General features: G+C 66.8%; 54 protein-coding genes, 2 tRNA genes and 1 pseudogene (1 of these 57 cut by a window edge). 39 read left to right on the top strand and 18 right to left on the bottom strand.

The genetic code is table 11. The features are described from left to right. The 10 genes from madM to ACTJLD_RS08545 all read left to right on the top strand — a co-directional run. Positions 1-650 carry the 3' portion of a malonate transporter subunit MadM gene (madM, locus tag ACTJLD_RS08590; protein ID WP_021162695.1) on the top strand. The gene continues 118 nt to the left of window position 1, outside the view, so only the last 650 of its 768 coding nucleotides appear in the window; the start codon falls outside the window, past its left edge; the stop codon is at positions 648-650. A gap of 134 nt (positions 651-784) precedes the next feature. Beyond that, entirely contained in the window at positions 785-2,431 is a 1,647-nt protein-coding gene (gene mdcA, locus ACTJLD_RS08585) for a malonate decarboxylase subunit alpha (protein ID WP_027787897.1), read from the top strand. A gap of 10 nt (positions 2,432-2,441) precedes the next feature. Then, positions 2,442-2,756, top strand: coding sequence for a malonate decarboxylase acyl carrier protein (mdcC, locus tag ACTJLD_RS08580; protein ID WP_021162697.1), 315 nt, complete (start codon positions 2,442-2,444; stop codon positions 2,754-2,756). Further along, positions 2,753-3,688, top strand: coding sequence for a biotin-independent malonate decarboxylase subunit beta (locus ACTJLD_RS08575; RefSeq protein ID WP_440658549.1), 936 nt, complete (start codon positions 2,753-2,755; stop codon positions 3,686-3,688). The genes mdcC and ACTJLD_RS08575 overlap by 4 nt, the downstream gene beginning before the upstream one ends. Next, the gene (mdcE, locus tag ACTJLD_RS08570) at positions 3,675-4,382 is read left to right on the top strand and encodes a biotin-independent malonate decarboxylase subunit gamma (RefSeq protein ID WP_440658547.1); all 708 of its coding nucleotides are present in this window, start codon (positions 3,675-3,677) and stop codon (positions 4,380-4,382) included. Before ACTJLD_RS08575 ends, mdcE begins: the two co-directional genes overlap by 14 nt. Further along, on the top strand, positions 4,369-5,037 hold the full coding sequence (mdcG, locus tag ACTJLD_RS08565) for a malonate decarboxylase holo-[acyl-carrier-protein] synthase (RefSeq protein ID WP_440658546.1): 669 nt from the start codon (positions 4,369-4,371) through the stop codon (positions 5,035-5,037). The genes mdcE and mdcG overlap by 14 nt, the downstream gene beginning before the upstream one ends. After that, on the top strand, positions 5,034-5,900 hold the full coding sequence (mdcB, locus tag ACTJLD_RS08560; protein ID WP_175810478.1) for a triphosphoribosyl-dephospho-CoA synthase MdcB: 867 nt from the start codon (positions 5,034-5,036) through the stop codon (positions 5,898-5,900). Before mdcG ends, mdcB begins: the two co-directional genes overlap by 4 nt. Further along, positions 5,897-6,829, top strand: coding sequence for an acyltransferase domain-containing protein (locus ACTJLD_RS08555; RefSeq protein ID WP_440658544.1), 933 nt, complete (start codon positions 5,897-5,899; stop codon positions 6,827-6,829). The genes mdcB and ACTJLD_RS08555 overlap by 4 nt, the downstream gene beginning before the upstream one ends. A gap of 105 nt (positions 6,830-6,934) precedes the next feature. Next, entirely contained in the window at positions 6,935-7,456 is a 522-nt protein-coding gene (locus tag ACTJLD_RS08550) for a phospholipase D-like domain-containing protein (protein WP_027787890.1), read from the top strand. A 124-nt stretch (positions 7,457-7,580) separates the two neighbouring features. Continuing rightward, on the top strand, positions 7,581-8,225 hold the full coding sequence (locus ACTJLD_RS08545; RefSeq protein WP_060196205.1) for a phosphoribosyltransferase: 645 nt from the start codon (positions 7,581-7,583) through the stop codon (positions 8,223-8,225). A 7-nt stretch (positions 8,226-8,232) separates the two neighbouring features. Here the strand turns inward: ACTJLD_RS08545 and ACTJLD_RS08540 are convergent, their stop codons facing one another. Further along, positions 8,233-9,450 (bottom strand): polyhydroxyalkanoate depolymerase, encoded by a 1,218-nt coding sequence (locus tag ACTJLD_RS08540; RefSeq protein WP_440658542.1) that lies wholly within the window; start codon positions 9,448-9,450, stop codon positions 8,233-8,235. A gap of 171 nt (positions 9,451-9,621) precedes the next feature. Here ACTJLD_RS08540 and ACTJLD_RS08535 point away from each other — a divergent pair, with 171 nt between their 5' ends. Together ACTJLD_RS08535 and ACTJLD_RS08530 are read left to right on the top strand one after the other, a co-directional pair. Then, the gene (locus tag ACTJLD_RS08535; RefSeq protein WP_059695575.1) at positions 9,622-10,251 is read left to right on the top strand and encodes a glutathione S-transferase family protein; all 630 of its coding nucleotides are present in this window, start codon (positions 9,622-9,624) and stop codon (positions 10,249-10,251) included. 163 nt (positions 10,252-10,414) lie between these two features. Continuing rightward, a complete protein-coding gene (locus tag ACTJLD_RS08530; protein ID WP_080982016.1) occupies positions 10,415-10,621 on the top strand; it encodes a hypothetical protein in 207 nt (68 codons plus the stop codon). Between the two features lie 108 nt (positions 10,622-10,729). Here ACTJLD_RS08530 and proP read toward each other — a convergent pair whose 3' ends face one another. After that, entirely contained in the window at positions 10,730-12,217 is a 1,488-nt protein-coding gene (gene proP / locus ACTJLD_RS08525) for a glycine betaine/L-proline transporter ProP (protein WP_059695577.1), read from the bottom strand. A 537-nt stretch (positions 12,218-12,754) separates the two neighbouring features. Here proP and ACTJLD_RS08520 point away from each other — a divergent pair. After that, positions 12,755-13,087 (top strand): YnfA family protein, encoded by a 333-nt coding sequence (locus ACTJLD_RS08520; RefSeq protein WP_059527239.1) that lies wholly within the window; start codon positions 12,755-12,757, stop codon positions 13,085-13,087. A gap of 34 nt (positions 13,088-13,121) precedes the next feature. Here ACTJLD_RS08520 and dnaQ read toward each other — a convergent pair whose 3' ends face one another. From dnaQ to ACTJLD_RS08505, 3 genes are read right to left on the bottom strand one after another with little or no spacing between them, the layout of a single operon-like run. Then, positions 13,122-13,856, bottom strand: a complete 735-nt coding sequence (gene dnaQ, locus ACTJLD_RS08515; RefSeq protein ID WP_027787883.1) for a DNA polymerase III subunit epsilon — start codon at positions 13,854-13,856, stop codon at positions 13,122-13,124. Positions 13,857-13,895: 39 nt separating this feature from the next. Beyond that, positions 13,896-14,339 carry a ribonuclease HI gene (rnhA, locus tag ACTJLD_RS08510; protein WP_021163370.1) on the bottom strand — a complete coding sequence of 148 codons (444 nt, stop codon included), beginning with the start codon at positions 14,337-14,339 and terminating at the stop codon, positions 13,896-13,898. Beyond that, positions 14,336-15,148 (bottom strand): class I SAM-dependent methyltransferase, encoded by an 813-nt coding sequence (locus ACTJLD_RS08505; protein WP_027787882.1) that lies wholly within the window; start codon positions 15,146-15,148, stop codon positions 14,336-14,338. The genes rnhA and ACTJLD_RS08505 overlap by 4 nt, the downstream gene beginning before the upstream one ends. A gap of 18 nt (positions 15,149-15,166) precedes the next feature. On the opposite strand from ACTJLD_RS08505, the gene gloB reads away from it, so the two are divergent. The 8 genes from gloB to ACTJLD_RS08465 all read left to right on the top strand — a co-directional run bounded on the left by gloB (position 15,167) and on the right by ACTJLD_RS08465 (position 25,657). Beyond that, complete coding sequence (gene gloB, locus ACTJLD_RS08500) at positions 15,167-15,973, top strand: hydroxyacylglutathione hydrolase (protein ID WP_440658539.1); 807 nt, start codon at positions 15,167-15,169, stop codon at positions 15,971-15,973. A gap of 151 nt (positions 15,974-16,124) precedes the next feature. Next, on the top strand, positions 16,125-17,702 hold the full coding sequence (locus tag ACTJLD_RS08495; protein WP_059695581.1) for a transglycosylase SLT domain-containing protein: 1,578 nt from the start codon (positions 16,125-16,127) through the stop codon (positions 17,700-17,702). A gap of 157 nt (positions 17,703-17,859) precedes the next feature. Continuing rightward, on the top strand, positions 17,860-19,077 hold the full coding sequence (locus tag ACTJLD_RS08490; RefSeq protein WP_301825548.1) for an MFS transporter: 1,218 nt from the start codon (positions 17,860-17,862) through the stop codon (positions 19,075-19,077). 365 nt (positions 19,078-19,442) lie between these two features. Next, positions 19,443-20,588, top strand: a complete 1,146-nt coding sequence (gene carA / locus ACTJLD_RS08485; protein ID WP_027787879.1) for a glutamine-hydrolyzing carbamoyl-phosphate synthase small subunit — start codon at positions 19,443-19,445, stop codon at positions 20,586-20,588. A 37-nt stretch (positions 20,589-20,625) separates the two neighbouring features. Continuing rightward, complete coding sequence (gene leuE / locus ACTJLD_RS08480; RefSeq protein WP_124840043.1) at positions 20,626-21,285, top strand: leucine efflux protein LeuE; 660 nt, start codon at positions 20,626-20,628, stop codon at positions 21,283-21,285. 49 nt (positions 21,286-21,334) lie between these two features. Next, positions 21,335-24,589 (top strand): carbamoyl-phosphate synthase large subunit, encoded by a 3,255-nt coding sequence (gene carB / locus ACTJLD_RS08475; RefSeq protein WP_027787877.1) that lies wholly within the window; start codon positions 21,335-21,337, stop codon positions 24,587-24,589. Positions 24,590-24,707: 118 nt separating this feature from the next. After that, positions 24,708-25,184 carry a transcription elongation factor GreA gene (gene greA, locus ACTJLD_RS08470; RefSeq protein WP_021163362.1) on the top strand — a complete coding sequence of 159 codons (477 nt, stop codon included), beginning with the start codon at positions 24,708-24,710 and terminating at the stop codon, positions 25,182-25,184. Between the two features lie 14 nt (positions 25,185-25,198). Continuing rightward, a complete protein-coding gene (locus ACTJLD_RS08465) occupies positions 25,199-25,657 on the top strand; it encodes a DUF4149 domain-containing protein (protein ID WP_021163361.1) in 459 nt (152 codons plus the stop codon). A 79-nt stretch (positions 25,658-25,736) separates the two neighbouring features. Here the strand turns inward: ACTJLD_RS08465 and ACTJLD_RS08460 are convergent, their stop codons facing one another. Then, complete coding sequence (locus ACTJLD_RS08460) at positions 25,737-26,264, bottom strand: YhbY family RNA-binding protein (RefSeq protein ID WP_027787876.1); 528 nt, start codon at positions 26,262-26,264, stop codon at positions 25,737-25,739. Between the two features lie 193 nt (positions 26,265-26,457). Here ACTJLD_RS08460 and ACTJLD_RS08455 point away from each other — a divergent pair, with 193 nt between their 5' ends. The 11 genes from ACTJLD_RS08455 (at position 26,458) to phoR (ending at position 38,698) form a co-directional block, all read left to right on the top strand. Continuing rightward, complete coding sequence (locus ACTJLD_RS08455; protein WP_021163359.1) at positions 26,458-27,120, top strand: RlmE family RNA methyltransferase; 663 nt, start codon at positions 26,458-26,460, stop codon at positions 27,118-27,120. A gap of 166 nt (positions 27,121-27,286) precedes the next feature. Beyond that, the gene (ftsH, locus tag ACTJLD_RS08450; RefSeq protein ID WP_021163358.1) at positions 27,287-29,185 is read left to right on the top strand and encodes an ATP-dependent zinc metalloprotease FtsH; all 1,899 of its coding nucleotides are present in this window, start codon (positions 27,287-27,289) and stop codon (positions 29,183-29,185) included. Positions 29,186-29,263: 78 nt separating this feature from the next. Continuing rightward, positions 29,264-30,157, top strand: coding sequence for a dihydropteroate synthase (folP, locus tag ACTJLD_RS08445; protein WP_437266530.1), 894 nt, complete (start codon positions 29,264-29,266; stop codon positions 30,155-30,157). 28 nt (positions 30,158-30,185) lie between these two features. Continuing rightward, entirely contained in the window at positions 30,186-31,541 is a 1,356-nt protein-coding gene (gene glmM / locus ACTJLD_RS08440; protein ID WP_021163356.1) for a phosphoglucosamine mutase, read from the top strand. 453 nt (positions 31,542-31,994) lie between these two features. After that, a complete protein-coding gene (gene pstS / locus ACTJLD_RS08435; RefSeq protein WP_027787874.1) occupies positions 31,995-33,029 on the top strand; it encodes a phosphate ABC transporter substrate-binding protein PstS in 1,035 nt (344 codons plus the stop codon). A 94-nt stretch (positions 33,030-33,123) separates the two neighbouring features. After that, entirely contained in the window at positions 33,124-34,110 is a 987-nt protein-coding gene (pstC, locus tag ACTJLD_RS08430; RefSeq protein WP_027787873.1) for a phosphate ABC transporter permease PstC, read from the top strand. After that, positions 34,107-35,000, top strand: a complete 894-nt coding sequence (gene pstA / locus ACTJLD_RS08425; RefSeq protein ID WP_027787872.1) for a phosphate ABC transporter permease PstA — start codon at positions 34,107-34,109, stop codon at positions 34,998-35,000. Before pstC ends, pstA begins: the two co-directional genes overlap by 4 nt. 15 nt (positions 35,001-35,015) lie before the next feature. Further along, on the top strand, positions 35,016-35,864 hold the full coding sequence (gene pstB, locus ACTJLD_RS08420) for a phosphate ABC transporter ATP-binding protein PstB (RefSeq protein ID WP_027787871.1): 849 nt from the start codon (positions 35,016-35,018) through the stop codon (positions 35,862-35,864). An 18-nt stretch (positions 35,865-35,882) separates the two neighbouring features. Beyond that, positions 35,883-36,587, top strand: a complete 705-nt coding sequence (phoU, locus tag ACTJLD_RS08415; RefSeq protein ID WP_027787870.1) for a phosphate signaling complex protein PhoU — start codon at positions 35,883-35,885, stop codon at positions 36,585-36,587. A 32-nt stretch (positions 36,588-36,619) separates the two neighbouring features. After that, on the top strand, positions 36,620-37,321 hold the full coding sequence (gene phoB / locus ACTJLD_RS08410; protein ID WP_027787869.1) for a phosphate regulon transcriptional regulator PhoB: 702 nt from the start codon (positions 36,620-36,622) through the stop codon (positions 37,319-37,321). A 57-nt stretch (positions 37,322-37,378) separates the two neighbouring features. After that, a complete protein-coding gene (gene phoR / locus ACTJLD_RS08405) occupies positions 37,379-38,698 on the top strand; it encodes a phosphate regulon sensor histidine kinase PhoR (RefSeq protein ID WP_440658537.1) in 1,320 nt (439 codons plus the stop codon). Positions 38,699-38,833: 135 nt separating this feature from the next. Here phoR and ppk1 read toward each other — a convergent pair whose 3' ends face one another. Continuing rightward, positions 38,834-40,897 carry a polyphosphate kinase 1 gene (gene ppk1, locus ACTJLD_RS08400; protein ID WP_027787867.1) on the bottom strand — a complete coding sequence of 688 codons (2,064 nt, stop codon included), beginning with the start codon at positions 40,895-40,897 and terminating at the stop codon, positions 38,834-38,836. 277 nt (positions 40,898-41,174) lie between these two features. On the opposite strand from ppk1, the gene ppx reads away from it, so the two are divergent. Beyond that, complete coding sequence (ppx, locus tag ACTJLD_RS08395; protein ID WP_027787866.1) at positions 41,175-42,689, top strand: exopolyphosphatase; 1,515 nt, start codon at positions 41,175-41,177, stop codon at positions 42,687-42,689. Positions 42,690-42,769: 80 nt separating this feature from the next. Here the strand turns inward: ppx and ACTJLD_RS08390 are convergent, their stop codons facing one another. From ACTJLD_RS08390 to ACTJLD_RS08380, 3 genes are all read right to left on the bottom strand, one after another. Beyond that, the gene (locus tag ACTJLD_RS08390) at positions 42,770-43,204 is read right to left on the bottom strand and encodes a hypothetical protein (RefSeq protein ID WP_027787865.1); all 435 of its coding nucleotides are present in this window, start codon (positions 43,202-43,204) and stop codon (positions 42,770-42,772) included. Between the two features lie 178 nt (positions 43,205-43,382). Continuing rightward, positions 43,383-43,820, bottom strand: a complete 438-nt coding sequence (locus ACTJLD_RS08385; protein WP_081072824.1) for a DUF3592 domain-containing protein — start codon at positions 43,818-43,820, stop codon at positions 43,383-43,385. A gap of 39 nt (positions 43,821-43,859) precedes the next feature. Further along, a complete protein-coding gene (locus ACTJLD_RS08380) occupies positions 43,860-44,183 on the bottom strand; it encodes a hypothetical protein (protein WP_334011361.1) in 324 nt (107 codons plus the stop codon). A 187-nt stretch (positions 44,184-44,370) separates the two neighbouring features. On the opposite strand from ACTJLD_RS08380, the gene ACTJLD_RS08375 reads away from it, so the two are divergent. After that, positions 44,371-44,922, top strand: a complete 552-nt coding sequence (locus ACTJLD_RS08375; RefSeq protein WP_440658535.1) for a hypothetical protein — start codon at positions 44,371-44,373, stop codon at positions 44,920-44,922. Positions 44,923-45,020: 98 nt separating this feature from the next. Here the strand turns inward: ACTJLD_RS08375 and ACTJLD_RS08370 are convergent. Beyond that, a tRNA-Pro gene (locus ACTJLD_RS08370) sits at positions 45,021-45,097 on the bottom strand. Positions 45,098-45,258: 161 nt separating this feature from the next. Here ACTJLD_RS08370 and sixA point away from each other — a divergent pair. Together sixA and ACTJLD_RS08360 are read left to right on the top strand one after the other, a co-directional pair. Next, positions 45,259-45,720 carry a phosphohistidine phosphatase SixA gene (gene sixA, locus ACTJLD_RS08365; RefSeq protein WP_027787862.1) on the top strand — a complete coding sequence of 154 codons (462 nt, stop codon included), beginning with the start codon at positions 45,259-45,261 and terminating at the stop codon, positions 45,718-45,720. A gap of 170 nt (positions 45,721-45,890) precedes the next feature. Then, positions 45,891-46,697: a GNAT family N-acetyltransferase gene (locus ACTJLD_RS08360; RefSeq protein ID WP_021157266.1), complete on the top strand. Its 807-nt coding sequence runs from the start codon at positions 45,891-45,893 to the stop codon at positions 46,695-46,697. 209 nt (positions 46,698-46,906) lie between these two features. Here the strand turns inward: ACTJLD_RS08360 and ACTJLD_RS08355 are convergent, their stop codons facing one another. Beyond that, positions 46,907-47,077: a hypothetical protein gene (locus tag ACTJLD_RS08355; protein ID WP_162922944.1), complete on the bottom strand. Its 171-nt coding sequence runs from the start codon at positions 47,075-47,077 to the stop codon at positions 46,907-46,909. 136 nt (positions 47,078-47,213) lie between these two features. On the opposite strand from ACTJLD_RS08355, the gene ACTJLD_RS08350 reads away from it, so the two are divergent. Beyond that, the gene (locus ACTJLD_RS08350) at positions 47,214-47,390 is read left to right on the top strand and encodes a hypothetical protein (RefSeq protein WP_091922310.1); all 177 of its coding nucleotides are present in this window, start codon (positions 47,214-47,216) and stop codon (positions 47,388-47,390) included. A gap of 49 nt (positions 47,391-47,439) precedes the next feature. On the opposite strand, the gene ACTJLD_RS08345 is transcribed toward ACTJLD_RS08350, so the two are convergent. The 5 genes from ACTJLD_RS08345 to ACTJLD_RS08325 all read right to left on the bottom strand — a co-directional run bounded on the left by ACTJLD_RS08345 (position 47,440) and on the right by ACTJLD_RS08325 (position 52,985). Beyond that, complete coding sequence (locus ACTJLD_RS08345) at positions 47,440-48,810, bottom strand: MATE family efflux transporter (protein ID WP_027787861.1); 1,371 nt, start codon at positions 48,808-48,810, stop codon at positions 47,440-47,442. A 10-nt stretch (positions 48,811-48,820) separates the two neighbouring features. Beyond that, positions 48,821-49,144: a DUF2288 domain-containing protein gene (locus ACTJLD_RS08340; RefSeq protein WP_027787860.1), complete on the bottom strand. Its 324-nt coding sequence runs from the start codon at positions 49,142-49,144 to the stop codon at positions 48,821-48,823. Between the two features lie 76 nt (positions 49,145-49,220). Beyond that, a complete protein-coding gene (locus tag ACTJLD_RS08335; protein ID WP_440658531.1) occupies positions 49,221-50,840 on the bottom strand; it encodes an acyl-CoA synthetase in 1,620 nt (539 codons plus the stop codon). 368 nt (positions 50,841-51,208) lie between these two features. Continuing rightward, complete coding sequence (locus ACTJLD_RS08330) at positions 51,209-51,910, bottom strand: peptidoglycan DD-metalloendopeptidase family protein (RefSeq protein WP_027787858.1); 702 nt, start codon at positions 51,908-51,910, stop codon at positions 51,209-51,211. Between the two features lie 163 nt (positions 51,911-52,073). Then, the gene (locus tag ACTJLD_RS08325; RefSeq protein WP_440658529.1) at positions 52,074-52,985 is read right to left on the bottom strand and encodes an aldose epimerase family protein; all 912 of its coding nucleotides are present in this window, start codon (positions 52,983-52,985) and stop codon (positions 52,074-52,076) included. A gap of 478 nt (positions 52,986-53,463) precedes the next feature. On the opposite strand from ACTJLD_RS08325, the gene ACTJLD_RS08320 reads away from it, so the two are divergent. After that, the gene (locus ACTJLD_RS08320; protein WP_021157259.1) at positions 53,464-54,294 is read left to right on the top strand and encodes an undecaprenyl-diphosphate phosphatase; all 831 of its coding nucleotides are present in this window, start codon (positions 53,464-53,466) and stop codon (positions 54,292-54,294) included. Positions 54,295-54,474: 180 nt separating this feature from the next. Continuing rightward, a tRNA-Arg gene (locus ACTJLD_RS08315) sits at positions 54,475-54,551 on the top strand. Positions 54,552-55,112: 561 nt separating this feature from the next. Here ACTJLD_RS08315 and ACTJLD_RS08310 read toward each other — a convergent pair. After that, a pseudogene (locus ACTJLD_RS08310) lies at positions 55,113-55,231 on the bottom strand (IS481 family transposase); the annotation flags it as partial.

Genomic DNA, 55,231 nt, shown 5'->3' with positions numbered 1-55,231 from the left:
TGCACGGCTCGGCGATCGCGATCGTGATCGGCCTCGTGCTCGCCTACGTCGGCGGCGCATTCACCGGCGGCGAGAAAGGGCTGGCCGACGTCAAGCTGTTCGCCGGCATCGGCCTGATGGGCGGCGCGATGCTGCGCGATTTCGCGATCGTCGCGACCGCGTTCGAAGTGCAGCCGACCGAGGCACGCAAGGCCGGGCTCGTCGGCGTCGTGTCGCTGCTGCTCGGCACCGTGCTGCCGTTCATCGTCGGTGCGTGCATCGCGCGCGCGTTCGGCTACACCGACGCGGTCAGCATGACGACCATCGGCGCGGGCGCCGTCACCTACATCGTCGGCCCCGTGACGGGCGCGGCGATCGGCGCGAGTTCCGACGTGATCGCGCTCAGCATCGCGACGGGGCTCGTGAAGGCGATCATCGTGATGGTCGGCACGCCGGTCGCGGCCAACTTCATGGGCCTGAAGACGCCGCGCTCCGCGATGATCTTCGGCGGCCTGGCCGGCACCGTCAGCGGCGTGAGCGCGGGGCTCGCCGCGACCGACCGCCGGCTCGTCCCGTACGGCGCATTGGTCGCGACGTTCCATACGGGCGTCGGCTGCCTGCTCGGGCCGTCGGTGCTGTTCTTCACGACGCGCGCGCTGGTCGGCGCGTAGCGCGCTGCGATGCGGCCCAAGCGTGCGGGCCGCATCCATCGCGGCGTCCTCTGAGTCGCATTCGTCAACATCATCAATCGGCGGCGGCGCCAGGCTTAGAATGCCGCTGAACCATCGAAGCGGGAGAACTGTTCATGACGGGATGGAATCACGCGCGGCAGGCGCGCGATGCACGCCTCGCGGCCGGTGCGCGTTTCGCGCAGGGCAAGCGGGTCGATGCGCGCGACGCCGTCGCGTTGCTCGAAGCGGTGCTGCGGCCCGGCGACCGCGTGTGTCTCGAAGGCGACAACCAGAAGCAGGCCGACCTGCTCGCGACGGCGCTCGCCGACGTCGACAGCGCGAAGATTCACGACCTGCACATGGTGCAGTCGGGCGTCGTGCTGCCCGAGCATCTCGACGTGTTCGAGCGCGGCATCGCGAAGCGCCTCGACTTCGCGTATTCGGGCCCGCAGTCGCAGCGCATCGCGAAGCTGCTGTTCGGCGGCAAGATCGCGCTCGGCGCGGTGCACACCTATCTCGAGCTGTTCGCGCGCTACTTCATCGACCTCACGCCGCAGGTCGCGCTGATCGCCGCGGTCAGCGCCGACGCCGACGGCAACCTGTACACGGGCCCGAACACCGAAGACACGCCGACCGTCGTCGAGGCCACCGCGTTCAAGGACGGCATCGTGATCGCGCAGGTCGACCGCATCGTCGACAAGGTGCCGCGCGTCGACATTCCCGGCGACCGCGTGCACTTCGTCGTCGAAGCGGGCCGGCCGTTCTACGTCGAGCCGCTGTTCACGCGCGACCCGGCCGCGATCACCGAAACGCAGATCCTCACCGCGATGCTCGCGATCAAGGGCATCTACGAACCGTACGGCATCAAGCGCCTGAACCACGGGATCGGCTTCAACACGGCCGCGATCGAACTGCTGCTGCCGACCTACGGCGAGAAGCTCGGGCTGAAGGGCAAGGTCTGCTCGCACTGGGCGCTCAATCCGCACCCGACGCTGATCCCCGCGATCGAATCGGGCTGGGTCGAGCAGATCCACTGCTTCGGCTCGGAAGTCGGGATGGACGACTACATCCGCGCGCGTTCCGACATATGGTTCACGGGCTCCGACGGGTCGCTGCGCTCGAACCGCGCGTTCTGCCAGACGGCCGGCCTCTACGCGTGCGACATGTTCATCGGCTCGACGCTGCAGATCGACCTGTCGGGCCATTCGTCGACGGTCACCGCCGAGCGCATCGCCGGTTTCGGCGGCGCGCCGAACATGGGCAGCGACGCGCGCGGCCGGCGTCACCCGAGCGAGCCGTGGCTGAAGGCCGGCGCGGAAGCCGACCCCGATACGCCGGCGGCACTCAGGCGCGGCCGCAAGCTCGTCGTGCAGATCGGCGAGACGTTCGGCGACAAGAACGTGCCGATGTTCGTCGAGAAACTCGACGCGCTGAAGCTCGCCGACAAGCTGCAGCTCGACCTCGCGCCGATCATGGTCTACGGCGACGACGTCACGCACATCGTTACCGAGGAAGGGATCGCGAACCTGCTGATGTGCCGCGACAAGGACGAACGCGAGCATGCGATCCGCGGCGTCGCCGGTTATACGGAGATCGGCCGCGGCCGCGACCGGAAGATGGTCGAGCGGCTGCGCGAGCGCGGCGTGATCCGCCGTCCGGAGGATCTCGGCATCGATCCGCTCGACGCCGATCGCCGCTGGCTCGCCGCGCGCTCGATCAAGGATCTCGTGCACTGGTCGGGCGGGCTCTATGCGCCGCCGGCCCGGTTCCGCAACTGGTGAGGAAGAGGGCATGGAACAGTTGAACTATCGCTTCACCGCGCGCGAGCGCGCGAAGGGCGAGCTGGCCGCGGCGCTCGTCGGCGTGGTGGCATCCGGCAATCTCGAGGTGCTCGTCGAGCGCGTGCTGCCGGGCAACGAATGCGAGATCGACATCCGCACCGCGGCGGTCGGTTTCGGTGCGGTGTGGCAGGCCGTCGTCACGGATTTCGTCGAGCGGCGCACGCCGGGCGGCCTGAAGCTGTCGATCAACGACGGCGGCGCGCGGCCCGACATGGTGTCGCTGCGGCTCGCGCAGGCCGTGCGCGCGATCGAAGGGGACGCATGATGAACGACGCGATCCACGATGCGCCCGCGTTCGTCGCGAATGGAGCGAGCTGGTACGAAGCGTCGGCGCGGCAGCGCGTCGACGGGCTGCTCGACGCGGGCAGCTTCGACGAATTCCTCGGGCCGGCCGAACGCGTGACGAGCCCGCACTTGCCGCTGTTCGACCTGCCGCAGCAGTTCGACGACGGGATGGTGGTCGGCCACGGCCGGCTCGACGGGCAGCCGGTGTTCGTCGCCGCGCAGGAAGGCCGCTTCATGGGCGGGGCGTTCGGCGAAGTGCACGGCGCGAAGCTCACCGGGCTGCTGCGCGCCGCGCGCGAAGTCGGCAAGCCGGTGCTGATCCTGTTCGATACGGGCGGCGTGCGGCTGCAGGAGGCGAACGCGGGCGAACTCGCGATTGCCGAGATCATGCGCGCGCTCGTCGAAGCGCGTGCGGCCGGCGTGCCGGTGATCGGGCTGATTGGCGGGCGCGCGGGCTGCTACGGCGGCGGCGGGTTGCTCGCCGCATGCTGCTCGGCGCTTGCGGTGTCGGAGCAGGGCCGTATCAGCGTGTCGGGCCCCGAGGTCATCGAAACCAATCGCGGCGTCGAGGAGTTCGATTCGAAGGACCGCGCGCTGATCTGGCGCACGATGGGCGGCAAGCACCGGCGGCTGATCGGCGGCGCGGATCGCTACGTGGCCGACACGCCGGACGCATTCCGCGCGGCGGCGCTCGAGCTGATCGGGCGGGCGCCGACATTCGATGCGGCGATGCTGCGTGCCGAGCAGGCGCGTCTCGAGGCGCGTGTCGAACGGTTCGGCGCATGCCACGATGCGCTCGACGTCTGGCGCACGCTCGGGGCCGACAAGTCGGAAGCGATTCCGGGCATGCCGGACGACACGTTCGCGTCGCTCGCGGATCAATTGCAGGAGAGCACGCATGACGCTCGATGAAGTGCTGAACGCCTTGTTTCCCCAAGGCCATTCGATCGCCCGCACCGGCGGCCTGCTGACGGGGCACGCGGAACTGGCCGGTACACGCGTCGACGTGATCGGCGTCGCTGACCGTTTGCCGTTCGGCATCGACGAGGCGCTGACGCTCGCGGCGCGCGTGCTCGACACGATCGCGCGCGGCGGCGACACGCCGATCCTCGTGCTCGTCGACAGCGACAGCCAGCGGATGAGCAAGCGCGACGAACTGCTCGGCCTGAACGAGGGGCTGTCGCATCTCGCGAAGTGCCTGATGCACGCGGATCTCGCCGGGCACCGGACGATCGGCGTGCTGTACGGCCACACGGCCGCCGGCGCGTTCATCGCGACCGCGCTCGCGACGCGTACGCTGCTTGCGGTGCCGGGCGCCGAACCGGAAGTGATGGACCTGCCGTCGATGTCGCGCGTGACCAAGCTGCCGATCGACGTGCTGAAGGAGATGGCGCGCTCGACGCCGGTGTTCGCGCCGGGGCTCGACAATCTCGTGAAGATGGGCGCCGTCGACGCCGTGCTCGATCCGGCCCGCGCGCTCGACGCGCAGGTCGGTGAATGGCTCGGCAAGCCGGCCGAGCGCGTCGACCGGCGCGCTGCGCGCGGCCGGCCGGTGGCTGCCGATGTCGCGCGTCGCGTCGAGGCGCTCGCGCGTGTCGCGCGCTGAGATGCCGCTGCGCCGCCACACGCTCGTCACGTTGACGGCGGCGGGGTGGGGCGCGGCATTCGCGCGCGATCCCGCGCTCGCCGCCGATCCGCTTGTGCAGGCGTGGGCCGCGCGCGGCCGGCCGCTGATCGTGCGCCGCGCGTCGCCCGACGAGGCCGATGCCGGCCGCGTGCCGCTCGGCCTGCCGCTGCCGCCGTCCGCGGGCAAGCGGCGCATCGCGCTGAACGCAGCGGCCGATGCGCTCGCGACGGTCGGCCCGCTGCCCACATTGTCCGACGTGCTTGCGGCCGCGCCCGACGCGTGGCGCACGCCGTTGCACGAGCTCGATGCGCTCGGCGCGCGGTGCGGCGTGCAGGGCCGCGTGTTCGGCAGCCTCGCATGGCAGGCGCTGACGGGCGAGCCGTACCTGGGCGAGTCGTCCGACCTCGACATCGTGTTCCCGCTACCGGAAGCTGCATCGGTCGCGCCGCTGCTCGACGGCCTCGCGTCGATCGACGGGCGCGCGCCCATGCGCATCGACGGCGAACTGCTGCGCGACGACGGCGCGGGCGTCAACTGGCGCGAACTGCATGCGCGGCAGCCTGAAGTCGCGGTCAAGACGGCGATCGCCGTCGAACTGATGCCGGTCGACGCCTTCACCGGGGGTGCGCGATGAGTGCATGGGCCGCCTGCCGCATACCGGCGCCGTCCGAAGCCGGGTGCATCGCCGAACTGGCCGAGCGCAGCCTCATGCTCGAGATCGAGACCTATCCGAAGCCGGGGCTCGTCAGTCACGTCGACACCGGCAGTCACACCGACATGGATGCCGCGACGTTCGCACGCAGCGCCGCCGTGCTGCGGCCTTACTTCGCGGAACTGGCCGACGCAGGCGCGCGCGATGCGGACATGGCCGTGCTGCGCAAGATCGGCCTGCGTGCCGAGCACGCGATGCTCGCCGCGACGGGCGGCGTCAACACGCATCGCGGCGCGATCTTCGGGCTCGGGCTGCTGTGCGCGGCGGCGGGCCGGCGTGCGACGCCGGGCGCCGTGCCGGGCGGGACGACGCTCGGCGCGTTCGTCTCCCGCCGCTGGGGCGCCGATATCCTCGGCGGCCCGCGCCTGCCCGACAGCCACGGCGAACGCGCGAGCCGCCGCTACGGCGTCGGCGGCGCGCGCCGCGAGGCGGCCGACGGTTTCACGACCGTCTATGCGGTCGGGCTGCCCGCGCTGCGCCGCGCGCGGCGTGACCTGCCCGGCGACCCGGAAGCGGCGCGCGTCGACGCGTGCTTCGCGCTGATCGCCGCACTCGACGATACGAACCTGCTGCACCGGGGCGGACAGGACGGCCTCGAATTCGCGCAAGCGGCCGCACGCGCGTTCGTCGCACGCGGCGGCGTGCGCGCGCGCGACTGGCGGCTACGCGCGGCCGCCGTGCATCGTGCGTTCGTCGCGCGCCGGCTGAGCCCGGGCGGCGCGGCCGACCTGCTCGCGATGAGCGTCTTCGTCGATGCGCTCGAAGCCGACGGAGGCGCGCGATGACGCTGGCCATCCTCTGTTCGGGACAGGGCGCGCAGCGCGCCGACATGTTCGACCTGACCGGCACCGCGCCGCAGGCCGACGCGCTGTTCGCCCACGCCGGCCGGCTGCTCGGCGACGATCCGCGCGCGTGGGTGCGGCACGCCGGGCCGGACGCGCTGCGTGAAAACCGTGCCGCGCAGATCCTCTGCACGCTCCAGGCGCTCGCGGCGGCCGCGCTGCTCGACGCGGTGTGGCCGCGCCGGCGCTGCGTCGCCGGCTACAGCGTCGGCGAAGTCGCGTCGTGGAGCGTCGCGGGGATGATCGAGCCGGACGCCGCGCTCGACCTGGCCGATGCGCGTGCGCGTGCCATGGATGCCGCAAGCGGCGGCGACGAGCGGATGGTGTTCGTGCGCGGCCTGACGCGCGCTCGGCTTGCGCGATTGTGCGACGGCCGCGACGCGGCGATCGCGATCGCGAACCCGGGCGACGCGTTCGTGGTCGCGGGGCGCCAGCCCGATGTCGATGCGGTGGCCGACGACGCGTCGCGCGACGGTGCGCTGCGCGTCGCGCCCGTCTGCGTGCGGATCGCGTCGCACACGCGCCGGATCGCCGCGGCCGTGCCGGTGTTTCGCGCGTCGCTCGCCGCCGCTCACGTGCGGCGGCCGCTGCCCGGCACGCGGCTCTTTTCGGGTATCGACGGCGCGTCGGTGCTCGACGTCGACGCGGGACTCGACAAGCTGGCCCGGCAGATCGCGGAGCCGGTCGAGTGGGCGGCCTGTCTTGCCGCGTGCGTGGAGGCCGGTGCGACCGCGTTCCTCGAGCTCGGCCCCGGCCGCGCGCTGGCCGAGATGGCCGGTAGCGCATATCCCGCGCTGCCGGCGCGCAGCCTCGCGGATTTCCGTTCCGTCGACGGCGTCGCGAGCTGGCTCGCGCGCGTCGCGGCGGGCTGATCGACGGCCCGGAAGCCCCTCGCCGGAGTCGCCTTTCGCACTGTGTGTTGCGCCGGCGCAGCAGCCTTGCAACCGGCGCTTGCCACACGAATTGGCGTCGCTAAAATGGCGCCCGCCATGAGACCAGCCGCCTTCCTTCTCGCCGCGCTCTGCTGCGCGGCGAGCGCCCACGCCAGCCAGATTCCGTCCGACGCCGCATCGGTCGGCACATACTTTTCGTATGACAATGCGGCGGCCGACGCGACCGTCGACCTGATCGAGCAGGCGCAGCGTCGCGTGTTGCTGGCCGGCTATACGCACGTGCCGCCGGCGGTCGCGAGCGCGCTGCGCGCGGCCCGCTCGCGCGGGATCGAGGTGCGTGTCGTGCTCGTGCGTTCGCCGCACGCGGGCCGGTACAGCGGCGCGGGCTATCTGAAAGCGTCGGGTATCGACGTGGCGATCGAGTCGCGGCACGGCGATCCCGCGCCGCGCTTCGTGATCGTGGACGACAGCGTCGCGCTGACGACGCTGTCCGAAGGGGCGGCTGCGCATGCGGAAACGGTGAACGTGTTCCAGCGCGCGCCCGAGCTCGCGCAATCCTATGCGCAGTCGTTCTGGCGGCTGTACCGGCAGGCCGGCGGCCTCTGACCCTTTCCTTCGGTACCCGCGCGCCGGTGTGACCCTGCTTGCATCGGCGCCGCCGATGAACCATGCTCGTTGACAGGCGCCGACGCGGGTTTCGCGCCTCCGGCGCAACGGCAGGGAGCCGAACGTGTTCGAGTGTTTTGCCGATCGTACCGATGCCGGCTGCCAGCTGGCCGGCGCGTTGCGCGATTATGCGGGCCGCGGCAATGTCGTCGTGCTCGCCTTGCCGCGCGGCGGTGTGCCCGTCGCGTATCCGGTCGCCTGCGCGCTGCACGCGCCGCTCGACGTGCTGGTCGTACGCAAGCTCGGCGTGCCATCCGATCCCGAGCTCGCGATGGGCGCGATCGCGACGGGCGGTGCGATTCATCTGCAGCGTTCGGTGCTCCGCTCGATGGGCGTGTCCGACGCGCAGCTCGCCGATGTGATCGCGCGCGAGACCGTCGAACTGCATCGCCGCGAGGCGCTGTATCGCGGTGCCGCGCCGCCGCTGCCGGTCGAGGGGCGCATTGCGATCGTCGTCGACGACGGCGTCGCGACCGGCGCGTCGATGCGCGTCGCGCTGCAGACGTTGCGCGAGCGTCACCCGGCGCGCATCGTCGCGGCTGCGCCGGTCGCGCCGGCGGGTGCGCGGCACGCGTTCGACGATCTGGCCGATGCGTTCGTCACGGTGTGGCAGCCGCTGCCGTTCTTCGGGATCAGCCAGTTCTACGCGCGCTTCGAGCAGACCAGCGACGACGAGGTACGCGCGTTGCTCGACGCGGCCCGGCCCTGACGCGGCATCACGTGCGCCTGATGCGGCGCGGGCGGGGGCGACGGGTTTCGGCCCACGCGAACAGGCGCTGCAGCATCGGATGGACCTCCCCGCGCCAGCGCACCCCGGTAAACAGCCCGTAGTGATCGCAGTCGCCGATGTCGATGCGGTAGCGCTCGTCGTCGGCGAGGCCGCTGCACATGTCGAGCGCCGCATGCGTCTGGCCGGCGCCCGTGACCGCGTCGCATGCGCCTTCGACGGTCAGCAGCGCGACGCCGCGCAGCGCGGCCGGCTCGACGCGCCGCCCACCCACGTCCCAGGTACCGACCGCGAGGCTCATGCGCTGGAACACGATGTCGACCGTGTCGAGGAAATACTCGGCGGGCATGTCGAGCAGCGCCGTGTATTCGAGCAGCGCACGCCGTGCGCCGGCGAGCCCGGTCATGTCGAAGCGCGACGCGGCCAGCGCGTACGCTTCGATCAGCGACAGGAAGCGCTGCGGGTACACGAGTGCGATCTCGCCCTGCTGCAGATAGGTGGGAAACACGTGGCGGCCATGCCCCGCGAAACCCGGCGGCACGACGTCGATCAGGTGGCGGCGGCACCAGCCCAGCGAATGGGTCGCGGCGGCGGTGCCGAGCGCACTCGGATTCCGGCGCGCGTCGAGCGGGCCGCCGATCAGCGTGACGCTCGCGGGCGGGGCGAGACCGCGAGCCGCGCGCAGCGCGAGCGCGCCGAGCACCGGCACGGTTGCCTGGCACACGGCGACGACATGCAGCGGCCGGTCGTCGTGCGCGAGCCCGTCGACGAAGCCGTCGAGCGTCGCGACATATTCGTCGAGCCCGAAGCGGCCCGCCGCGAGGGGCACGTCGCGCGCATTGCGCCAGTCGGTCACGCAGACGTCGCCGTCCGCGAGCAGCGTCTCGACGGTTTCCCGCATCATCACGGCCGCATGCCCGGCGAGCGGCGCGCAGAGCAGTACCGTGCGCCGCGCGTCGACGCGCGTGAAGCGCCGCAGGTCGCAGAACGGCGTGCGCGCGACGATGCGCTCGGCGACGGCCGGCCACCCGATGTCGAAGTGCGGGGGCTCGCCCGGCGGCCCGAGCAGCGGCTCGAACAGGTCGTCGTAGCACGACGATGCGGCGTGCGGCAGCGTGGCCGCGGGCCACGCGTCGAACGCATGCCGCGTCGCCGCGCGCCAGGCGCGCATCCATTCCCGCTGCTGCTCGACGAGGGCGTACCACATGGCGAACCTTGGGGCGGAAGGGGCGTGAACTTGCATTATGGTCACTGCGGCCGGACAACGTGAGCCCCGCGTGCGGCCGGCCGAGGCGCATCAAGCGCACGGGCGCGCTAGGCGAAGCGCTGCGGCGCTGCTACAGTCGTCGATCCCATTCCCTCAAGCGGAGCGTTTGCGATGAAGCTGATCGGCATGCTGGATTCCCCGTTCGTGCGCCGTGTCGCCATTTCGGCGAAGCTGCTCGACCTCCCGTTCGAACACGAGTCGCTCTCGGTGTTCCGTCATGTCGAGCAGTTCAGGGCGATCAATCCGGTCGTCAAGGCACCGACGCTCGTGACCGACGACGGTGCGACGCTGATGGATTCGTCGCTGATCGTCGATTATCTCGATCATCGGGTCGCGCCCGCGCGGCGGCTGCTGCCCGAGGATGCGGCCGCGCGCCTGAACACGCTCGTGCCGGTCGGTTTCGCGCTGGCAGCTGCCGAGAAGAGCGTGCAGGTCGTCTACGAGCAGGCGCTGCGTCCGGCCGACAAGCAGCACGCGCCGTGGCTCGAGCGCGTGCTGAGCCAGATCGAGGGCGCATACGGTGCACTGGAGCCGCTCGTCGCCGCCGCGAACGGCTGGTTCGGCGGCGCGCGCCTGCTGCAGTCCGACGTGACGGTGGCGGTCGCATGGCGCTTCACGCAATTCATGGCGGCCGACTACCCGGTACTCGCGCGGATCGATCCGGCCCGTTATCCGGCGCTCGCCGCGCATTCCGCGCGGGCGGAAGCGCTGCCGGCCTTCGTCGAAACGCCGCTTGCGTAGGCCCGCCGGCGGGCTATCCGGCTGCTGCCGGCTGCCCGCCGGGCCTTGCCAGGCAAGCGTCGGCGGATTGTTCTCCGCGGCTGACAAGTGACTTCGCATTCGCGCGGTTTATCCGGCGGGCGCCGATCCCTAGAATCCACTCCATCGAATGACGCCTTGCCTGATGGAGCTGATGATGCGAACCCTGATCGAATCGAGCCTGTACCACCCGTCCGTCGTGTTGCCGCTTGCCGCGCTGACGCAGTTGATGGTCGAGCGCGATTTCAATCTCGGTCAGGTCGGGCTGATCGTCGCGACGCGTGGTGCACAGGCGGCCGTGTCGCGATCGCGCGCACTGCTGTTCTGCCGCAACTGCGAAGCGCACGCATGAGCGCGTACGCGGCGAGGGGATGAAAAAAAGCCCGGCCGGCGCAAGCCGGTCGGGCGGATCGGATTCGATCGGACCCCGGCTTCGGCCGGGGTTTTTCATGGGCGACGCTCAGGCGCGTGCGGTCGACACGGCAGGGTACATGCCCGAATCGTCGTCCTCGCGCATCTGGCGCACGAGCTGGTGGGCTTCGCGGCGCGTCGCGACGGCCGGCGGCGAGCCCTTGAGCGGCTGGCGTGCGGTTTCGGCGAGCGCGACGACCGACACGATGCCGATCACGGCGGCGCCCATCATGTAGTACGCGGGCATCATCAGGTTGTGCGTGACGTCGACGAGCCACGCGGTGACCAGCGGCGTCGTGCCGCCGAACAGCGACACCGACACGTTGAAACCGATGGCGAGCGCGCCGTAGCGGATCTCCGTCGGGAACAGTGCCGGCAGCGCCGATGGCATCACGCCGGTAAAGCACGACAGCAGCACGCCGAGGATCAGCAGGCCGCTGAACACCGATGCCGTGGTGCCGGCATGGATCAGCATCATCGACGGGATCGACAGCGCGAGCAGGCCGACGCAGCCGGCGAGCATCACGGGCTTGCGGCCGATCCGGTCGGACAGGCGGCCGGCGGCGAGCGTCAGCGGCATCATCAGCACCATCACGATCAGCACGAGCACGAGGCTGTGCGATTCGTCGAAATGCAGCGTCGACGACATGAAGCTCGGCAGGTACGACAGCACCATGTAGTCGGTCACGTTGAAGATCAGCACGAGGCCGACGCACAGCAGCAGCGCACGCCAGTTGCGCATCAGCGTTTCGCGGAAGCGCGCCTTCGGCACGGCCTTGTCCTGCGCTTCGCGCTCCTCGGCCTGGCGCTTGAACGCCGGCGTTTCCTCGAGCTTCATCCGGATGTACAGGCCGATCAGGCCGAGCGGGCCGGCGATCAGGAACGGCACACGCCAGCCCCACGACAGCAGCGCCTCCTGCGACAGCGACGCGGTGAGCAGCGCGACGACACCGGCACCCATCACATAGCCGATCAGCGTGCCGAATTCGAGGAAGCTGCCCATGAAGCCGCGGCGCTTGTCGGTCGAGAACTCGGCGATGAAGGTGGCCGCGCCGCCGTATTCGCCGCCGGTCGAGAAGCCCTGCACGAGGCGGGCGACGAGCAGCAGCACGGGCGCCATGATGCCGATCGACGCGTAGCTGGGAATGAGGCCGATCGCGAAGGTGCCGACGGCCATCATGATCATCGTGGCGGCGAGCACGCGCTGGCGGCCGATGCGGTCGCCGAGCGGGCCGAACACCATGCCGCCGAGCGGGCGCACGAGGAAGGCGGCCGCGAATGTGCCGAAGGTGGCGAGCAGCTGCGCGGACGGGCTGCTGGACGGGAAGAACACCTTGCCGAGCGTGACGGCGATGTAGCTGTAGACGCCGAAGTCGAACCATTCCATCGCATTGCCGATGGCCATCGCGCTGACGGCGCGCTTGAGCAGGCTCTGGTCGACGACGGTGATGTCGTCCGCGACGAGCGGGGCTTCGCCGGACGACGAAGCGGAGGAAGAGGCAGCGGTCGGGCTGACGTGTGTTGCGGTCAAGGTCATGCACTCCTTTGACTGCGCCGAACGGGCGGGCCGTCCGACACGGTTTGCCGGCGAGCGCGGTGTCGTGCGCGGCGCGTCGGGGCAGGCCATTAAGCATTTACTGCACAAGCGGCGGTAAAGGGCCGTAAGGGGCTGCTTCGACGCGGGCCCGATGGGCCGTCGCGACAGTGCGCTCATGAAGAATGGGCCGCGTGATGCAAGCGGCAGATGCCGGTGCGGACGATGTCCGGCGTTCCGGCAAGCGCCCCGGAGGGGCAACGAACGAGAAAAGCGGGCCTGTCGGGCGGGCTTTCCTGTGGGTGCAATTTCGGTCGAAGGGCCGGCCCGCACGCGCGGACGGACTTCTCTCGAAATCGAATAGACAGAGATTGAATGTTGAAACAGGCGACATGATAGCACGATGACGGATGATCGTGCAAATTGCCGGGAAACGCCCGTCTGGCGGAGCGTTCGGCGGGGGCGGCTCGGGTATGATCGGCGGCGCGCGGCGGGGCCGTGCCGCCTCGCGGTGACGGGGGCGAATTCACGAGGAACCGGATGACCGAACTGATGAGGATCGCGGCGCTGTTCGCCGCCACCGCGCTGGCCGAAATCGTCGGCTGTTACCTGCCGTGGCTCGTGCTGAAGGAGGGGCGGCCGGTGTGGCTGCTGCTGCCGGCCGCGCTGTCGCTCGCGTTGTTCGCGTGGCTGCTGACGCTGCACCCGAGTGCGGCGGGGCGCACCTATGCCGCGTACGGCGGCGTGTACATCGCGGTGGCGCTGGTCTGGCTGCGGGTGGTCGACGGCGTCGCGCTGACCCGCTGGGACGTGGCCGGCGCGGCGCTCGCGCTCGGCGGAATGGCGGTCATCGCGCTGCAGCCGCGCGCGTGAGCGCGGCCGCGGCGCATGCCGTGTGCCGTGTGTTTCAGGCCGTTTCGGCGGCGCCCGCGTCGGCGGACTGGCGCCACACGCAGGTGCCCTTGACCGACTTGTCGAGCTCGTCGAGCTGCGCCTGGTGCGCGGCGAGCTCGTCGTCGCTCGCGGCCACCACGGCCAGGTCGAGCGCGGCGAGCGACACGCGCTGGCCGTTTGCCGCGCCGCCGTCGGCACCCGCGTCGTCGAGCATGTCGATCACGAGGCTGTCCTGGCCGCGCGTCATCGCGAGATAGACCTCGGCGAGCAGTTCCGAGTCGAGCAGTGCGCCGTGCAGCGTACGGTGCGCGTTGCTGATGCCGAAGCGGTCGCACAGCGCGTCGAGCGAGTTGCGCTTGCCGGGGAACATCTGCTTGGCCTGCACGAGCGTGTCGATCACGCCGCCGCAATGTTCGGTGAACGGCGGCAGGCCGAGCCGCGCGAATTCCGCGTCGAGAAAGCCAAGGTCGAACGGCGCATTGTGGATGATCAGCTCGGCGTCCTTCACGAAGTCGCGGATCTGGTCGGCGACTTCCGCGAATTTCGGCTTGTCGCTGAGGAATTCGGTCGTGAGGCCGTGCACCGCCAGCGCGCCCGGATCGCTGTCGCGCTCGGGGTTCACGTAGAAGTGCAGGTTGTTGCCGGTGAGCCGCCGGTTCAGCAGCTCGACGCAGCCGATTTCGATGAGGCGGTCGCCCGTGCGGGCGTTCAGGCCGGTGGTTTCGGTATCGAGAATGATCTGGCGCATGTCGGGGAAAACGTAGGAAACAGGGGGGGCGGCCCGCGTTCAGGCCGTGAGCGATTCGACGCCGCGATTCGCGAGCGCATCCGCGCGCTCGTTTTCGGGATGGCCCGCGTGGCCCTTGACCCAGCGCCACTCGACCTCGTGCTGCGCGACGAGCGCGTCGAGCCGCTTCCACAGGTCGGCGTTCTTCACGGGCGTCTTCGCCGCGGTGACCCAGCCTTTTTTCTTCCAGCCGTGGATCCACTCGCTGATGCCTTTCTGCACGTATTGCGAGTCGGTGTGCACGATCACCTGGCACGGCCGCTTCAGCGCTTCGAGCGCGGCGATCACGCCCATCAGCTCCATGCGGTTGTTGGTCGTGTTCGGCTCGCCGCCGAACAGCTCCTTTTCCTTGTCGCCGTAGCGCATCAATGCGCCCCAGCCGCCGGGGCCGGGGTTGCCCTTGCAGGCGCCGTCGGTATAGATGTCGATCGTATCGATTGTCATGAATGTTCTTGATGGGTGGTCGGGGAGGCCGCCGGCGTCAGGCCCGGTGCGAGCACGGGTTTCTTCATCCGGATCTGGCCGACGAGGCGCATGCCGCGCACGCGCTTGACGGCCGTCACCATGTAGACGGCGCCGAAGATCGGCCACCAGCGGTCGCCGGCGGCTTCCATGAAGCCGTAGCGGGCCAGCCACTTGTCGGTGACGAGCGGCGGCCGGTAGCAGCCGAAGCGGCCGCGTTCGAGGTCGAAGCCGAGCAGCTTGATCCAGTCCTTGAGCCGGATGAACGCGATCTGGTCGCGCGTGGCCGGCACGAACGGACGGTTCGCCATGCGCCCGAACGATTGCCGCATGCCCCACAGGCTGAGCGAATTGAAGCCGGTGATCACGAGCTGGCCTTCCGGCATCAGCACGCGCTCGGCCTCGCGCAGCAGGCGGTGCGGATCGGACGTGAATTCGAGCGTGTGCGGCATCACGATCAGGTCGACGCTCTGCGACTCGAACGGCAGGTCGAGCAGGTCGCACCAGGTCGTGCTGCGATCGGCGGGCGCATGCTCGGGCGAATGGGCTTCGCGGGCCCACGGATACTGATAGGGCGCGCTCGCGCCGCTCGCCGGATCGAGCACGAGGCCGCGATACGGCATGCGGTTCTCGCGCAGCGCGTCGAGCTGCGGCAGGCCGAGCTGCAGCGCGTGGAACCCGAAGACGTCGGACACGATCCGGTCGAGCTGCGCCTGCTCCCAGCCCAGCACGTAGCGGCCGGGAGGCGAGTCGGTCCAGGCGGGCCAGTCTATAATTTGACGGTCAGACATAACGATGATTGCGCGCCCATGAACGAGCTGGAATACGTGCCGGTTCCGGCATTCGATGACAACTATATCTGGCTCGTCTCGGACGGCCGCGATGCGATCGCCGTCGATCCGGGTGAAGCCGCGCCGGTGCGCCGGGTTCTTGCCAAACGAGGCTGGCGGTTGACCGCTATTTTACTCACGCACCATCATGCCGACCACGTCGGCGGTGTCGCGGCACTGCGCGATAGCCAACCGGACGATGCTCCGCTCGCGGTTTACGGCCCCGCGGCCGAGGCGATCGGCGTGGTCACGCGGCCGCTGGCAGGCGGCGATCGCGTGACGCTCGACGCACCGTCCGTCGCATTCGACGTGCTCGACGTGCCCGGCCACACGCGCGGCCACATCGCCTATTTCCAGGCGGCCGGGCCGCGCAACGCGGCGCCGCACGTGTTCTGCGGCGACACGCTGTTCTCGTGCGGCTGCGGCCGCCTGTTCGAGGGCACGCCCGCGCAGATGCTCGCGTCGCTCGACGCGCTCGCCGCGCTGCCGGGCGACACGCGCGTGCATTGTGCCCACGAATACACGCTGTCCAATATTCGCTTCGCGCTCGCATGCGAGCCCGGCAATGCGGCGCTCGCTGCGTGGCGCGACGAAGCGCAGGCGCTGCGCGCGCGGGGTGTGCCGACGCTGCCCACTACGATTGCTCACGAGCGTGCCGTTAACCCGTTCATGCGGGCGGACAGCGCGGCGATTCATGCCACGCTCGAGGCCGAGTTGCATGAAACGGTGCCGGATCGTCTGACGGCGTTCACGCTGATGCGCGAATGGAAAAACCGGTTCCGATGACGATTTCCGGAGGACTCCAAAGCTCAAGCGGAGTCTGTAAAAATTGCTCCAAATGTAGGATTTCGCTGAGTTTTCGGTGTTTTTATTGACGTGAAGCACGCACTTCCGTAGTATCGCCTGCAATTTCCAGCCGTCGGAAGCCGAGATTTTCATGCGACTTATATTGAGTGCGATGGTGGTTCTGCTGCTCGCCGCTTGTGCGAGCCAGGCCCCTGTCGCCAACAACGCCGCCGATTCGCAGGCGACGTCCAACTACCTCCGTAAATCAGCCACCGCCAAAGAAACTGTCGACGTCGACAAGCAATCCGTCGGCGACCTGACCAGTGCAGACTCCGACCTCTGGGGCCGCATCCGCCGCGGTTTCCAGATGCCCGACCTGCAGAGCGACCTCGTCGACATGCAGACGACCTGGTACACGCAGCGGCCCGACTACGTGCAGCGCATGACCGAGCGCTCGCAGAAGTACCTGTATCACATCGTCGAGGAGCTCGAGGCGCGTCACATGCCGACCGAGCTCGCGCTGTTGCCGTTCATCGAGTCCGCGTACAACCCGCAGGCGCTGTCGGTCGCGAAGGCGGCCGGCATGTGGCAGTTCATGCCCGGCACGGGTCGTACCTACAACCTGAAGCGCAACATGTGGCAGGACGAGCGCCGCGACGTGCTTGCGTCGACGAGCGCCGCGCTCGACTACCTGTCGCGCCTGCATGACATGTTCGGTGACTGGTATCTCGCGCTGGCCGCGTACAACTGGGGCGAGGGCAACGTGCAGCGTGCGATCGCGCGCAACCAGGCGGCCGGCCTGCCGACCGACTACCAGAACCTGCGGATGCCGAACGAGACGCGCAACTACGTGCCGAAGCTGCAGGCGGTGAAGAACATCATCGCGAGCCCGCAGCAGTACGGCCTGACGCTGCCGGACATCCCGAACCACCCGTATTTCGTGACGGTCACGACGTCGCGCGACATCGACGTGGCGGTCGCCGCGAAGCTCGCGAACCTGTCGCTCGACGAATTCCGCTCGCTGAACCCGTCGTTCTCGAAGCCGGTGATCCTCGGCGCGACCGAGCCGCAAATTCTGCTGCCGTTCGACAACGCGTCGGCGTTCGAGAAGAACCTGAAAGCCTACAACGGCCAGCTTTCGTCGTGGACCACCTATACGGTCAGCGAACGTGCACGGCCGGCCGCGATCGCCGAGAAGATCGGCGTGGACGCCGATACGCTGATGTCGATCAACAAGATTCCGGCCGGCATGCGCCTGAAGCCGGGCTCGACGATCGTCGTGCCGCGCGGCGATGACGACGACGAGGACATCAGTGCCGACGTCGCCGAAAACGGCGCGCTCGCGATGGAACCCGATGTGCCCGACACGCGCAAGATGCTGATCCGCGTGCGCCGCAAGCAGTCGATGGCGGCGATCGCCGGCCGCTACGGCGTGTCGGTCGGCCAGCTCAAGGCGTGGAACCGCACGCACCGCGATCTCGTGATGCCGGGCCAGGCGCTCGTGCTGCACGTGCCGGTCGGCCGTTCGGTGCCGGCGGAGCCCGGTCCGGAACGGATCGCGACGTCGGCCGCCGGTGCGCACATCGAGCGCGCGAGCCTGGCGGTGGGTGGCAAGTCGCACGGCGCGAAGCGCGGCGCGGCGAAGCCGGCGGCCAAATCGACGAAAGCGACGAAAGCGACGAAAGCGGCGCCGGCCAAGGCCACAACGCACAAGGGCAAGAAGAAATAACGCAGTCGCGAGCGCATCGCGCGGCCGGCCCGGTTCGTGCGATTGCGTTATCATCCGACGAAATGCGACGAAACGCCGTCACCGAGGTGACGGCGTTTTTGTTTGTGCGCGGCGCGGGGGTGCCGCCTTGAATGCCTTCATATAACAAGGAGAGGCGATGTCGTCGGTGCAGGTGAGGGTGCTCGCGCTGTTTTCGGTCGGGTATTTCGTGTCGTATGTGTTTCGCGGCGTCAATCTGGGCTTCGCGCCGTTCGTCACGCACGAGCTCGGGTTGTCGGCCGCCGATCTCGGCCTGCTCACCAGTCTCTATTTCCTCGGCTTCGCGGGCGCGCAGATCCCGGCCGGCGTGATGCTCGATCACTTCGGCCCGCGCCGCGTGACGGCCGGCATGCTGCTGTTCGCGGCCGCCGGCGCAGCCGTGTTCGGTGCCGCGCACAGCCTCGGCACGATGATGGTCGGCCGGCTGCTGATCGGCGTCGGCGTGTCGGTGTGTCTCGGCGCGGCGTTCAAGGCGCTCGCGCAGCATTTCCCGGTCGGCCGGCTGCCGCTCGTGAACGGTCTCGTGATGGCCGTGGGCGGCCTCGGCGGCGTGATGGTCGGCTCGCCGCTGACCTGGCTGCTCGGCTGGACGAGCTGGCGCGCGATCTGTTTCGGCCTCGCGGTGCTGACGGTGGCCGTCGCGGCGTCGATCGGCCTGGGCGCGCCGGAGGCGAAGCAGGTGCGTCACCAGGGTGGGCTCGTCAGCCAGTTCAAGGGCACGTGGCATATCCTGAGCAGCCGTGCGTTCTGGAAGATATCGTCGTTCTCCGTCGTCACGCAGGGGGTGTTCTACGCGATGCAGTCGCTGTGGGTCGGGCCGTACCTGCGCGACGTCGCGGGGTTCGATGCGCCGCATGCGGCGCGCCTCGTGTCGGTGCTCGGCTTCGCGATGATGGCCGGCTGCGTCGGCTTCGGCGCCGCGGCGCGCGTGCTCGAGCGGCGCGGCGTGTCCGTGTACGCGTTCTGCGGCATCGGCATGGCGTTGTTCGTCGCGACGCAGGTTGCGATCGTGGCGCGCGTGCCGTTGCCGCCGGCCGTTCTGTGGGCCGCATACGGGATGTTTGGCGGCGTCGGCATCCTGACCTACGCGGTGATGGCCGGACATTTTCCCGCGCATCTGATCGGCCGCGCGAACACGACGCTCACGCTCGTGATCTTCCTGCTGATCTTTGCGTTCCAGATCGGTGTCGGCGCGGTGCTGTCGCACTGGCCCGCGGTCGACGGCCGCTATCCGGCCGCCGCGCACTTCACGGCATGGGGTGTGTTGCTCGCGCTGCAGCTCGCGAGCGCGGTCTGGTACGTATGGCCCGCGCGCGGCGCTGGCCAAGTGCACTGATCCGGCGGTACGCTCGGGGCAGGGCGGTCGCGTAAAACGGGGCCGCAGCGCGCTGCTTCGCGCCGCCGCGCGTCGCGCACGCACGATCGGACGGCCGTATCGATTGAAGATAAGGCCATTTTCAGGCTATAATTTGAAAGTTTGTGCTGATCAACCTCGCACCCTAGCGCCTACCTCATACATCCCGTTCATCCGCCGCACGCCGCCTGCCGGGCGATGCCGCGAAGCCTCGTGCGCCACGCGCCGGGTTCGCGTCTCGACAACGCAGGCCGCGTTCAGCTAGCGACCACGCGCGCCCACGCAGCGCGGCGCTCGCGCGGCAGGGTAAACAGGTCGGCAGCAGGGTGTTCCCCAAGGAGCCTCCCGTGTTGCCGTCTTTTACTCCCGCCTTGCTTGCACTCGCCGACGGCACGGTCTTTCGTGGTTATTCGATCGGGGCCGAAGGCCATACGATCGGCGAAGTCGTGTTCAATACCGCGATCACCGGCTATCAGGAAATCCTGACCGATCCGAGCTACTCGCGCCAGATCGTCACGCTCACCTATCCGCATATCGGCAACGTCGGCGTGAACGCCGAAGACGTCGAAGCCACGAAAGTCCATGCCGCCGGCCTGATCATCCGTGATCTGCCCACGCTCGCATCGAACTTCCGCATGGACCGCACGCTCGGCGACTACCTGCGCGACGAAGGTGTCGTCGCGATCGCCGGCATCGACACCCGCAAGCTGACCCGCATCCTGCGCGACAAGGGCGCGCAGAACGGCTGCATCCTGACGGGTTCGGACGACGAAGCGAAAGCGATCGAACTCGCGCGCTCGTTCCCGGGTCTCGCGGGCATGGATCTCGCGAAGGTCGTGTCGACCACGAAGCCGTTCGAGTGGAAGCAGACCGAATGGCGCCTCGAAGGCGGCTACGGCATGCAGGAAGCGCCGAAGTACCGTGTCGTCGCCTACGATTTCGGCGTCAAGTACAACATCCTGCGCATGCTCGCGGAACGCGGCTGCCACGTGACGGTGCTGCCGGCCGAGGCGAGCGCGGAAGATGCGCTCGCGCTGAATCCGGACGGCATTTTCCTGTCGAACGGCCCCGGCGATCCGGAACCGTGCGACTACGCGATCGCGGCCACGAAGCAATTCATCGAGCGCGGCGTGCCGACCTTCGGCATCTGCCTGGGTCACCAGATCATGGGCCTCGCGGTCGGCGCGAAGACGCTGAAGATGAAGACGGGCCACCACGGCGCGAACCACCCGGTGAAGGATCTCGGCGACGGCCGCGTGGTGATCACGTCGCAGAACCACGGCTTCGCGGTCGATGCGGATTCGCTGCCGGCCAACGCGCGCGTGACGCACGTATCGCTGTTCGACGGCACGCTGCAGGGCTTCGAGCTGACCGACAAGCCGGCATTCTGCTTCCAGGGCCACCCGGAAGCGTCGCCCGGCCCGCACGACATCGGCTATCTGTTCGACCGCTTCACCGCGCTGATGGACGCGGCGAAGCAGCGCAACGCTTAACGCAACCGACGCAACCGAAGGACGGGAGATTCGCATCATGTTCGGCCACGCACTCGGCATCACGGATATCTGGACCTACGTGTTCGGCGTGATCTTCATCATCCTGCTGCCGGGGCCGAACTCGATGTACGTGCTGTCGCTCGCGGCGCAGCGCGGCGTGAAGGCCGGCTATCGCGCGGCGTGCGGCGTGTTCGTCGGCGACACGGTGCTGATGGTGCTGTCCGCCGCCGGCGTCGCGTCGCTGCTGAAGGCGAACCCGCTGCTGTTCTCCGTCGTCAAGTACGGCGGCGCCGCGTATCTGCTCTACATCGGCACCGGCATGCTGCGCAGCGCGTGGCAGAAGCTGCGCGCGCGCGCCGATGCGCCGGCCGATGTACCGCCCGCGGTCGACGGCGAGCGTCCGTTCCGCAAGGCGCTGATCGTGAGCCTGCTGAATCCGAAGGCGATCCTGTTCTTCATCTCGTTCTTCATCCAGTTCGTCGACCCGGCATTCCCGCATCCCGCGCTGTCGTTCGTCGTGCTCGGGGCGATCGCGCAATGCGCGAGCTTCCTGTACCTGAGCACGCTGATCTTCGCGGGTGCGCGGCTCGCCGAGCACTTCCGCCGCCGCCGCAAGCTTGCAGCAGGCGCGGCGAGCAGCGTGGGCGGCCTGTTCATCGGTTTCTCGGTGAAGCTCGCGCTCGCCACGATGAGCTGAGCGTAGCCGGCCGACCCACGACAACGATTACTTATTGAATTCACAAGCCATGCCAAAACGCACAGACATCAAGAGCATCCTCATCATCGGCGCCGGCCCGATCATCATCGGCCAGGCGTGCGAGTTCGACTATTCGGGCGCGCAGGCTTGCAAGGCGTTGCGTGAGGAGGGCTACAAGGTCGTTCTCGTCAACAGCAACCCGGCGACGATCATGACCGACCCGAACACGGCCGACGTGACCTACATCGAGCCGATCACGTGGGAAGTCGTCGCGCGCATCATCGAGAAGGAGCGCCCGGACGCGATCCTGCCGACGATGGGCGGCCAGACCGCGCTGAACTGCGCGCTCGACCTGCACCACCACGGCGTGCTCGAGAAGTTCGGCGTCGAGCTGATCGGCGCGTCGCCGGAAGCGATCGACAAGGCGGAAGACCGCCAGAAGTTCAAGGAAGCGATGACCAAGATCGGTCTCGGTTCCGCGAAGTCGGGCATCGCGCACTCGATGGAAGAAGCGACCCAGGTGCACGCCGAGATCATGGCCGGCACCGGCGGCAGCGGCTACCCGGTCGTGATCCGTCCGTCGTTCACGCTCGGCGGCTCGGGCGGCGGCATCGCGTACAACCGCGAAGAGTTCGAGGAGATCTGCAAGCGCGGTCTCGACCTGTCGCCCACGCGCGAGCTGCTGATCGAAGAGTCGCTGCTCGGCTGGAAGGAATACGAGATGGAAGTCGTGCGCGACCGCGCCGACAACTGCATCATCGTCTGCTCGATCGAGAACCTCGACCCGATGGGCGTGCACACCGGCGACTCGATCACGGTCGCGCCGGCGCAGACGCTCACCGACAAGGAATACCAGATCCTGCGTAACGCATCGCTCGCGGTGCTGCGCGAGATCGGCGTCGACACGGGCGGCTCGAACGTGCAGTTCTCGATCAACCCGAAGGACGGCCGCATGGTCGTCATCGAAATGAACCCGCGCGTGTCGCGTTCGTCGGCGCTCGCATCGAAGGCAACGGGCTTCCCGATCGCGAAGGTCGCGGCGAAGCTGGCCGTCGGCTACACGCTCGACGAGCTGAAGAACGAAATCACCGGCGGCCAGACGCCGGCGTCGTTCGAGCCGACCATCGACTACGTCGTCACGAAGATCCCGCGTTTCGCGTTCGAGAAGTTCCGTGAAGCCGATTCGCGCCTGACCACGCAGATGAAGTCGGTCGGCGAGGTGATGGCGATCGGCCGCACGTTCCAGGAATCGTTCCAGAAGGCGCTGCGCGGCCTCGAAGTCGGTGTCGACGGTCTCGACGAGAAGTCGACCGACCGCGACGAGATCGCGATCGAGATCCACGAGCCGGGCCCGGATCGCATCTGGTACGTCGGCGATGCGTTCCGCATCGGCATGACGGCCGAGGAAATCTTCGCGGAAACCGCGATCGACCCGTGGTTCCTCGAGCAGATCGAGCAGATCATCCTGAAGGAAAAGGCGCTCGCGGGCCGCACGCTCGCGTCGCTGACGTTCGACGAGCTGCGCTACCTGAAGCAGAGCGGCTTCTCCGACCGCCGTCTCGCGAAGCTGCTCGGCGCGACGCCGGAAGACGTCCGCAAGCGCCGCATCGAACTCAACGTGCGCCCGGTCTACAAGCGCGTCGACACGTGCGCGGCCGAGTTCGCGACGAAAACCGCGTACATGTACTCGACCTATGAGGAAGAGTGCGAGGCGCAGCCGACCACCAACAAGAAGATCATGGTGCTGGGCGGCGGCCCGAACCGGATCGGCCAGGGCATCGAGTTCGACTACTGCTGCGTGCACGCGGCGCTCGCGATGCGCGAGGACGGCTACGAAACGATCATGGTCAACTGCAACCCGGAAACGGTGTCGACCGACTACGACACGTCCGACCGCCTGTACTTCGAGCCGCTGACGCTCGAAGACGTGCTCGAGATCGTCGACAAGGAAAAGCCGGTCGGCGTGATCGTCCAGTACGGCGGCCAGACGCCGCTGAAGCTCGCGCTCGACCTCGAGGCGCACGGCGTGCCGATCGTCGGCACGTCGCCGGACATGATCGACGCGGCCGAAGACCGCGAACGCTTCCAGAAGCTGCTGCAGGACCTCGGCCTGCGCCAGCCGCCGAACCGCACCGCGCGCGCCGAAGACGAAGCGCTCGCACTGGCGGCCGAAATCGGCTATCCGCTGGTCGTGCGCCCGTCGTACGTGCTGGGCGGCCGCGCGATGGAAATCGTCCACGAGCCGCGCGACCTCGAGCGCTACATGCGCGAGGCCGTGAAGGTGTCGAACGATTCGCCGGTGCTGCTCGACCGCTTCCTGAACGACGCGATCGAGTGTGACGTCGACTGCATCTGCGACGGCGAAGCCGTGTTCATCGGCGGCGTGATGGAGCACATCGAGCAGGCAGGCGTCCACTCGGGCGACTCGGCATGCTCGCTGCCGCCGTACTCGCTGTCGAAGGAGACCGTGGCCGAGCTGAAGCGCCAGACGGGCGCGATGGCGAAGGCGCTGAACGTGGTCGGTCTGATGAACGTTCAGTTCGCGATCCAGCAGGTGCCGCAGGCTGACGGTTCGAAGCAGGACATCATCTACGTGCTGGAAGTGAACCCGCGCGCATCGCGCACGGTGCCGTACGTGTCGAAGGCGACCAGCCTGCCGCTCGCGAAGATCGCGGCGCGCGCGATGGTCGGCCAGAAGCTCGCGCAGCAGGGCGTGACGAAGGAAGTCGAGCCGCCGTACTTCAGCGTGAAGGAAGCGGTGTTCCCGTTCGTCAAGTTCCCGACTGTCGATCCGGTCCTCGGGCCTGAAATGCGTTCCACCGGCGAAGTGATGGGCGTCGGCCAGACGTTCGGCGAAGCGCTGTTCAAGTCGCAGCTCGCGGCCGGTTCGCGCCTGCCGGAGTCGGGCACGGTGCTGCTGACCGTGATGGATGCGGATAAACCGAAGGCAGTCGAAGTCGCGCGCATGCTGCACGACCTCGGCTACCCGATCGTCGCGACGAAGGGCACGGCTGCCGCGATCGAAGCGGCCGGCGTGCCGGTGAAGGTCGTGAACAAGGTGAAGGACGGCCGTCCGCACATCGTCGACATGATCAAGAACGGCGAGATCGCACTCGTGTTCACGACGGTCGACGAAACGCGCCAGGCGATCGCCGATTCGCGTTCGATCCGCATGAGCGCGCAGGCGCACAAGGTCACGTACTACACGACGATGTCGGGCGCGCGCGCGGCAGTCGAAGGCTTGCGCTACCTGAAGGATCTGGAAGTCTATGATTTACAAGGTCTTCACGCTCGCCTAAACTAAGCAGTCAGTTACCTGTAGAAGCAACACGTGCCGCGATTAGGCGGTGTTTCCAGTGCATCGGAAACGCGCTTAATCGCGGTGATTTTTTTTATAGCCGTTTTTAGCGATTGAGCCGTTTATGAGCACCATTCCGTTGACAAAGCGTGGCGCAGAGCAACTGCGCGATGAATTGCAGCGCCTCAAGTCCGTCGAGCGGCCGGCCGTGATCAACGCGATCGCGGAGGCCCGCGCACAGGGCGACCTGTCCGAAAACGCCGAATACGATGCCGCGAAGGAAAAGCAGGGCTTCATCGAGGGTCGTATCGCGGAAATCGAATCGAAGCTGTCGGCCGCGCAGGTCATCGATCCGACCGTGCTCGACGCCGAAGGCCGCGTGGTTTTCGCCTCGACCGTCGAACTCGAGGATCTCGAGTCGGGTGACACCGTCAAGTACCAGATCGTCGGTGACGACGAAGCCGATATCGACCACGGCCTGATCTCGGTCAGCTCGCCGATCGCGCGTGCACTGATCGGCAAGTCCGAAGGCGACGTCGCGGCCGTGCAGGCGCCGAGCGGCGTGCGCGAATACGAAATCATCTCGGTCAGCTACATCTGAAGCGGGGCGACACGATGCCGCATCGCGTGTTCCGTCTGCTGTCGGCCGTGTGGGTCGGCAGCCTGCTGACGATCGGGTATGCGGTCGCGCCCGTGCTGTTCAAGACGCTGGAGCGGATGACGGCCGGTTCGGTCGCCGCCCAGTTGTTCCGTATCGAGGCGATCCTCGGTGTCGTATGCGGCGTGCTGCTGCTCGCGCTGTCGAATCAGCAGGTTCGACGCGGCAGCAGCGAATATCGCCGCGTGCGCTGGGTCGTCGCCGCGATGGTCGTATGTGTGCTGGTCGGGTATTTTGCGCTGCAGCCGTTCATGAACGCGCTGCGGGTCGCCGCGATGGACGCGGGCACCGATATCGCGAATTCGCCGTATGCGAGCCGCTTCGGGATGCTGCACGGCGTCTCGAGCGTGTTCTACCTCGTCGAGAGCGTACTGGGGCTGATGCTGATCTGGCGTCTGCCGGCGCGCGACGCCTGACGCGTGTGCCGCGCAGGCCCGGTCGATGCCGGGCCCGCGGGCAGGGTGGCGGTACGGCGCAGCCGTGCCGCCCCGATGCTTACTTGTCCTGGAACGGACGCTTCGTGCTGGCCTGGCGCTTTTTCGCACGCTTCACGGTACCGCCCGCCGTCACGCGTTCGTTGCCGCGCACCGTGACCTTGACCGGCCGCGGACGGCGCACGGGGCTCGCGTTCGGCGACACCTTGACGACCTTGACGGTGCGCGGTGCACGGCCTTTCTTGTCGTCCACGGCTTCGGCCGCGCTCGGCAGCGTGCCGGCACGACGGCCGCGCGCCGGGGCCGCAACGGCAGCTTCGGGTTTCCAGATCACCAGCAGCTTGCCGATGTGCTGGATCGGCGCCGCGCTCAGGCGATCGCAGATCTCGTCGTAGATCGCGATGCGCGCGTCGCGTTCGTCGCCGAACACGCGGATCTTGATCAGTTGGTGCGCGTCGAGGTGCACCTTGATTTCCTTCAGCACGGCGTCGGTGAGCCCTTCGGCGCCGATCAGCACGACGGGCTTGAGCGCATGGGCCTGGGAGCGCAGCGCGGAGCGCTCGGCGGGAGAAAGCGAAAGGGCGGGCATGGAAATGTCGAAATCTAAATAAGGGCGCGCTGACTGAAAAGCGATCGCGGGTAGTTACCGCGTCAGCCGTGCGCCGAAACCACGTAAAATCGCGGCTTGGGCCCGAAAAGGGGCCGCAGCCGCGCGAAGAAGACGCGTATTATCCGCTAAAAGCGCGGCTTCACGAAGCAATTGGCAGCAATCTCTCTTTCGAATGGCAAAAAACCGCTTCAACCAGCACTGGCTGCACGACCACATCAACGACCCGTACGTCAAAATGGCGCAGCGGGAGGGCTATCGCGCGCGTGCCGCGTACAAGCTGAAGGAAATCGACGAGCAGGACAAGCTGATCCGTCCGGGCCAGGTGATTGTCGATCTCGGCGCGACGCCGGGCAGCTGGAGCCAGTATGCCCGCAACAAGCTCGCGCAGGGCAAGAAGCGCGACGCGGAGCGCGAAGGCGGCATCGACGGCACGATCGTCGCGCTCGACATCCTGCCGATGGAGCCGATCGCCGACGTCCACTTCCTCCAGGGCGACTTCCGCGAGGATGACGTCCTTCACCAGCTCGAGGAATTGCTCGAAGGCCGCGCGGTGGACCTTGTTATTTCCGACATGGCCCCCAACCTCTCCGGCGTGGCCTCGGCGGACGCGGCGCGTATCGAGCATCTCTGCGATCTGGCGCTCGAATTCGCGCAGAACCATCTGAAGCCGGATGGTGCGTTGCTCGTGAAGTGTTTTCACGGCAGCGGCTACAGCCAGATCGTCGAGAAATTCAAACAGCAGTTTAAGACCGTCGCGCCGCGCAAGCCGAAGGCGTCCCGCGACAAATCGTCCGAAACGTTCATTTTGGGTCGGCATCTGAAACGTCCGCGCTGATGCGCGGCGGGGTGCCGCAAACGGGCTCCGGCCCTTGCCAGACAAGCGAAGCGCTATCGCGGCGGTTGTCAATGCTTATGGCGAGGGTGGTCGGACTGGATTAGAATGACCGAGGGGCGCCGCAAGGAAAATGTAGGCGCTCGTCTACGAGTGAAGGAGTGGTGCTTTGAACAACAATATGTTTTCGAAGGCAGCGGTGTGGCTGGTGATCGCACTGGTGCTGTTTACGGTGTTCAAGCAGTTCGACAAGCCCCGCGTCCAGGAAGGCGTGTCCTATTCGCAGTTCATGGACGACGCCAAGAACGGCAAGGTCAAGAACGTCATCGTTCAGGGGCGCAACCTCACCGTCACTCCGGCTGATGGCCAGAAATACCAGATCGTGTCGCCCGGCGACATCTGGATGGTTGGCGATCTGATGAAGTACGGCGTGCAGGTCAGCGGCAAGGCCGACGACGAGCCGAACGCGCTGATGTCCGCGCTGTACTACCTCGGGCCGACGATCCTGATAATCGTGTTCTGGTTCTACATGATGCGGCAGATGCAGGGAGGCGGCAAAGGCGGCGCGTTCTCGTTCGGCAAATCCCGCGCGCGGCTGATCGACGAGAACAACAACGCGGTGAACTTCTCCGACGTCGCGGGTTGCGACGAAGCGAAGGAGGAAGTGTCCGAGCTCGTCGACTTCCTGCGCGATCCGCAGAAATTCCAGAAACTGGGCGGCCGCATTCCGCGCGGCGTGCTGCTCGTCGGCCCTCCGGGTACCGGCAAGACGCTGCTGGCCCGCGCGATTGCGGGTGAAGCGAAAGTGCCGTTCTTCAGCATCTCGGGTTCGGACTTCGTCGAAATGTTCGTCGGCGTCGGCGCGGCCCGTGTGCGCGACATGTTCGAACAGGCGAAGAAGCATGCACCGTGCATCGTGTTCATCGACGAAATCGACGCGGTCGGCCGTCATCGCGGCGCCGGCATGGGCGGCGGCAACGACGAGCGCGAACAGACGCTGAACCAGATGCTCGTCGAGATGGACGGCTTCGAGGCGAACTCGGGCGTGATCGTGATCGCCGCAACCAACCGTTCCGACGTGCTCGACAAGGCGCTGCTGCGTCCGGGCCGTTTCGACCGCCAGGTCTACGTCGGTCTGCCGGACATCCGCGGCCGCGAACAGATCATGCGCGTGCACCTGCGCAAGGTACCGATCGCGAACGACGTCGATGCGGCAGTCATCGCGCGCGGCACGCCGGGCTTCTCGGGCGCCGATCTCGCGAACCTCGTGAACGAGGCTGCGCTGTTCGCCGCACGCCGCGGCAAGCGCATCGTCGAGATGCAGGATTTCGAAGACGCGAAGGACAAGATCTTCATGGGTCCGGAGCGCAAGTCGGCGGTGATCCGCGAGGAAGCGAAGCGTGCGACCGCTTATCACGAGTCGGGCCACGCGGTGATCGCGAAGCTGCTGCCGAAGGCCGACCCCGTGCACAAGGTCACGATCATTCCGCGCGGTCGCGCGCTGGGTGTCACGTGGCAGTTGCCGGAGCATGACAACGAAACGTACTCGAAGGACTACCTGATGGACCGCCTCGCGATCCTGTTCGGTGGCCGGGTGGCGGAAGAGTTGTTCATGAACCTCGTCAGCACCGGTGCGTCGGACGACTTCAACAAGGCAACCCAGACGGCGCGCGCGATGGTCGCCCGTTTCGGCATGACCGATGCGCTCGGGCCGATGGTCTACGTCGACGACGAAAACGATGCATCGCCGTTCGGCCGTGGCTTCACGCGCACGATCTCGGAAGCGACGCAGCAGAAGGTCGATTCGGAAATCCGCCGCGTGCTCGACGAACAGTACGGCCTTGCGCGCCGCCTGCTCGAAGAGAACCGCGACAAGGTCGAAGCGATGACCGCCGCGCTGATGGAGTGGGAGACGATCGATGCCGATCAGATCAACGACATCATGGAAGGCCGTCCGCCGCGCTCCCCGAAGAGCTCGCCGGCTGTCGGCGGCGATTCGTCGGGTGGCGGCAGCAGCGCCGAGGTGAAGGCCGGCAACGCGCCGGCGCCTGCTTCGCCGGCGGCATAATCTCCGCTCTTTAGCACCGTTCACGGGCTGGTGTGTCTTCACACCGGCCCGTTTTGCATTCATTCACGCCAGTTGCCCGTGTCCGATTCCGCTGTTTCCCCCCCAATTCCCGCGCCACTCCGGTGCGGCCGCTTCGAACTGACGTTCGAGCGCCCGCTCGTGATGGGCATTCTCAACGCCACGCCCGATTCGTTCTCCGACGGCGGCCGCTTCCTCGCGCGCGACGATGCGCTGCGCCAGGCCGAGCGGATGATTGCCGAAGGCGCCGATCTTCTCGATATCGGCGGCGAATCGACGCGCCCCGGCGCGCCGCCGGTGCCGCTCGACGAGGAACTCGCGCGCGTGATCCCGCTCGTTGAAGCGCTGCGTCCGTTGAACGTGCCGCTGTCGATCGATACCTACAAGCCGGCCGTGATGCGCGCGGCGCTGGCCGCAGGCGCCGACCTGATCAACGACATCTGGGGGTTCCGCCAGCCGGGCGCGATCGACGCGGTGCGCGAGGGAAACTGCGGGCTGTGTGCAATGCACATGCTCGGTGAGCCGCAAACGATGCAGGTCGGCGAACCCGATTACGGTGACGTCGTGACCGACGTGCGCGATTTTCTCGCCGCGCGCGCGCAGGCACTGCGCGACGCGGGGATTGCGCCGGAGCGGATCTGCGTCGATCCCGGTTTCGGGTTCGGCAAGGCGGTCGTCGACGACAACTATGCACTCCTGGCCGCACTGCCGGAAACGGCGCCCGCGCGGCCCGACGGGCGCGCGTATCCGATACTCGCAGGCATGTCGCGCAAGTCGATGCTCGGCGCGGTGATCGGCGGCAAACCGCCGATGGAGCGCGTCGCGGCGAGCGTGGCGGCCGCATTGTGCGCGGTCGAGCGTGGGGCGGCGATCGTGCGCGTGCACGATGTCGCGGCGACGGTCGATGCGTTGAAAGTCTGGAATGCCGTGCGCGAAGCCGCGCGGCAACGATAAGTCAGAAGACGAAGGAGGAAGATTCGCTATGGGACGTCGATATTTCGGCACGGACGGCATTCGCGGCACGGTGGGCGAGGCGCCCATCACGCCGGATTTCGTGTTGCGTCTCGGCTACGCGGCCGGCAAGGTACTGGCCAGCTCGGCCGATGGCGCGGCCGGCTCGCGGCCGACCGTGCTGATCGGCAAGGACACGCGCGTGTCGGGCTACATGCTCGAAGCCGCGCTCGAGGCAGGGTTCTCGGCGGCGGGTGTCGACGTGATGCTGGCCGGCCCGATGCCGACGCCAGGGGTCGCCTACCTGACGCGCGCGCTGCGCCTGTCGGCGGGCGTCGTGATCAGCGCGTCGCACAATCCGTATCGCGACAACGGGATCAAGTTTTTCTCCGCTGACGGCAACAAGCTGCCGGACGACACCGAAGCCGCGATCGAAGCATGGCTCGACAAGCCGCTCGAATGCGCATCGTCCGACGGTCTCGGCAAGGCTCGCCGCCTCGACGATGCGGCCGGCCGCTACATCGAATTCTGCAAGAGCACGTTCCCGGCCGCGTTCGACCTGCGCGGGCTGAAGCTCGTGATCGACTGCGCGCACGGTGCCGCGTACCAGATCGCGCCGCACGTGTTCCACGAACTCGGCGCGGACGTGATCCCGATCGGCGTCGCGCCGAACGGCTTCAACATCAACGACGGCGTCGGCGCGACCGCGCCGGACGCGCTGGTGCGCGCGGTGCGCGCGAACCACGCCGATCTCGGCATTGCACTCGACGGCGATGCGGACCGCCTGCAGGTCGTCGACGCGACCGGTCGCCTGTACAACGGCGACGAGCTGCTCTACGTGCTCGTGAAGGACCGGATCGCGACCGACGGCAAGGTGGAGGGCGCGGTCGGCACGCTGATGACGAATCTCGCCGTCGAAGTCGCGCTGCAGCGCGCGGGCGTGAAGTTCGTGCGGGCGGCGGTCGGGGATCGCTACGTGCTCGAGCAGTTGCGCGAGCACGGCTGGCAACTTGGCGCGGAAGGCTCGGGCCACATCCTGTCGCTCGATCGCCACTCGACCGGCGACGGCATCGTGTCGGCGCTGCTCGTGCTGGCTGCGCTGAAGCGCAGCGGCCAGACCCTCGCGCAGATGCTCGACGGCGTCACGCTGTTTCCGCAGAAGCTGATCAACGTGCGGATGAAGCCAGGTGCCGACTGGAAGGGCAGCACGTCGATTCGTGCAGCGATCGACGCAGCCGAAGCCGCGCTCGCCGGCAGCGGCCGCGTGCTGATCCGCGCATCGGGTACCGAGCCCGTGTTGCGCGTGATGGTCGAAGCGCAGCAAGCGGCCGACGCGGTCCGCCATGCGGAGACGATCGCCGACGCGGTGCGCGCGGCGACGGCCTGACGCGCGGGCCCGGTGCGAGGGCGGTCAGACGCCCGCGCGCCGGCGTTCCGTTGAACCGGCATGCGGCGCCTTCGGGGCGCCGCGATTTCGTCAGACGCAAAGGTTTGCGATACCTATAAGTAACGCGTATCGACTGCCGCATTCCCCGGACGAAAAATCGTCCGACCCCGAGATCGGGCCAGCCGCCGGCGGAGGCTTTTCGTACCACCGACGCGGCGCTGCGATCCCGCCGCACAGTGAGAAACGGGGCGTCATCCTGTCCCTTCCGGGCCGGCAATTCCTGCCGCCATCGCCCCTCCGGCGCCGTCTGTGTGCCACGCGCGCCGACCCTGTTACTCCCTTTCAACCAGTCATGTTACTGTCACGCCAGTTTCATCGATTGTCACATTACCGTCATGAGGAGCCCCTAACCTTCGCGGTGCCGTAGTCATCCGCTCACACACTGGAGGTCTCATGAAATTGATGCAAACCGCGATTGCCGGCCTGGCTGGCGCGCTTTTCGCCGTCGCCGCCCACGCTGCCGACATCACGGGCGCAGGTAGCACGTTCGCGATGCCGATCTATACGAAATGGGCTGCTGACTACCAGCAGACCGGCGGCGCGAAGGTCAACTACCAAGGTATCGGTTCGTCGGGCGGCCTGAAGCAGATTATCGCGAAGACGGTCGATTTTGCCGGCTCGGACGCTCCGCTGAAGGATGACGAGCTCGCGAAGGAAGGCCTGTTCCAGTTTCCGACGGTGGTCGGCGGCGTGGTGCCGGTCGTCAACGTGCCGGGCGTGAAGGCCGGCGAACTGACGCTGTCGGGCCCGGTGCTCGGCGACATCTACCTCGGCAAGATCAAGAAGTGGAACGACCCGGCGATCGCCGCGCTGAACCCGAAGGTCAAGCTGCCGGACACGGACATCGCCGTGGTCCGCCGCGCTGACGGCTCGGGTACGAGCTTCATCTGGACGAACTACCTGTCGAAGGTCAACGACGAGTGGAAATCGAAGATCGGCGAAGGCACGACGGTCAACTGGCCGACGGGCACGGGCGGCAAGGGCAACGACGGCGTCGCGGCCTTCGTGCAGCGCCTGCCGGGCGCGATCGGCTACGTCGAGTGGGCGTACGCGAAGAAGAACAACATGATCTACACGGCCCTGAAGAACTCGACGGGCACGGTGGTCGAGCCGAAGACCGAAACGTTCAAGGCCGCTGCTGCAGGCGCGAACTGGTCGAAGTCGTTCTACCAGATCCTGACGAACCAGCCGGGCAAGGAAGCCTGGCCGGTCGTCGGCGCGACGTTCGTCCTGCTGCACGCGAAGCAGGAAAAGCCGGAGCAGGGCGCGGAAACGCTGAAGTTCTTCAGCTGGGCGTTCAAGAACGGCGAGAAGGCTGCCGACAGCCTCGACTACATCTCGCTGCCGCCGGCAGTCGAAGCGGAAATCCGCAAGCAGTGGAAGGTCAAGGTGACGGACGCTTCGGGCAAGCCGGTCGCCGCAGAGTAAGCATTGCAGCGGTTCGCTGCCCGGCCGTGCCGGTCGGGCAGTGTGTGCGGTAAAGCCGGGCGTTACGGCGCCCGGCAATCAAAAGCAGGCACCCATGTCTGATATTTCCTATACGTCCTCACGGTCCGCCGACGTTGCGCAGCAACGCGCGCCGAGCCGCCTCGGGGATGTCGTATTCGGCGGTCTTGCACGGCTCGCCGCCATCGTGACCCTGCTGCTGCTCGGCGGGATCATCGTTTCCCTGATCATCGCGTCGATGCCGACCATCCAGAAGTTCGGCCTCGGCTTCCTGTGGCAATCCGAGTGGGATCCCAACTCGGACCTCTACGGCGCGCTCGTGCCGATCTACGGCACGATCGTGACGTCGATCATCGCGCTCGTTATCGCCGTGCCGGTCAGCTTCGGCATCGCGCTGTTCCTCACCGAGCTGTCGCCCGTGTGGCTGCGCCGCCCGCTCGGCATCGCCATCGAGCTGCTCGCCGCGATTCCGTCGATCGTGTACGGCATGTGGGGCCTGCTCGTGTTCGCGCCGATCTTCGCGGAATACTTCCAGAAGCCGATCGGCCGCCTGTTCAAGGACGTCTGGATTATCGGCCCGCTGACCGCCGGCCCGCCGATCGGTATCGGCATCCTTGCCGCCGGCGTGATCCTCGCGATCATGATCATCCCGTACATCGCATCGGTGATGCGTGACGTGTTCGAAGTCACGCCGGTGCTGCTGAAGGAGTCGGCATACGGGATCGGCTGCACGACCTGGGAAGTGATGTGGAAGGTCGTGCTGCCCTATACGAAGACCGGCGTGATCGGCGGCGTGATGCTCGGCCTCGGCCGTGCACTCGGCGAGACGATGGCCGTGACCTTCGTGATCGGCAACACGAACCTGCTCGACAGCGTGTCGCTGTTCGCACCGGGCAACAGCATCACGTCGGCGCTGGCCAACGAATTCGCGGAAGCGCAACCGGGCCTGCATACGTCCGCGCTGATGGAGCTGGGCCTGATCCTGTTCCTGATCACGTTCATCGTGCTGTCCATCTCCAAACTGCTGCTGCTTCGTCTCGAGAAGGGAGAGGGCAAGAAATGAGCGAGCCCATCATGAATTTCCCGGGGCCGGACGGCGCCGTGCTCGACGCGATGCGCAACCGCCTGCAGCGCAAGCGCAAGGCCGTCAACGCGATCGCGCTGGCCGCGTCGCTCGGCGCGATGGCCTTCGGGCTGCTGTGGCTCGTGTGGATTCTCTACACGACGGTGCATCTCGGCGTCAGCGGCCTGTCGCTGCAACTGTTCACGGAATCGACGCCGGCACCGAACACGGAAGGCGGCGGTCTCGCCAACGCGATCGTCGGCAGCCTGCTGCTGTGCGGTTTCGGCACGCTGGTCGGCACGCCGATCGGCATTCTCGCGGGCGTCTATCTCGCCGAATACGGCCAGAAGAACCTGCTGGCGAGCACGATCCGCTTCATCAACGACATCCTGCTGTCGGCGCCGTCGATCGTCATCGGCCTGTTCGTGTATGCGATCGTCGTCGCGAAGTCGGGGCGCTTCTCGGGCTGGGCCGGCGTGATCGCGCTTGCGCTGCTGCAGATTCCGATCGTGATCCGTACGACGGAGAACATGCTGAAGCTCGTGCCGAACGCGCTGCGCGAAGCGGCCTTCGCGCTCGGCACGCCGAAGTGGCGCATGGTGCTGAAGATCACGCTGCGCGCATCGGTCGGCGGGATCGTGACGGGCGTGCTGCTCGCGGTCGCGCGGATCGCAGGCGAAACGGCGCCGCTGCTGTTCACCGCGCTGTCGAACCAGTTCTTCTCGTGGGACATGAGCCAGCCGATGGCGAACCTGCCCGTCACGATCTACAAGTTCGCGATGAGCCCGTTCGCGGAATGGCAGGCGCTCGCATGGGCGGGTGTGTTCCTGATTACGCTCGGTGTGCTCGGACTCAACATCCTGGCGCGCACGATCTTCTCGAAAAAGTAACGGCGGAGCAATCCGATGAATATGGCAGAAAGCCACCTGAATCCTGTCGAGCGCACCGCTGCGCCGGCCGGCACGCACGAAGCGGCGCACGGCCGTCCGCTCGAGCCGCTGAACGCGAAGATCGAGGTCAACAACCTCAACTTCTTCTACAACAAGTTTCATGCGCTGAAGAACATCAACCTGAGCATTCCCGAAGGGAAGGTGACGGCGTTCATCGGCCCGTCGGGCTGCGGCAAGTCGACGCTGCTGCGCACGTTCAACAAGATGTTCGCGCTCTATCCGGAGCAGCGCGCCGAAGGCGAAATCCTGATGGACGGCGAGAACCTGCTGACGACGAAGCGCGACATCTCGCTGCTGCGCGCACGTATCGGCATGGTGTTCCAGAAGCCGACCCCGTTCCCGATGTCGATCTACGACAACATCGCGTTCGGCGTGAAGATGTTCGAAAAGCTCACGCGCTCGGAAATGGACGACCGCGTCGAGTGGGCGCTCACGAAGGCCGCGCTGTGGAACGAAGTGAAGGACAAGCTGAGCCAGAGCGGCTACGGCCTCTCGGGCGGCCAGCAGCAGCGTCTGTGCATCGCGCGCGGCATCGCGATCCGTCCGGAAGTGCTGCTGCTCGACGAACCGTGCTCGGCGCTCGACCCGATCTCGACCGGCCGCATCGAAGAGCTGATCGCGGAGCTGAAGAGCGACTACACGGTCGTGATCGTCACGCACAACATGCAGCAGGCGGCGCGCTGCTCGGATTTCACGGCCTACATGTACCTGGGCGAGCTGATCGAATTCGGCGAGACCGAAAAGATCTTCATCAAGCCGGTGCGCAAGGAAACGGAAGACTACATCACCGGCCGTTTCGGTTGATGACGGAGAACAACAGCCATGTCGGATAAACATCTGTCGAGCCAGTTCGACGCGGACCTCAATGCCGTGTCGTCGAAAGTGCTGGAAATGGGCGGGCTCGTCGAGTCGCAGATCGTCGGCGCGATGCACGCGCTGAACGAGTTCGATCGCGATACGGCCGAGAAGGTGATCGCGGCCGAGGAAACGCTGAACGCGATGGAAGTCGACATCGACCAGGAGTGCGGCAACATCATCGCGCGGAGGCAGCCTGCCGCGCGTGACCTGCGTCTTTTGATGTCGATTTCGAAAACGATTACGAACCTCGAGCGCGCAGGCGACGAGGCCGAGAAGATCGCCAAACGCGTGCGCCGCCTGGTCGACGAGCCGGCCGCGCGTGCGGTCAACATCGCCGAGATCAAGGTGTCGGGTGAGATGGCCGTGACGATCCTGCGCCGTGCGCTCGACGCGTTCGCGCGTCTCGATACGGTGGCCGCCGCGCAGATCGTCAAGGACGACAAGGAGATCGACCTGGAATTCCGTGCGTTCGTGCGCAAGCTCGTGTCGTACATGCAGGAAGATCCGCGCACGATCTCGGTCGGCCTCGAATACCTGTTCATCGCGAAGGCGATCGAGCGGATCGGCGACCACGCGAAGAACATCGCCGAATTCATCATCTACATCGTGAAGGGCACGGACGTGCGGCACCAGCCGCGCGACACGCTCGATCGCGAAGCCAACAGTTAATCGACTCCGTACAGGGGAAAAAAGAGGTGCCGATGCCCAGCAACATTCTCGTCGTTGAAGATGAGCCCGCGATTTCCGAACTGATCTCGGTGAATCTCCAGCACGCCGGTCACTGCCCGATTCGTGCGTACAACGCCGAACAGGCGCAGAACCTGATCAGCGACGTGCTGCCCGATCTCGTGCTGCTCGACTGGATGCTGCCGGGCAAATCCGGTATCGCGTTCGCGCGCGACCTGCGCAACAACGAACGGACCAAGCACATCCCGATCATCATGCTCACCGCCCGCGGCGACGAGCAGGACAAGGTGCTCGGCCTCGAAATCGGCGCGGACGACTACGTGACGAAGCCGTTCTCGCCGAAGGAACTGATGGCGCGGATCAAGGCCGTGCTGCGCCGCCGTGCGCCGCAACTGACCGAGGACGTCGTGTCGATCAACGGGCTGCGCCTCGACCCGGCCACGCATCGGGTCGCCGCGCATGCGGAAGGCAGCGAGATCAAGCTCGATCTCGGCCCGACCGAGTTCCGCCTGCTGCATTTCTTCATGACGCATCCGGAGCGCGTGCACAGTCGCACGCAACTGCTCGATCAGGTGTGGGGCGACCACGTGTTCGTCGAGGAGCGGACCGTCGACGTGCACATCAAACGATTGCGCGCGGCCTTGAAACCGGCCGGTTGCGATGCGATGATCGAGACCGTGCGCGGCAGCGGCTACCGGCTCGCCAAGCACGCGTAACGTATTCGGGCCTGCCGTGTGCCACGGCATGCCGTTCATTCTTTCGGGCGCTGAATCATGAACATCATCTGGGCGCGCTTTCTGGTGTCGCTCGTGCTGCTCGTGCTGATCGGCGTATTGGTCGGCGTGTTCGCCGGCCCGACCGCGGGCCTCGTGTTCGTCGTCGTGATGCTGGTCGCGCAGGGCTTTTTCAGTACCTTTCATACGCAGCGTCTGTGGCGGCTGCTCGATGCGCCGGTCTACGGTGAAGTGCCGAGCGCGCCGGGCATCTGGGGCGAGATCTACTATCGTCTGCACAAGCTCGCGAAGCAGTGGCATGCGCAGGTGCGGCAGGTCGAGCAGCAGCATTCGCGCTTCATCCAGGCGATCCAGGCGTCGCCAAACGGCGTCGCGATGCTCGACGATCACGACCAGATCGAGTGGTGCAACGCGATCGCCGAGGTTCATTTCGGCCTGGATGCGAAGCGCGACCTGCGCCAGCACATCACCAACCTGGTACGCCATCCCGATTTCGTCCGCTACCTGAACGCGCAGCATTACGACGAGACGCTCGTGATGCGGGGCATGGGCGACTCGCGGCAGAACGTGCTGGAAGTGCAGGTGTTTCCGTACGGCGAGAACCGCAAGCTGCTGCTCACGCAGGACATCACCGAGCTCGAGCGGACCGACGCGATGCGGCGCGACTTCGTCGCGAACGTGTCGCACGAACTGAAGACGCCGCTCACCGTGCTGTCGGGCTTTCTCGAGACGATGCGCGAGCTGCCGCTGAACGAGGAAGACCGCGCGCGCTATCTCGAGATGATGGAGCAGCAGGCGTCGCGGATGCGGCACATCGTGACCGACTTGCTGGTGCTCGCGAAGCTGGAGGGCGAAAGCAAGCCGCCGGTCGATCGCGCGATCGACATGCGCGCCGTGTTCGACCACCTGAAGGAGGACGCGCAGACGCTGTCGAGCGGGCATCACGACATCGCGTTCTCGATCGACGAGACGCTCGGCGTCACCGGCGCGCAGACGGAACTGTTCAGCGCATTCGCGAATCTCGTCACGAACGCGATCCGCTATACGCCGGACGGCGGGAAGATCGTCGTGACGTGGCGGCGCGAAGGCGCGCAAGGCGTGTTTTCCGTCACGGACAGCGGCTTCGGGATTCCGGCCGCCGACCTGCCGCGGCTCACCGAGCGCTTCTATCGCGTCGACCGTAGCCGTTCGCGCGACACGGGCGGCACGGGGCTCGGGCTCGCGATCGTCAAGCACGTGCTGCAGCGGCATGACGCACACCTGTACGTGCAGAGCGAGGAAGGGCGCGGCAGCACGTTCACCGCGCGGTTCCCGGGTTCGCGCGTCATCGCGATCCGGCCGGCCACGTACGAGGCATGATCGCGTAACGGCATCCGTCGCTCGTTTTGCGAGCGGCGGCATGCCGGATCCGCAACGAAAAAGCGCAGCCCGCGGGCTGCGCTTTTTCGTTGGCGACGCTGGTGCGCGGCGCGCAACTCGCGCCGCGTTGCCGGTTCACGAGCAGAACTTCGCGAGCAGCCCGAGTTGCGCGTTGCGGATCGTCTTGCCGGCGCGGCGCCGGCGGTAGTGGCCGTCGCTGTGCATCTGCCATGCCGACTGGTTGTCGCCGAGGCACACCGACAGCCCTTCGGCCAGCACGCGCCGCTTGAGCTTGCGATCGCGGATCGGGAACGCGACTTCGACGCGGCGGAACAGGTTGCGGTCCATCCAGTCGGCGCTCGACAGATAGACATCCTCGGCACCGTTCGCGTGGAAATAGTAGATCCGGTGGTGCTCGAGGAAGCGGCCGACGATCGAGCGCACGGTGATGTTTTCCGACAGCCCCGGCACGCCGGGCTTCAGCGCGCAGACACCACGCACGATCAGGTCGACCTTGACGCCGGCCTGCGACGCTTCGTACAGCGCGGCGATCACCGTCGGTTCCAGCAACGCGTTCATCTTCGCGACGACGCGCGCGCGCTTGCCGGCACGCGCATTGTCGATCTCCGCGCGGATCGAGTCGATGATGCGCGGATGCAGCGTGAACGGCGACTGCCACAGCTCGTGCAGCGTGAGTTCGCCGCCGATGCCGGTCAGTTGCTGGAACACGTGATGGACGTCCTCGCAGATCTTCTGGTCGGCCGTCATCAGCCCGAAGTCGGTGTAGAGGCGTGCCGTGCGCGGATGGTAGTTGCCGGTGCCGAGGTGCACGTAGCGGCGCAGCGACGCCTTGCCGCCCTGCACGACGCGCCGCACGATCAGCATCATCTTCGCGTGGCACTTGTGGCCGACCACGCCGTACACGACATGCGCGCCGACGGCCTCGAGCTGCGACGCCCAGTTGATGTTGGTTTCCTCGTCGAAGCGCGCGAGCAGTTCGACGACGACGGTCACTTCCTTGCCGTTGCGCGCGGCTTCCATCAGCGCGTCCATCAGCGGCGAATCGGTGCCGGTGCGGTAGATCGTCTGCTTGATCGCGACGACGCTCGGGTCCTTCGCGGCCTGCTGCAGCAGTTCGAGCACCGGCTGGAAGCTCTCGTACGGGTGGTGCAGCAGGATGTCGCCGTTGTCGATCGCGTCGAACATCGTCGGCGCGTTCGTGATCGCGGCGGGAGTCGACGCGGTGAACGGCGTGAACTTCAGGTCGGGTCGGTCGACGAGATCGGGAATCTGCATCAGCCGCACGAGGTTCACCGATCCGGCCACGCGATAGCAGTCCTTGTCGCCGAGCTCGCTTTCGTCGAGCAGGCGTCGCACGATGTGCGGCGGCGTGTCCGCCGACACCTCGAGGCGCACCGCGTTGCCGAGGTGGCGCGCGGGCAGTTCGCCCTGCAGCGCGACGCGCAGGTTCGTGATCTCGTCTTCGTCGACGAACAGTTCGCTGTTGCGCGTGATACGGAACTGGTTGCAGCTCTTCACGACGAGTTGCGGGAAGAGTTCGCCGACGAAGCGCTGCATGAACGAGCTCAGCAGCACGAAGCCGTGCTCGAAACCCGACAGCGCGTGCGGCATGCGTACGACGCGCGGCAGCGCGCGCGGCGCCTGCACGATGCCCATCACGGCCTGACGGCCGAATGCGTCGCGGCCTTCGAGCTCGACGACGAAGTTCAGGCTCTTGTTCAGCACCCGCGGGAACGGGTGGGCGGGATCGAGGCCGATCGGCGTCAGCACGGGCAGCAGCTCGTCGAGGAAGTAGTGCCGCGCCCATTCGAGCTGCTCGTCGTTCCACGTGTCGCTCGCATGGAAGTAGATGCCTTCCTGCTCGAGCGCGGGCAGCACGGTTTCGTGCAGCATCGTGTACTGTCGATGAACGAGCCGCTGCGCGCGTTCGACCACGAGATCGTAAGCATGTTGTAACGACATGCCGTCGGGCGTCAGGGCGCCGGGGTTGTCGCGGATCTGCTCCTGAAGGCCGGCCATCCGGACTTCGAAGAATTCGTCGAGGTTGCTGCTGGTGATGCAGATGAAGCGGAGGCGCTCGAGCAACGGGACTTGCGGATCGGCTGCCTGGGCCAGCACGCGCTCGTTGAAACCGAGGATGCCGAGTTCACGATTGAGAAGCGGATAACGGACGGACATCGGCAGAGTAGGGGGGGATTCGGGCGATGATTCGAAAGGACGCTCGGAAACTCTCACGGTACGATGACGTGCTGATGACAATGATGTATTTATATCGGGAAATTCTACGCTGTAATCGTTTCGTCCCATAAATGTTTCGACGATATGCAAACGAGCAGTATGCATGCCCGTGAAGCGTGGCAACGGCAAGCGTTCCACGCTTAAAATGTCGCCTTTGATTGATCGCCCAAGGCTGTCGCACCGGCTGCCGCGGGCGAACGCGCACGGAGCCCCTCTGATGGTTACAACCCCCCACTTGCTGGCTGCCGTGGATCTCGGCTCGAACAGCTTCCGGCTGATCGTCGGACGCGTCGAGGAAACGCCGGCGGGCAGCCAGATCTATCCCGTCGATGCGCTGCGCGAGCCCGTCCGGCTGGCCGCGGGCCTGTCGAGCGACAAGATGCTCGATCGCGCGTCGCAGGAGCGTGGCTGGGAGGCGCTCAAGCGGTTCGGCGAGCGCCTGCGCGATTTCCATCCCGATCATGTGCGCGCGGTGGCCACCAACACGCTGCGCGTCGCGAAGAATGCGGGCGAGTTTCTCGGCGAGGCGGAAGCGGCGCTCGGTTTTCCGATCGAAGTGATTGCAGGCCGCGAAGAAGCGCGCCTGATCTACGCGGGCGCCGCGCACTCGGTGCCGGCGAGCGCCGGCAAGCGGCTCGTCGTCGACATCGGCGGCGGCTCCACCGAATTCATCATCGGCTCGCACTACACGCCGATCGTGATGGAGAGCCTTTACATCGGCTGCGTAAGTCACAGCCGGGCCTTCTTCCCTGCCGGCAACGTCGACGAATACACGATGCGGCAGGCCGAACTCGCGGCCAAGCGCGAGATCCAGATCATTTCGAGCGAGTACAAGAAGGCCGGCTGGGACCAGGCGATCGGTTCGTCCGGCACCGCGCGTGCGCTCGCGGAACTCGTCGAGGCGAACGGCTTCAACGATCCGGGCATCACGCACGGCATTTCGCGCGGCGGCCTCGAGCGCCTGAAGCGTGCGCTGATCAAATCGGAGAACGTCAACCGGCTGAAGCTGATCGCGCTGAAACCCGACCGCGTGCCGGTGCTCGCGGGCGGCCTCGCGATCATGCTCGCGGTGTTCGAGGAACTCGGGGTCGACTACGTCGATACGACCGACGGCGCGCTGCGCCTCGGAGTGCTGTACGACCTGCTCGGCCGGACGCAGCACGAGGACATGCGCGCGGTGACCGTCGAGGGCTTTACGCGCCGCTACGGTGTCGATCGTGCGCAGGCCGAGCGGATCGGCGCGCTGGCGGGTCGTTTCTACGACGAACTCGAGGAAGCCGACGACGAAGCGCGCGAGGAAGGGCGGATGTTCCTCGGCTGGGCGGCCGCGTTGCACGAGATCGGCCTGTCGATCTCGCACAGCGCGTATCACAAGCATTCGGCCTATATCGCGAGCAACGCGGACATGCCGGGTTTTTCGCGCACCGACCAGGCGCGGCTCGCCGCGCTGGTGCTCGGTCATGCGGGCAAGCTCGGCAAGCTGTCGCAGGCCCGCGAAGTCGAGTGGCCGCTGCTGTTCTGCCTGCGCCTCGCGGCGCTGCTGTGCCGACGCCGAACCGACGCGGGGCTGCCCGACATTTCCGTTTCGCAGATGAAGAAGGGCGGGTATGAAGTGCGCCTGCCGAGCGCGTGGGTCGAGCAGAACCCGCTGACCGACTACAGCCTCAGCCAGGAGGCGGCGGAATGGGAGAAGGTCGGAATCCCGTATCGCGTGGTGTATACGGGCGCGTAAAAGGCCGATAGCGGGGCCGGGACGGGCGGCAGGCTGGCTTGCCGCCCTCAGGATTGCCGCATGATCGTCCTGACGGTCGCTCAGTCCGACGAGCAGACGATCGCGGTCAGGAACGGAAACGCCTGCCTGACGGTCGCGTCGCTGCCGGCCTTGCGCACGGCTTCTTCCACCGCGCTTTTCGTGCCGCGCACCACGACGCCATAGGCCCAGTCGCCGATCGGCGTGCCGTCGCCGGTGCGGAAGATCGGGTCGTTCGCCTGGTAGCCGAGCACGACGTAGACGCCGAAGCCGTATGCGGTCAGCGAGTGGCTCGTGCGGAATGCATTGACCGAGTTCGATTCGACGTGCATCGGCTCCGACTGGATATCGCCGGCTGCGAGCAGCGGCGCGACGAACTTGTGCCCGGTCGAGTGGCAGTCGAGTGCGTCGTCGAGTGCCTTGGCCGATGCGGTGCCGGCGGTCGCAAGCGCGAGCAGCGATGCGCACAGGGCGGTCTTGAGAATGTTGTTTGTCATGCGCGGATGCAGGTTGTCCACGCGCATTATCGCGTGTTCCCGGAAGTGTCGTATCCGGGTTGCGGCGGCGAGGCCGGCCACCTCGTTCGATTCGTGACCTTCGCAAGCGTGATCGATGACGAAAGCGTCCGGACTTGCCGCGAATGCCCGGGCATCGTATGAATCCGTGCGTCGCCGCTTAACGGCTTATCGCGTTCCCGTACCGCCCGGTGAGCACGAACCGTGCGCCGAACAGTGGCAGGACAAGAAAGCCGAGGCCTGCCGGCAATCCCCACAGCACATCGCCCCATATCGCGAGGAACGTGGCGGCCCGGGCCGTTTCCGCGGGCGCGGCGGGGTCGTACGCGACCTGCACGACAGTTCCGGGCGGACCGTCCATGCCGCCGTTCTGTACGAACTCGATGCGCTGGCCCTGGGCCGTTTCGAAGCGTATGGTCGGGTGTCCGCTCGACTTGACGACTACACCGGGCGCTCGAGAGGCGTGCGAAAGGAAGACCGTCGTCCGGTAGGCCTGCACGACGCAGAAAGCGAGTACGGCGGCGCCGATGATCATGGCGATGACGGTCGCGATATTCATCGCCGGTTTTGCCGGGCGATCAGTCGAGGAGGCTGTCATGCGAGGTCCGGATGGTGTAGGGGGGGCAAGTGTGTTCATTCACGCATCGTACGCATTGCGGAGGTAACCCGAGCTGCCGTCGTTGGTGCCGGTGAGCTGGGCCGAGATCTCCTGTCTCTCGCGGGACCAGGAGGCCGCCCAGCTGCGGAAGCCGAAGCGGTCGGCGGACGAGGCCCGCTCGTCGCCGCCGAAATGGCGCTTGACGAAGGCTGACAACCGCGACACGGCTTCGTCGAAAGGTAGGTCCGTTTCGAGCATCCACATCTCGAATGTTTTCCGTTCATCCTCGACGAACTCGACAGCCAGATTCCCGATGGTGCCGAGGCCTTCGGGCAGTTGCAGGGACGACAGGGATGTCGGCATGGTCGACGAAACTCCGGTTTGGCATTGGGGCGCCGATAATGGTACCGCTACGGGTTCGAGTTGGCCCCGTTGAGGCGCCGGTTTGTCCCTGGGAAAAGGTGATTCGTACGAGCGTACCGAAGTGGATAACCCGCGATGCTGCATCTCAATGAGTCGATTCGCGACGCAACTGACCGGTAACGGTCGAATGAAAGCGCTCGCCGTCGGTCTTTTATCGGTGGCGACAGCGACGTTCGGCGCGACGCCGGGAATCGATGAGGCCGGTGTCCTGCGTCAGGTGCTTTCCTGCCCGCTGGCGGACGGGAGCCGCATTGCGCTCGACGCCCGCTCGCATGGGTTGGACGGCGATGCGCTGTTCGTGCGGCGGGGGCACAAGACCGGGCGCGCGTTCCTTGACATGCCGGAGACCGATTTCGTGGGCAGGATTGCGTTGTCTAGGTGCGTCGGCAAGACCCTCGTCTTCGTACTGAACTACGGATCGCCTTACCTGAAGGGCGTCGCAATCCGGCTGAATCCGGTCACGCATGTCGAAGAGCGGATCTATTTCGCGGAGAAGGCGCTTCCGCGGTGGCTGTATTCGGGGCGTCGGGAGATGTGGGTGATCATCCCCAACGAAGGCGGCGAGACGGAGGGGAAGTATCTGGTTTATAGATATTCCGGATCGAAAGGGCGGCCATCGGAAAGCACGCCTGCCGATCGACTGCCGGTCGCGACGCGTGATCTCGTGCGGATCGAGTGACTGCGTGGCGCGAAATGCGGCGGTTGTCCGGGATCTTTCACGGGCCAGAAATGGAAAAGGGGTTACAACACTTCGTGTTGTAACCCCCTTGATTCCGGTGGTCGGAGCGAAAGGATTCGAACCTTCGACCCTCTGATCCCAAATCAGATGCGCTACCAGGCTGCGCTACGCTCCGACGAGCCAAAGATTCTATCTTTGAATGGCTGATCCGGTCAATCCCTATATGCGGGTAAATGCCGCGGCGGCGAACGAGCCGCAATTTGCGACAATTCGCACGGTAATCGGCCGGCCCGCACGCATGGGCGCGGGGCCGCCCGCCGAAGCAAGGAGAACATCATGATGAACCTGATCCTGTGGCGCCACGCCGAAGCCGAAGACTACGCGACGAGCGATCTCGCGCGGCAGTTGACCGTCCGCGGCCGCAAGGACGCGCAGGCGATGGCCAAGTGGCTGCGTGGCCGGCTCGAGACGAACACCGTGATCCTCGCGAGCCCGGCGGCCCGCACCGTACAAACCGTCGAGGCGCTGACCGACCAGTACCGGACGGTCGAGGCGCTCGCGCCGGGCGGCAGCGTCGACGACGTGCTGGCGGCGGCCGGCTGGCCGGACGGCATCGCGCCGACGGTCGTGATCGTCGGCCACCAGCCGACGCTCGGCAGCGTCGCCGCGCAACTGATCGCCGGCGGCGACGACAGCTGGAGCGTCAAGAAGGGCGGAATCGTGTGGCTCGCGAGCCGCACGCGCGACGGCAGCCGGCAGGCCGTGCTGCGGGCAGTATTGACGCCCGACCTGGTGTGAGGCCCGCCTGAAGCGCTTTGAAGGGTTTCGTCATACGGTTTCGCAAGCTTTCTGCTAAAGTCAATTCGGCGACACGTCATTGAAAGGACACGGTCGTGCCACATAACGGTCACGGCCGATTACTACATTGGCGGGCATGTCGTCCTATTCCTTACGATCAGGAAAGCCTAATGCGAGAACTGCCGACGCCTACGCTCCCTTTTGCCTCGCTGCCCCTCGACACGTCGCGGCGCCTCCTGCCGCGCGCTGCTGAAACCGTCACATCGGAGTATCGCCTGCGCGCCGCGTGGGCGCGTACGGAAGACGAATTGCGCGAAGCCCAGCGCCTGCGTTACAGCGTGTTCGCCGAAGAGATGGGCGCGCAGGTCAGCGGCCCCTCCGGTCTCGACGTCGATCCGTTCGATGCGTACTGCGACCACCTGCTGGTTCGCGATCTCGACACCCTGAAGGTCGTCGGCACGTATCGCGTGCTGCCGCCGCACCAGGCGGCGCGTGTCGGCCGCCTGTACGCCGAAGGCGAATTCGACCTGTCGCGCCTCACGCACCTGCGCGGCAAGATGGTCGAGGTCGGCCGCTCGTGCGTGCACAGCGACTACCGCAGCGGCGCCGTCATCATGGCGCTGTGGGGTGGTCTCGGCACGTACATGATGCAGAACGGCTACGAGACGATGCTCGGCTGCGCGAGCGTGTCGATGGCCGACGGCGGTCACTATGCGGCGAACCTGTACCAGTCGCTGTCGGCAGGTTCGCTGACGGCGCCCGAGTATCGTGCGTTCCCGCATACGGCCCTGCCGGTCGACGAATTGCAGACGGGCACCGTCGTGGCGCCGCCGCCGCTGATCAAGGGTTACCTGCGTCTCGGCGCGAAGATCTGCGGTGCGCCGGCCTGGGATCCCGACTTCAACTGCGCGGATTTCCTGACGCTGTTCCGTCTGTCCGACATCAACGCGCGCTACGCCCGCCATTTCCTGGGCTGAGCCTTCTGAACCGCGTTGCGCCCGCCTGCGGGTTCGGACGCGTGCACGCGAACGCCGTCGTGCGGCATGAGCCGCGCGACGGCGTTCGTCCATTTGATCAACGTGTGTGAATCGGGCCCCGTTAATTTCGGCGATACGCGATCACCGCCGTGCCGTGGGACGGCACGTTCGGGAACGGCCCGGGGGAGGGCCGGACGGCAGCGGCGCGCTTAGTGCTTGCGCCGCCAGTCGAGCAGGTGGTGTTCGGCCATCCAGTGATGGATGATCCCTTCGCCGCCATGGCTGCGCTTGTATTCGCGCGACTCGAAGAACGACAGGGCGACGAACACCATCAGGCCGATGAACAGGCCGATCAGGCCGGCAATTTCCTCAGACGACATGGCAGCCTCCTTTCCACGGCACAGCGCCATGCGTACATAGTAGGACATGCGCGGCGCGACTCCGAAGCAGGATTTCCGCTAGACTCGGCGCGGTCCCGGCGTGCGATGGGCGCGCCGATTTCCGGAGCCTTACCCGATGACCCGTTTCATGCTGGCCGTGCTGGCCGCATCTTTTCTCGCTGCCTGTACCAGCGATCCTCATCAGGCCCGTCGCGGCCATCCGCCGGAAGATCCGGCCGACTATCACGGCGTGCCGACCGACATGACGCCGCCGACGATGCTCGATGCACCGCCGCCCAAACCGGCGCAGTAACGGATGTTTACGGCCGCTCGGACCCGCTTAGGGCCGGTTCGGCGCGCCATCAGGCGCGGGCCGCGGGTGTATCGGTGCCGATGCGCCGCAACAGCCCCGGCAGGTAGCGCGCCAGCGTCGCGCCGCGCGCGGCCATGAACAGCAGCAGCGCGAACCAGAGGCCGTGATTGCCGAAGGTGCCGACGGCGGCGAGTGCGGCGACAACGAAGATCGAGAGCGACGCGACCATTGCGCGCATCAGCGATTGTGTCTGCGTCGCACCGATGAAGACGCCGTCGAGCAGGAAGCCCCAGACCGACACGATCGGTGAAATCGCGGCCCACGGCAGGTAGCGCAGCGCAACCTCGCGGATCTCGGCCTGATCGGTCAGGCGCGCGACGATCCAGCCGCCGGCGGCCCAGTACACCAGCGCGAACAGCAGCGCGCCGAGCGCCGACCAGAGCAGGGTGACGCGCACGGCCTGCCGGAAGGCACCGCGGTCGCGTGCGCCGGCCGCCGCGCCGACGAGTGCCTCGGCCGCATGCGCGAAGCCGTCGAGGCCGTACGCCATGAACGTCTGGAAATTCAGCAGCAGCGCGTTTGCCGCGAGCGTCGCATCGCCCTGTTTCGCACCGAGGTGCGCGAACCAGCCGAATGCGCCGAGCAGGCACAGCGTGCGCAGGAAGATGTCGCGATTGAGCGCGATCAGCCGCTTGAGTGCGACGCGGTCGGCGAGTGCACGTACCGCGATCGGCGCAAGGCCGCGCGGCCGTAGCCGCCACAGCATCCATGCACCGAGCGCGAAGCCGCATGCGTCTGCCGTGGCCGTCGCGGCGCCGATGCCGGCAATGCCCCAGCCGAAGCCATACACGTAGAGCAGGACGGCGCCGATGTTGACCGCATTGATGAACACCTGCGCGACGAGCGCGAGCCGCACGCGCTGCACCCCGAGCAGGTAGCCGAGCACGACGTAGTTCGCGAGCGCGAACGGTGCGCTCCAGATCCGCGCGTGGCTGTAGGACAGCGCCGTCGCGCGGACGGCATCGCTGCCGCCGAGCGCCGACAGCGCAAACGACAGCAGCGGCACCTGCAGCGCCAGCACCGCGGCGCCGAGCGCGAACGCGACGATCAACGCGCGCAGCACGTTCAGGCGGATCCCGGTGGTGTCGCCGGCACCGTGCGCCTGCGCGACGAGACCGGTCGTCCCCATTCGCAGGAAACCGAATCCCCAGAACACGAAATTGAAGAACAGCCCGCCGAGCGCGACGCCGCCGAGATACTGCGCGCCGTCGAGGTGGCCGGCGACGGCCGTGTCGACGGCGCCGAGGATCGGCTGGGTCAGGTTCGCCAGGACGATCGGAAACGCGAGTGCGAGGACGCGCCGGTGCGTGACGGTGGCCGAGCCCGTGCCGGCCCCGTGCGGTAACGCGGATTCGGACATGGCGGACGCGTCAGGCGCGTTCCTGCACGCACACCCACGGCGAGACGACGACTGCCCACAGCTCCGGGTTGCGCGCCGCGTAATCGGCGGCGGTTTCGGCCGGCATGCGCGCGACGAGGCCCGCGGACAGCCAGCGCGTGACCTGTTCGGCGTCGTCGTCGGCAACCGCTTCCGCGACGCTGACGAGATCGAGGTCGCGCGCAACGGACAGCAGCTTGCCCTGCGCGAAGAAGCGTTCGAGATCGCACCAGTCGATCTTGGCGGTTTCGCCGAGGAGTTTGGCGTAGAGCGGGCTGTGCGACGCGCCCGCGGCGGCGTGGTGATCAGAGGACATCGTTTTCTTGGAAAGACTGCGTGGTGGCGCCACTATAAACCATCCGGCCGGGCGGGCGGCGCGGGTGGCGGCCCGCTTACGCGTCGCGCAGCGCGCGGCGCACGATCTTGCCGGTCGGGGTCATCGGCAGGCTGTCGACGAACGCGATCGCGCGCGGATACTCGTGGGCGGCGAGGCGCGTGCGTACGTGCGCCTGCAGTGCCTGAACGAGCGCATCGTCGCCGGCGTGACCGGGATTCAGCACGATGAACGCCTTGACGATCTCGGTACGCGTCGCGTCGGGCACGCCGACGACGGCCGCCATCCGCACCGCCGGATGCGTGAGCAGGCAGTCCTCGATCGGGCCCGGGCCGATCCGGTAGCCGGCGCTCGTGATCACGTCGTCGTCGCGGCCGACGAAGCGGACGAAACCGTCGGCGTCGATCATGCCTGTATCGCCGGTGAGCAGGTAGTCGCCCGCGAACTTGTCGCGGGTCGCGTCGGCGTTGCGCCAGTACTCGAGGAACATCACCGGATCGGGGCGGCGCACCGCGATGCGCCCTTCGACGCCGGGCGGCAGCGGCGTGCCGTCCGCGTCGACGATCGCGACCGCATGGCCGGGCACCGCCTTGCCGATTGCGCCGGGCTGCGCATCGAACAGCGCCGCGCACGACGACAGCACCATGTTGCACTCGGTTTGCCCGTAGAACTCGTTGATCGTCACGCCGAGCGCGTCGCGTCCCCAGGCCGTCAGTTCGGTGCCGAGCGTCTCCCCGCCGCTCGCGACCGATTTCAGCGACAGCGCGTAGCGTTCGCGCGGTGCCGGGACGGTGCGCATCAGCTTCAGCGCGGTGGGCGGCAGGAACGCGTGGGTGACGCCGTGCCGGGCCATCAGTGCGAACGCGGCGTCGCCGTCGAATTTCTCGAAGCGACGGGCGAGCACGGGCACGCCGTGATGCCATGATGGCAGCAGCACGTCGAGCAGGCCGCCGATCCATGCCCAGTCGGCGGGTGTCCAGAACAGGCGCGCGTCGCGCGGGAAGCACTGCTGCGACATCTCGACGCCCGGCAGGTGGCCAAGTAGCACGCGATGCGCGTGCAGCGCGCCTTTCGGCTTGCCCGTCGTGCCGGACGTATAGATGATGAGCGCCGGATCGTCGGCGGCCGTATCGGCCGGCACGAAGTCGGGCGACTCGGCGGCGAGCGCCGTGTCGTAGCGCAGCACGCCGGGAGCGTCGGGCGCATCGTCGCCGATGCAGTAGATGGTGTGCAGTGCCGGCAGTTGCGCGCGTAGCGATGCGATTTTCGCGTAGCCGGCCGCATCGGTAACGAGCGCGGCCGCCTCGCTGTTCGCGAGCCGGTATTCGAGCGCATCGACGCCGAACAACGTGAAGAGCGGCACCGCGATGGCGCCGAGCTTGTACGCGGCGAGGTGCGCGATGGCCGTTTCGGGGCCCTGCGCGAGAAAGATGCCGATGCGGTCGCCGCGCCGCAGGCCGGCGCGCACGAAGCTGTTCGCGAGCCGGTTAGAGGCATTCCTCAGGTCGTCGAACGTGATGCGGGACACGTCGCCTTGCGCCGTTTCGTGGATCAGCGCGAGGCGTCCGCTGCCGTCCGCCCATTTGTTGCAGACGTCCACGCCGATGTTGTAGCGGGCCGGAACGTCCCACGCGAAGCGGGAGAGCAGGTCGTCGTAGCGGTCGGTGGCGGGCAGCATCGCAGTGTCTCCTGGGGGGCGGCGTGGTGTCAGGCGAACGGCTTACATCAGGGTTTCACGCAGGGGAATCCACAATGACGCCTGAGGGTAGGGAATCCTCGCACTCGTCCAATTGCTGCGGCTCAGTGCACGATTCCGCAATGACGCATAAGATCACTTAAAAATCAGTGTGTGACCATGGATTTGCTTCTGATAGCTGCGGGGTTCAGCCTGATCGGAATCGGCGTGCTGGTAGCGTTCGCTTGTCGCGTCGATCCGTTGTCCGGCCGTTTCACCGGACGTCTGCGCAAGCGCTGACATCACCTTTCCCGATTTTCACCGCGACGGCACGCGATGCGTGCCGGCGTCGCGTGTCGTCTGTCGGGCGCTCAGCGCGCCGGCAGGTAGCGTGACGGGTCGATCGACCGGCCGCCGTAGCGCAATTCGAAATGCAGCGCGACGCGATCGCTGTCGCTGTTGCCCATCTCGGCGATCGATTGCCCCTGCGTGACCGACTGGCCTTCCTTCACCAGCAGCGCACGGTTGTGCGCGTAGGCGGTCAGGTAGTCGGCGTTGTGCTTGAGGATGATCAGGTTGCCGTAGCCGCGCAGCCCGTTACCCGCGTAGACCACCACACCCGGCGCGGCCGCGACCACCGGCGTGCCCGGCGAGTTCGCGATGTCGATCCCCTTCGATTTCGAGCCGTCGAACGTGCGGACCACGTTGCCGGCCGCCGGCCAGATCAGCGCGATGCTCGTGGCCGGCTTGACGGCCGATTCAACCGGTGCGGAAGGCGCGGGGCGGGCCCGGCCGGCACTGCCGGTGCCGGTGGTCGACGGCGTCGATGCGGTGGTCGTGCCGGGCGGCGGCGCGACGCGCAGCACCTGGCCGACTTCGATCGCATCGGGGTTCGTCATCTGGTTCCAGCGCACGATGTTCGATACCGACGTGCGGTTGTCGCGCGCGATCTTGTAGAGCGTATCGCCGCGTTCGACGCGATAGAACCCGGGGCCGACGGGCGCGGAGCCGCACGCGACGAGCAGGGCGGCGCAGGCGGCTGCGAAGAGTCGCTTCGTTGTTGTTCCGAACATTGAACCTCGCAAGACCCTGCCGCTCGTGACGCGGCAGGCAACACAAAACGTCCGATTTTAACGGGTTCGACCCGCGCACCGCAGTTTGTGCCGTTGCCGGGGGCCGTCGGACGCCGGTTCGGCCAGCGTCTCAGCCCGCGTGGCCGGCGTCTCGGCCCACGTTTCAGCCGGCGAGCGGGAGGACGCGAATCCGCAGCGTGGCCGTTTCGGTCGCGCCCGGCGCGAGCATGCGCAGCCCGAGGCCGTTGTGGATCGCGTCCGGCAGGCCGAGCCACGGTTCGACGCAATAGAAGTCGGAATCCGGCTTTTCGGTCCAGGTCGTGACCGCGTACCACGGGATCGAGCCCGGCACGTCGAGTGCGATCTCGATCGTGCGGCGCCGGCTCGGCATCACGATGCGCACCGGCGTGGACGGCACGCCGTCGAGGCAGTGGAAGCGGTCGAGGATCCCTTGGTTGTCGAGGCGATAGCGCGCTTCGCCCGGCTCGGGCGGGCTGATCGAACCGTCCGGCTGCTGCGCGCAGCGATGCGTGGGCGGCAGTTCGAGCGTGGTTTCCGCGCGTTCGCCGTGCGGCAGCGCGAAATAGAAATGGTGACCGGCGTAGTAGGGCAGCGGCGTGTCGCCGCGATTGGTCGTCGTCAGCGCGACTTCGAGCGTGTGCGAGTCGGCCAGCCGGTAGGTCGTTTCGAACCGGAAATCGAACGGGTAGCTCGCGCGCAGTGCGTCGGTCGCGTCGAGCGTCATCGACAACGCGGCGCCGTCGGCCGACGGTTGCGCGGCGAACGGCAGGTCGCGCGCGAAGCCGTGCATCGGCAGGTCGCGTATCACGCCGGCGGCGTCGCGCCAGCGGCCGAGCTCGCTGTCGACGCGGTGACGGCCGAGGAACGGGAACAGCAGCGGGTTGCCGCCGCGCACGCGCGCGAGGTTGCTCCAGTCGGCCGTTTCCGGCCAGAAGATGACCGGTTCGCCGTCGACATCCCATGACAGCAGGCGGCCGCCGAATTGCGGAGCGACCCGGACGAGCGACGGGCCGGCGTGAAGTTCGTGAATGTCGTGTTGCTGGAAGGTCGGCATGGCGAATCGGGTTGGGCGGGTGAACGGGAACGGCGCGCTCCATTATCGGGCCGTGGCGGCTTGGGGAAAACCCTTCTCGGGAAATCGCGAGTTTTTAAGACCGTCAACGGTCGGGATAATGCCTCTAAACCGGTGAGGTTGCCGGGTCATGACACTTCGTGGAGGGGGCCATGGATCTGGCAATGGCAATGGGACTCGCACTGTTCGGCATGTTCACGGGCAGCACGGTATTATTTTTCTATCAGCTCGGCCGCTGACGGCAATTCCTGCCGAAATCGAAAGGCCCGCCATGCAAATGGCGGGCTTTTTGCTTTCCGGGCGCTTACAAGTTGCAAGCGTTTGTGTGCATTGCCGCAATATCCCGCCAAATGCCTTGGCGCAGTAATCCGGGCTCGGCATAATCGGGGCGCGTTTTTTCGGACACGCATCGCGTCGTCCGCTTCTCTTCCCGCTCAATCTTCATTAAAAGGACCGACGCGTGAGTCTCTGGTTTCTGGTATTCCTGAGCGTCCTGCAGGGCGTCACCGAACTCTTTCCCGTCAGCAGCCTTGGCCATACGCTGCTCGTGCCGGCGCTGTTCGGCATGCACATCGACAAGCACGCACCGCAACTGCTGCCGTTCCTCGTTGCGCTGCACCTCGGCACCGCGTTGGCGCTGCTGTGGTACTTCCGCGCGCGCTGGATCGCGCTGATCGGCGGCTTCTTCGCGCAGCTCGGCGGCCGCAAGAACGACGACGGGCACCTGATGTGGGCGCTCATCATCGGTACGATCCCGACCGGCATCGTCGGGCTGCTTCTCGAGAAGCGCATCGAACGCGTGTTCCACGACCTGCGGATCGTCGCGATCGCGCTGATCGTGAACGGCGTGCTGCTGTGGCTCGGCGATCGCATCCAGCGTAGCCGCGCGCATCAGGCGCCCGAAAAGATGACGTTCAAGCAGGCGTTCTTCGTGGGTCTCGCGCAGATCGGCGCGCTGATTCCGGGCTTCTCGCGCAGCGGGCTGACGATGATCGCCGGCAATGCGGCGGGCCTGACGGCGGAGAAGGCCGCGGAATTCTCGTTCCTGCTCGGTACGCCGATCATCTTCGCGGCGGGCGTGCTCGAACTGCCGAAGCTGTTCCATGCGCGCGACCAGCTCGCCGATGCGCTGCTCGGCGGCGTGCTGACGGCGATCGCCGCGTACCTGAGCGTGCGGTTCCTGATGCGCTATTTCGAAGGGCGTGGCCGGCTGGCTTCGTTCGGCGTGTATTGCGTGATCGCCGGCGTGTTCTGCCTCGGCTGGTTCATGCTGCATCCGCAGCCGGTCTGAGGCTGCGTTGGCCGGTCTCGCATGATGTGACGCGATGATCGGGTATAATTTCGGGCTCGGCTTCATGCCGGGCCCGTTTTGTTTCGGGGCTTCGAGTCTGGTTTGTGGTTTGCCGGTTTTGCCGGTGCTCGAAGTCTTGCGTCAGATGCGGCTCGTGCAGGCCGTGTCTTTTCTCCCCGACCGCCCTTAGCTCAGCTGGATAGAGCAACGGCCTTCTAAGCCGTAGGTCACACGTTCGAGTCGTGTAGGGCGGGCCAGTGAAATCAATAGGTTAGATTTTTTTCGAAGCTAATCTCCGGTCTTAAAAAAATCCATGTAGGTGTCATGTAGGTGTTCGCTCTCAATGCGGATCCAAGTCAATCCATATCGTAAGAGTAGCTCGTATGAAATGGACGTCGATCAGCACGCGGAGCGCGTATTGCAGCGAGAGAAGTGTGTTGGATTGCCGGGAGGCGGAAATTGGCAGGGATCGCGAGTAGCATTACCGTCGACAGCCACTCGACTTACTGCGTATGTGGCGCGATAAGATCGAGCCTCGGATACTAGGGCAAGATGGACTGCCTGACGACGATAGAACAGAACGGGGGGAGGTGTGACGCAACAGAAGACGCCGCAGGCAATTATCGAATTCAGCACGAAGTTGCCTGACCAGGAATTTCCCGAGTTCGGGTCGTAGTACATGGCCGGTGCTCTCTGCCGTTTAACTTGGATGAAGCCGGCAGCCCGTAGCAGTTCTGTTTCGGTAATGCCGTACTCCTTGACGGCTTCTGCGATCTGCCTGAGCTTGGCTTGTTTCTCCTGTTGCTTGGCTTCTTCGACTAGCTGTGAAGCGTCAAGAGGTTGTTTCTCGACGCGGGAAGTCTGGCCATCGGCGCAACGCCGCCGATGGCGCTATGGGCACGATGCCAGTTGTAGTGGTGCTGCCAACTCGCCAAGG

The sequence above is a fragment of the Burkholderia sp. 22088 genome, assembly GCF_052045915.1.
Taxonomy (GTDB): domain Bacteria; phylum Pseudomonadota; class Gammaproteobacteria; order Burkholderiales; family Burkholderiaceae; genus Burkholderia; species Burkholderia cepacia.
This window is presented reverse-complemented; position numbering and strand designations above follow the sequence as displayed.

Bases quoted from the DNA above. Each gene is read 5' to 3' on its own strand.
- ACTJLD_RS08330 (WP_027787858.1), bottom strand. From the start codon at position 51,910: ATGTTCGGAACAACAACGAAGCGACTCTTCGCAGCCGCCTGCGCCGCC.
- ACTJLD_RS08390 (WP_027787865.1), bottom strand. From the start codon at position 43,204: ATGACAAACAACATTCTCAAGACCGCCCTGTGCGCATCGCTGCTCGCG.
- mdcA (WP_027787897.1), top strand. From the start codon at position 785: ATGACGGGATGGAATCACGCGCGGCAGGCGCGCGATGCACGCCTCGCG.
- rnhA (WP_021163370.1), bottom strand. From the start codon at position 14,339: ATGACAATCGATACGATCGACATCTATACCGACGGCGCCTGCAAGGGC.
- ACTJLD_RS08490 (WP_301825548.1), top strand. From the start codon at position 17,860: ATGTCGTCGGTGCAGGTGAGGGTGCTCGCGCTGTTTTCGGTCGGGTAT.
- ACTJLD_RS08550 (WP_027787890.1), top strand. From the start codon at position 6,935: ATGGCGCCCGCCATGAGACCAGCCGCCTTCCTTCTCGCCGCGCTCTGC.
- pstS (WP_027787874.1), top strand. From the start codon at position 31,995: ATGAAATTGATGCAAACCGCGATTGCCGGCCTGGCTGGCGCGCTTTTC.
- ppk1 (WP_027787867.1), bottom strand. From the start codon at position 40,897: ATGTCCGTCCGTTATCCGCTTCTCAATCGTGAACTCGGCATCCTCGGT.
- leuE (WP_124840043.1), top strand. From the start codon at position 20,626: ATGTTCGGCCACGCACTCGGCATCACGGATATCTGGACCTACGTGTTC.
- ACTJLD_RS08495 (WP_059695581.1), top strand. From the start codon at position 16,125: ATGCGACTTATATTGAGTGCGATGGTGGTTCTGCTGCTCGCCGCTTGT.
- ACTJLD_RS08340 (WP_027787860.1), bottom strand. From the start codon at position 49,144: ATGTCCTCTGATCACCACGCCGCCGCGGGCGCGTCGCACAGCCCGCTC.
- ACTJLD_RS08465 (WP_021163361.1), top strand. From the start codon at position 25,199: ATGCCGCATCGCGTGTTCCGTCTGCTGTCGGCCGTGTGGGTCGGCAGC.
- ACTJLD_RS08360 (WP_021157266.1), top strand. From the start codon at position 45,891: ATGCGAGAACTGCCGACGCCTACGCTCCCTTTTGCCTCGCTGCCCCTC.
- phoR (WP_440658537.1), top strand. From the start codon at position 37,379: ATGAACATCATCTGGGCGCGCTTTCTGGTGTCGCTCGTGCTGCTCGTG.
- ACTJLD_RS08535 (WP_059695575.1), top strand. From the start codon at position 9,622: ATGAAGCTGATCGGCATGCTGGATTCCCCGTTCGTGCGCCGTGTCGCC.
- gloB (WP_440658539.1), top strand. From the start codon at position 15,167: ATGAACGAGCTGGAATACGTGCCGGTTCCGGCATTCGATGACAACTAT.
- ACTJLD_RS08530 (WP_080982016.1), top strand. From the start codon at position 10,415: ATGGAGCTGATGATGCGAACCCTGATCGAATCGAGCCTGTACCACCCG.
- greA (WP_021163362.1), top strand. From the start codon at position 24,708: ATGAGCACCATTCCGTTGACAAAGCGTGGCGCAGAGCAACTGCGCGAT.
- pstA (WP_027787872.1), top strand. From the start codon at position 34,107: ATGAGCGAGCCCATCATGAATTTCCCGGGGCCGGACGGCGCCGTGCTC.
- dnaQ (WP_027787883.1), bottom strand. From the start codon at position 13,856: ATGCGCCAGATCATTCTCGATACCGAAACCACCGGCCTGAACGCCCGC.
- ACTJLD_RS08460 (WP_027787876.1), bottom strand. From the start codon at position 26,264: ATGCCCGCCCTTTCGCTTTCTCCCGCCGAGCGCTCCGCGCTGCGCTCC.
- ACTJLD_RS08575 (WP_440658549.1), top strand. From the start codon at position 2,753: ATGATGAACGACGCGATCCACGATGCGCCCGCGTTCGTCGCGAATGGA.
- mdcE (WP_440658547.1), top strand. From the start codon at position 3,675: ATGACGCTCGATGAAGTGCTGAACGCCTTGTTTCCCCAAGGCCATTCG.
- carB (WP_027787877.1), top strand. From the start codon at position 21,335: ATGCCAAAACGCACAGACATCAAGAGCATCCTCATCATCGGCGCCGGC.
- ACTJLD_RS08455 (WP_021163359.1), top strand. From the start codon at position 26,458: ATGGCAAAAAACCGCTTCAACCAGCACTGGCTGCACGACCACATCAAC.
- ACTJLD_RS08555 (WP_440658544.1), top strand. From the start codon at position 5,897: ATGACGCTGGCCATCCTCTGTTCGGGACAGGGCGCGCAGCGCGCCGAC.
- ACTJLD_RS08375 (WP_440658535.1), top strand. From the start codon at position 44,371: ATGAAAGCGCTCGCCGTCGGTCTTTTATCGGTGGCGACAGCGACGTTC.
- ACTJLD_RS08350 (WP_091922310.1), top strand. From the start codon at position 47,214: ATGACCCGTTTCATGCTGGCCGTGCTGGCCGCATCTTTTCTCGCTGCC.
- mdcC (WP_021162697.1), top strand. From the start codon at position 2,442: ATGGAACAGTTGAACTATCGCTTCACCGCGCGCGAGCGCGCGAAGGGC.
- ACTJLD_RS08380 (WP_334011361.1), bottom strand. From the start codon at position 44,183: ATGCCGACATCCCTGTCGTCCCTGCAACTGCCCGAAGGCCTCGGCACC.
- ACTJLD_RS08520 (WP_059527239.1), top strand. From the start codon at position 12,755: ATGACCGAACTGATGAGGATCGCGGCGCTGTTCGCCGCCACCGCGCTG.
- ACTJLD_RS08355 (WP_162922944.1), bottom strand. From the start codon at position 47,077: ATGTCGTCTGAGGAAATTGCCGGCCTGATCGGCCTGTTCATCGGCCTG.
- phoB (WP_027787869.1), top strand. From the start codon at position 36,620: ATGCCCAGCAACATTCTCGTCGTTGAAGATGAGCCCGCGATTTCCGAA.
- ppx (WP_027787866.1), top strand. From the start codon at position 41,175: ATGGTTACAACCCCCCACTTGCTGGCTGCCGTGGATCTCGGCTCGAAC.
- pstC (WP_027787873.1), top strand. From the start codon at position 33,124: ATGTCTGATATTTCCTATACGTCCTCACGGTCCGCCGACGTTGCGCAG.
- ACTJLD_RS08540 (WP_440658542.1), bottom strand. From the start codon at position 9,450: ATGTGGTACGCCCTCGTCGAGCAGCAGCGGGAATGGATGCGCGCCTGG.
- ACTJLD_RS08385 (WP_081072824.1), bottom strand. From the start codon at position 43,820: ATGACAGCCTCCTCGACTGATCGCCCGGCAAAACCGGCGATGAATATC.
- sixA (WP_027787862.1), top strand. From the start codon at position 45,259: ATGATGAACCTGATCCTGTGGCGCCACGCCGAAGCCGAAGACTACGCG.
- mdcB (WP_175810478.1), top strand. From the start codon at position 5,034: ATGAGTGCATGGGCCGCCTGCCGCATACCGGCGCCGTCCGAAGCCGGG.
- proP (WP_059695577.1), bottom strand. From the start codon at position 12,217: ATGACCTTGACCGCAACACACGTCAGCCCGACCGCTGCCTCTTCCTCC.
- ACTJLD_RS08335 (WP_440658531.1), bottom strand. From the start codon at position 50,840: ATGCTGCCCGCCACCGACCGCTACGACGACCTGCTCTCCCGCTTCGCG.
- phoU (WP_027787870.1), top strand. From the start codon at position 35,883: ATGTCGGATAAACATCTGTCGAGCCAGTTCGACGCGGACCTCAATGCC.
- ACTJLD_RS08505 (WP_027787882.1), bottom strand. From the start codon at position 15,148: ATGTCTGACCGTCAAATTATAGACTGGCCCGCCTGGACCGACTCGCCT.
- ACTJLD_RS08345 (WP_027787861.1), bottom strand. From the start codon at position 48,810: ATGTCCGAATCCGCGTTACCGCACGGGGCCGGCACGGGCTCGGCCACC.
- pstB (WP_027787871.1), top strand. From the start codon at position 35,016: ATGAATATGGCAGAAAGCCACCTGAATCCTGTCGAGCGCACCGCTGCG.
- glmM (WP_021163356.1), top strand. From the start codon at position 30,186: ATGGGACGTCGATATTTCGGCACGGACGGCATTCGCGGCACGGTGGGC.
- ACTJLD_RS08325 (WP_440658529.1), bottom strand. From the start codon at position 52,985: ATGCCGACCTTCCAGCAACACGACATTCACGAACTTCACGCCGGCCCG.